The organism is Streptomyces sp. AM6-12, assembly GCF_044327085.1.
GTDB lineage: Bacteria > Actinomycetota > Actinomycetes > Streptomycetales > Streptomycetaceae > Streptomyces.
In genome coordinates, this window is the sequence record NZ_JBIQWN010000001.1 from 5,661,932 (window position 1) to 5,702,500 (window position 40,569).

At 72.2% G+C, this 40,569-nt stretch carries 43 protein-coding genes and 1 pseudogene (2 of these 44 only partly in view); 22 read left to right on the top strand and 22 right to left on the bottom strand.

Annotated features, from left to right (window positions below; translation table 11 throughout):
* Together ACE4Q9_RS25755 and amaP are read left to right on the top strand one after the other, a co-directional pair.
* A protein-coding gene (locus ACE4Q9_RS25755) for a DUF6286 domain-containing protein (protein ID WP_397986607.1) crosses the window boundary here: on the top strand, positions 1–594 show its 3' portion. Its footprint begins 12 nt before the window's first position; only the last 594 of its 606 coding nucleotides appear in the window; its start codon lies beyond the left edge, outside the window; the stop codon is at positions 592–594.
* Complete coding sequence (gene amaP, locus ACE4Q9_RS25760) at positions 591–1,181, top strand: alkaline shock response membrane anchor protein AmaP (protein ID WP_397986608.1); 591 nt, start codon at positions 591–593, stop codon at positions 1,179–1,181. Before ACE4Q9_RS25755 ends, amaP begins: the two co-directional genes overlap by 4 nt.
* A gap of 55 nt (positions 1,182–1,236) precedes the next feature.
* Here the strand turns inward: amaP and ACE4Q9_RS25765 are convergent, their stop codons facing one another.
* The 6 genes and pseudogenes from ACE4Q9_RS25765 to ACE4Q9_RS25790 form a co-directional block, all read right to left on the bottom strand.
* Positions 1,237–1,992 (bottom strand): SDR family oxidoreductase, encoded by a 756-nt coding sequence (locus tag ACE4Q9_RS25765; protein WP_397986609.1) that lies wholly within the window; start codon positions 1,990–1,992, stop codon positions 1,237–1,239.
* Positions 1,993–1,997: 5 nt separating this feature from the next.
* Positions 1,998–2,304, bottom strand: a pseudogene (locus ACE4Q9_RS25770) (glycoside hydrolase family 15 protein); the annotation flags it as partial.
* Entirely contained in the window at positions 2,187–2,546 is a 360-nt protein-coding gene (locus ACE4Q9_RS25775; protein ID WP_397987357.1) for a hypothetical protein, read from the bottom strand. The pseudogene ACE4Q9_RS25770 and the gene ACE4Q9_RS25775, both read right to left, overlap by 118 nt.
* An 81-nt stretch (positions 2,547–2,627) precedes the next feature.
* Entirely contained in the window at positions 2,628–3,458 is an 831-nt protein-coding gene (locus ACE4Q9_RS25780) for an SURF1 family protein (protein WP_397986610.1), read from the bottom strand.
* Between the two features lie 44 nt (positions 3,459–3,502).
* Positions 3,503–3,736, bottom strand: coding sequence for a hypothetical protein (locus tag ACE4Q9_RS25785; RefSeq protein WP_020939201.1), 234 nt, complete (start codon positions 3,734–3,736; stop codon positions 3,503–3,505).
* Between the two features lie 161 nt (positions 3,737–3,897).
* The gene (locus ACE4Q9_RS25790; protein ID WP_397986611.1) at positions 3,898–4,881 is read right to left on the bottom strand and encodes a DEDDh family exonuclease; all 984 of its coding nucleotides are present in this window, start codon (positions 4,879–4,881) and stop codon (positions 3,898–3,900) included.
* A gap of 177 nt (positions 4,882–5,058) precedes the next feature.
* Between ACE4Q9_RS25790 and ACE4Q9_RS25795 the strand changes: the two genes are divergently transcribed.
* A complete protein-coding gene (locus ACE4Q9_RS25795; protein ID WP_397986612.1) occupies positions 5,059–5,769 on the top strand; it encodes a VIT family protein in 711 nt (236 codons plus the stop codon).
* Between the two features lie 132 nt (positions 5,770–5,901).
* Here the strand turns inward: ACE4Q9_RS25795 and ACE4Q9_RS25800 are convergent, their stop codons facing one another.
* Together ACE4Q9_RS25800 and ACE4Q9_RS25805 are read right to left on the bottom strand one after the other, a co-directional pair.
* Positions 5,902–7,293 (bottom strand): CoA transferase, encoded by a 1,392-nt coding sequence (locus ACE4Q9_RS25800; protein WP_397986613.1) that lies wholly within the window; start codon positions 7,291–7,293, stop codon positions 5,902–5,904.
* Positions 7,294–7,368: 75 nt separating this feature from the next.
* Positions 7,369–8,985: a S8 family peptidase gene (locus ACE4Q9_RS25805; RefSeq protein WP_397986614.1), complete on the bottom strand. Its 1,617-nt coding sequence runs from the start codon at positions 8,983–8,985 to the stop codon at positions 7,369–7,371.
* Between the two features lie 271 nt (positions 8,986–9,256).
* On the opposite strand from ACE4Q9_RS25805, the gene ACE4Q9_RS25810 reads away from it, so the two are divergent.
* The 3 genes from ACE4Q9_RS25810 (at position 9,257) to moaA (ending at position 12,428) form a co-directional block, all read left to right on the top strand.
* Complete coding sequence (locus ACE4Q9_RS25810; protein ID WP_397986615.1) at positions 9,257–9,655, top strand: DUF485 domain-containing protein; 399 nt, start codon at positions 9,257–9,259, stop codon at positions 9,653–9,655.
* Entirely contained in the window at positions 9,652–11,280 is a 1,629-nt protein-coding gene (locus ACE4Q9_RS25815) for a cation acetate symporter (RefSeq protein WP_397986616.1), read from the top strand. Before ACE4Q9_RS25810 ends, ACE4Q9_RS25815 begins: the two co-directional genes overlap by 4 nt.
* A gap of 158 nt (positions 11,281–11,438) precedes the next feature.
* Complete coding sequence (moaA, locus tag ACE4Q9_RS25820) at positions 11,439–12,428, top strand: GTP 3',8-cyclase MoaA (protein WP_397986617.1); 990 nt, start codon at positions 11,439–11,441, stop codon at positions 12,426–12,428.
* A gap of 66 nt (positions 12,429–12,494) precedes the next feature.
* On the opposite strand, the gene ACE4Q9_RS25825 is transcribed toward moaA, so the two are convergent.
* Entirely contained in the window at positions 12,495–12,713 is a 219-nt protein-coding gene (locus ACE4Q9_RS25825) for a hypothetical protein (RefSeq protein WP_397986618.1), read from the bottom strand.
* Positions 12,714–12,921: 208 nt separating this feature from the next.
* A complete protein-coding gene (locus ACE4Q9_RS25830; RefSeq protein WP_397987329.1) occupies positions 12,922–13,263 on the bottom strand; it encodes a DUF3099 domain-containing protein in 342 nt (113 codons plus the stop codon).
* 167 nt (positions 13,264–13,430) lie between these two features.
* Here ACE4Q9_RS25830 and ACE4Q9_RS25835 point away from each other — a divergent pair, with 167 nt between their 5' ends.
* Positions 13,431–13,712, top strand: a complete 282-nt coding sequence (locus ACE4Q9_RS25835; RefSeq protein ID WP_397986619.1) for a GlsB/YeaQ/YmgE family stress response membrane protein — start codon at positions 13,431–13,433, stop codon at positions 13,710–13,712.
* Positions 13,713–13,772: 60 nt separating this feature from the next.
* Here the strand turns inward: ACE4Q9_RS25835 and tyrS are convergent, their stop codons facing one another.
* The 3 genes from tyrS to ACE4Q9_RS25850 are packed head-to-tail and all read right to left on the bottom strand — an operon-like array spanning position 13,773 to position 18,008.
* Positions 13,773–15,041: a tyrosine--tRNA ligase gene (tyrS, locus tag ACE4Q9_RS25840; RefSeq protein ID WP_397986620.1), complete on the bottom strand. Its 1,269-nt coding sequence runs from the start codon at positions 15,039–15,041 to the stop codon at positions 13,773–13,775.
* 55 nt (positions 15,042–15,096) lie between these two features.
* Positions 15,097–16,488 carry a metallopeptidase TldD-related protein gene (locus ACE4Q9_RS25845; RefSeq protein WP_397986621.1) on the bottom strand — a complete coding sequence of 464 codons (1,392 nt, stop codon included), beginning with the start codon at positions 16,486–16,488 and terminating at the stop codon, positions 15,097–15,099.
* Positions 16,485–18,008, bottom strand: coding sequence for a TldD/PmbA family protein (locus ACE4Q9_RS25850; protein ID WP_397986622.1), 1,524 nt, complete (start codon positions 18,006–18,008; stop codon positions 16,485–16,487). The genes ACE4Q9_RS25845 and ACE4Q9_RS25850 overlap by 4 nt, the downstream gene beginning before the upstream one ends.
* Before the next feature lie 251 nt (positions 18,009–18,259).
* On the opposite strand from ACE4Q9_RS25850, the gene fabG reads away from it, so the two are divergent.
* The 3 genes from fabG (at position 18,260) to ACE4Q9_RS25865 (ending at position 20,308) form a co-directional block, all read left to right on the top strand.
* Positions 18,260–18,964, top strand: coding sequence for a 3-oxoacyl-[acyl-carrier-protein] reductase (gene fabG, locus ACE4Q9_RS25855; RefSeq protein ID WP_397986623.1), 705 nt, complete (start codon positions 18,260–18,262; stop codon positions 18,962–18,964).
* A 5-nt stretch (positions 18,965–18,969) separates the two neighbouring features.
* The gene (gene fabI, locus ACE4Q9_RS25860) at positions 18,970–19,737 is read left to right on the top strand and encodes an enoyl-ACP reductase FabI (protein WP_397986624.1); all 768 of its coding nucleotides are present in this window, start codon (positions 18,970–18,972) and stop codon (positions 19,735–19,737) included.
* 223 nt (positions 19,738–19,960) lie between these two features.
* The gene (locus ACE4Q9_RS25865) at positions 19,961–20,308 is read left to right on the top strand and encodes a hypothetical protein (RefSeq protein WP_397986625.1); all 348 of its coding nucleotides are present in this window, start codon (positions 19,961–19,963) and stop codon (positions 20,306–20,308) included.
* Between the two features lie 39 nt (positions 20,309–20,347).
* On the opposite strand, the gene ACE4Q9_RS25870 is transcribed toward ACE4Q9_RS25865, so the two are convergent.
* Positions 20,348–21,034 carry a FadR/GntR family transcriptional regulator gene (locus ACE4Q9_RS25870; RefSeq protein WP_397986626.1) on the bottom strand — a complete coding sequence of 229 codons (687 nt, stop codon included), beginning with the start codon at positions 21,032–21,034 and terminating at the stop codon, positions 20,348–20,350.
* 91 nt (positions 21,035–21,125) lie between these two features.
* On the opposite strand from ACE4Q9_RS25870, the gene ACE4Q9_RS25875 reads away from it, so the two are divergent.
* The 4 genes from ACE4Q9_RS25875 (at position 21,126) to ACE4Q9_RS25890 (ending at position 24,003) form a co-directional block, all read left to right on the top strand.
* Positions 21,126–22,583, top strand: coding sequence for an MFS transporter (locus tag ACE4Q9_RS25875; protein ID WP_397986627.1), 1,458 nt, complete (start codon positions 21,126–21,128; stop codon positions 22,581–22,583).
* Between the two features lie 43 nt (positions 22,584–22,626).
* Positions 22,627–22,746 carry an SGM_5486 family transporter-associated protein gene (locus ACE4Q9_RS25880; protein ID WP_397986628.1) on the top strand — a complete coding sequence of 40 codons (120 nt, stop codon included), beginning with the start codon at positions 22,627–22,629 and terminating at the stop codon, positions 22,744–22,746.
* A 453-nt stretch (positions 22,747–23,199) separates the two neighbouring features.
* A complete protein-coding gene (locus ACE4Q9_RS25885) occupies positions 23,200–23,406 on the top strand; it encodes a hypothetical protein (RefSeq protein ID WP_397986629.1) in 207 nt (68 codons plus the stop codon).
* A gap of 78 nt (positions 23,407–23,484) precedes the next feature.
* The gene (locus ACE4Q9_RS25890) at positions 23,485–24,003 is read left to right on the top strand and encodes a SixA phosphatase family protein (RefSeq protein WP_397986630.1); all 519 of its coding nucleotides are present in this window, start codon (positions 23,485–23,487) and stop codon (positions 24,001–24,003) included.
* A 215-nt stretch (positions 24,004–24,218) separates the two neighbouring features.
* Here the strand turns inward: ACE4Q9_RS25890 and serB are convergent, their stop codons facing one another.
* A complete protein-coding gene (serB, locus tag ACE4Q9_RS25895) occupies positions 24,219–25,427 on the bottom strand; it encodes a phosphoserine phosphatase SerB (protein WP_397986631.1) in 1,209 nt (402 codons plus the stop codon).
* A 657-nt stretch (positions 25,428–26,084) separates the two neighbouring features.
* On the opposite strand from serB, the gene ACE4Q9_RS25900 reads away from it, so the two are divergent.
* Positions 26,085–28,709: an FHA domain-containing protein gene (locus ACE4Q9_RS25900; RefSeq protein WP_397986632.1), complete on the top strand. Its 2,625-nt coding sequence runs from the start codon at positions 26,085–26,087 to the stop codon at positions 28,707–28,709.
* Between the two features lie 79 nt (positions 28,710–28,788).
* Here the strand turns inward: ACE4Q9_RS25900 and ACE4Q9_RS25905 are convergent, their stop codons facing one another.
* From ACE4Q9_RS25905 to ACE4Q9_RS25915, 3 genes are all read right to left on the bottom strand, one after another.
* Complete coding sequence (locus tag ACE4Q9_RS25905) at positions 28,789–29,544, bottom strand: transglycosylase SLT domain-containing protein (protein WP_397986633.1); 756 nt, start codon at positions 29,542–29,544, stop codon at positions 28,789–28,791.
* A gap of 333 nt (positions 29,545–29,877) precedes the next feature.
* Positions 29,878–31,029, bottom strand: coding sequence for an S-adenosylmethionine:tRNA ribosyltransferase-isomerase (locus tag ACE4Q9_RS25910; RefSeq protein WP_397986634.1), 1,152 nt, complete (start codon positions 31,027–31,029; stop codon positions 29,878–29,880).
* Complete coding sequence (locus tag ACE4Q9_RS25915) at positions 31,026–31,721, bottom strand: SDR family NAD(P)-dependent oxidoreductase (protein WP_397986635.1); 696 nt, start codon at positions 31,719–31,721, stop codon at positions 31,026–31,028. Before ACE4Q9_RS25915 ends, ACE4Q9_RS25910 begins: the two co-directional genes overlap by 4 nt.
* 258 nt (positions 31,722–31,979) lie before the next feature.
* Between ACE4Q9_RS25915 and ACE4Q9_RS25920 the strand changes: the two genes are divergently transcribed.
* The 3 genes from ACE4Q9_RS25920 (at position 31,980) to ACE4Q9_RS25930 (ending at position 34,170) form a co-directional block, all read left to right on the top strand.
* Positions 31,980–33,125, top strand: coding sequence for a GAF domain-containing sensor histidine kinase (locus ACE4Q9_RS25920; RefSeq protein ID WP_397986636.1), 1,146 nt, complete (start codon positions 31,980–31,982; stop codon positions 33,123–33,125).
* Positions 33,118–33,759, top strand: coding sequence for a response regulator (locus ACE4Q9_RS25925; RefSeq protein WP_397986637.1), 642 nt, complete (start codon positions 33,118–33,120; stop codon positions 33,757–33,759). The genes ACE4Q9_RS25920 and ACE4Q9_RS25925 overlap by 8 nt, the downstream gene beginning before the upstream one ends.
* Before the next feature lie 171 nt (positions 33,760–33,930).
* A complete protein-coding gene (locus ACE4Q9_RS25930) occupies positions 33,931–34,170 on the top strand; it encodes a chaplin (RefSeq protein ID WP_397986638.1) in 240 nt (79 codons plus the stop codon).
* Between the two features lie 295 nt (positions 34,171–34,465).
* Here the strand turns inward: ACE4Q9_RS25930 and ACE4Q9_RS25935 are convergent, their stop codons facing one another.
* Positions 34,466–35,254 carry a hypothetical protein gene (locus ACE4Q9_RS25935; protein WP_397986639.1) on the bottom strand — a complete coding sequence of 263 codons (789 nt, stop codon included), beginning with the start codon at positions 35,252–35,254 and terminating at the stop codon, positions 34,466–34,468.
* Positions 35,255–35,404: 150 nt separating this feature from the next.
* Here ACE4Q9_RS25935 and ACE4Q9_RS25940 point away from each other — a divergent pair, with 150 nt between their 5' ends.
* From ACE4Q9_RS25940 to ACE4Q9_RS25950, 3 genes are all read left to right on the top strand, one after another.
* Complete coding sequence (locus ACE4Q9_RS25940; protein ID WP_397986640.1) at positions 35,405–36,202, top strand: ABC transporter ATP-binding protein; 798 nt, start codon at positions 35,405–35,407, stop codon at positions 36,200–36,202.
* Between the two features lie 113 nt (positions 36,203–36,315).
* On the top strand, positions 36,316–36,747 hold the full coding sequence (locus ACE4Q9_RS25945) for an NfeD family protein (protein WP_397986641.1): 432 nt from the start codon (positions 36,316–36,318) through the stop codon (positions 36,745–36,747).
* 87 nt (positions 36,748–36,834) lie between these two features.
* Positions 36,835–37,806 carry an SPFH domain-containing protein gene (locus ACE4Q9_RS25950; RefSeq protein WP_397986642.1) on the top strand — a complete coding sequence of 324 codons (972 nt, stop codon included), beginning with the start codon at positions 36,835–36,837 and terminating at the stop codon, positions 37,804–37,806.
* Between the two features lie 110 nt (positions 37,807–37,916).
* On the opposite strand, the gene ACE4Q9_RS25955 is transcribed toward ACE4Q9_RS25950, so the two are convergent.
* The 3 genes from ACE4Q9_RS25955 to ACE4Q9_RS25965 form a co-directional block, all read right to left on the bottom strand.
* Positions 37,917–38,423: an HNH endonuclease gene (locus ACE4Q9_RS25955; protein ID WP_397986643.1), complete on the bottom strand. Its 507-nt coding sequence runs from the start codon at positions 38,421–38,423 to the stop codon at positions 37,917–37,919.
* A gap of 167 nt (positions 38,424–38,590) precedes the next feature.
* Complete coding sequence (locus ACE4Q9_RS25960) at positions 38,591–39,130, bottom strand: YbhB/YbcL family Raf kinase inhibitor-like protein (RefSeq protein ID WP_397986644.1); 540 nt, start codon at positions 39,128–39,130, stop codon at positions 38,591–38,593.
* Positions 39,131–39,172: 42 nt separating this feature from the next.
* On the bottom strand, positions 39,173–39,955 hold the full coding sequence (locus ACE4Q9_RS25965; RefSeq protein WP_397986645.1) for a sporulation protein: 783 nt from the start codon (positions 39,953–39,955) through the stop codon (positions 39,173–39,175).
* A gap of 112 nt (positions 39,956–40,067) precedes the next feature.
* Here ACE4Q9_RS25965 and ACE4Q9_RS25970 point away from each other — a divergent pair, with 112 nt between their 5' ends.
* Positions 40,068–40,569, top strand: the 5' portion of a protein-coding gene (locus tag ACE4Q9_RS25970; protein ID WP_397986646.1) for a DNA-3-methyladenine glycosylase. 149 nt of this gene lie beyond the right edge of the window; only the first 502 of its 651 coding nucleotides appear in the window; its start codon is at positions 40,068–40,070; its stop codon lies off the right edge, out of view.

Genomic DNA, 40,569 nt, shown 5'->3' on the forward strand with positions numbered 1-40,569 from the left:
GATGCCGCCACGACCCTCGACAAGACCACCGGCGCGCCCGCGGACGCGGGCGGCAGCGGTCGCTTCTGGGCGCCGCGCCGGGTCCCCGCGGGCATCGTCGCCGTCCTGCTGCTGGCCGGCGCGGGCCTGCTGCTCTACGACATCGCCGCGGTCCGCGCGCACCGGCCCGCGATGCGCTGGCGCCGCGCCCTCGCCCGCGAGCTGGCCGAACGGCCCCTGGACGACACCTGGGTGCTGGCCGGCGCGGCGCTCGCGGCGGCCCTCGGCCTGTGGCTGCTCGCCCTCGCGCTCACGCCGGGACTGCGCTCCCTGCTGCCGATGCGCCGCCCGCACCCGGACGTCCGCGCCGCGCTCCACCGGGACGCGGCGGCCCAGGTGCTGCGCGACCGCGCCATGGACGTGTCCGGCGTACGGTCCGTGCGGGTGCGGATGCGCCGCCGCAAGGCCGCCGTCCGCGCCGTCTCGCACTTCCGCGCACCGGACGACGTACGCGCCGACCTGGACACCACCCTCACCGAGGCGGTCCACGGCCTCGGTCTGACCCATGCGCCCCGGCTCGCCCTGCGGGTGGACCGGGCCCCGCGGAAGGGATGACGGCGATGCGCTCCGGGGGACTCAACCGCGCCCTGCTCGCCCTGGCCGGACTGATCCTGCTCGCCCTCGGCGGCGCGGTCCTCGCCGTCGGCCTCGGCGTCCGGCCGCCCTCCTGGTGGATCCACGGCGGCCCGCACGACGTCCTGCTCAGCCGCGCCGAGCGGACCCGCTACCGGGGGGCCCGCTGGTGGTGGCCGGCGCTCATCGCCGCCCTGGCCGTCCTCGTCCTGCTGGCCCTGTGGTGGCTGAGCGCGATCCTGCGCCGGCCCCGCCTCGCCGAGATCCGCGTGGACACCGGCGACGGCGCCTTCGCCGTCCTGCGGGCCAGGGCACTGGAGAGCGCCCTGGCCGAGGAGGCCGCCACGGCCCCCGGCGTCGCCCACGCACGGGTACGGCTGCGCGGCCGGCGCAGGAAGCCCAGGGTGCGGGCCCGGCTGCGGCTGGCCCCCGAGGTGGACCCGTCGAGGGCGCTGGCCGACTTCACCACCGGGCCCCTGGCCCACGCCCGCGAGTCGGCGGCCCTGCCCGCCCTGCCGGCGGACGTCCGCCTCGGCGCGGTCAGACACCGGGCGGAACGGGTCACCTGACGGGCCGCCGGCCGCGCGACCCCCTCGGGATCAGCGCCGCGCGGCCCCCTCGGGATCAGAACCCGCGCCGCATCCCGCCGTCCACCGGCACCATGATCCCCGTCAGGTACGACGCCGCCGGGGACAGCAGGAAGGCCGCGACCCGCCCGAACTCCTCCGGGGTGCCGTAGCGGCGCAGCGGGATCCGGGACTCGTTGGCGGCGCGGGTGGCCTCCGGGTCGGCGGACAGGGAGTCCAGCTCGCGCACCCGGTCCGTGTCGATGCGGGCCGGGAGCAGGCCCAGCACCCGGATGCCGCGCGGGCCCAGCTCGTCCGCGAGGGACTTGGCGAAACCGGCGAGTCCGGGGCGCAGGCCGTTGGAGATCGTCAGGGCCGGGATCGGCTCGTGCACCGAGCCGGACAGCACGAAGCCGATGACCCCGCCCTCGTCCAGCTCGGCCGCCGCCGCGCGGGCGAGCCGCACCGCGCCGAGGAAGACGGACTCGAACGCGGCGCGCCACTGCTCGTCGGTGTTGTCGGCGACGAAGCCGGGCGGCGGGCCGCCCACGCTCACCAGCACCCCGTGGAAGCCGCCGAAGTGCTCACGGGCGGCCGCGATCAGCCGCTCGGGCGCCTGCTCGTCGGCGTTGTCCATGGCCACGCCCAGCGCGTCCGGGCCCAGTTCGGCGGCGGCCGCCGCGGCCCGCTGCTCGTCCCGGCCGGTGATCACCACCTTCGCGCCGTCCGCGAGGAGCTGCCGCGCGGCCGCGTTGCCCAGGCCGCGGGTGGCCCCGGTGACGATGTACACCCGGTCCTTCAGTCCAAGATCCATGGTCCCTATCCTGCCTCCTGCGACCCGAACAGTGTGAGGGCGGAGTTCACCAGTCCGAGATGGCTGAACGCCTGCGGGAAGTTGCCCAGCTGGCGGTCCGCCGCCGGGGTCGAACTCCTCGGCGAGCAGCCCCACGTCGTTGGTCACCCGCACCAGCCGTTCGGACAGCTCCCGCGCCTCCTCCGGGCGGCCGGTCAGATGCAGCGCGTCCACCAGCCAGAACGAGCAGGCCAGGAAGGCGCCCTCGCCGCCCGGCAGCCCGTCGACCACCGCGTCGTCGCCCTCGTCGGAGTCGTAGCGGCGCAGGAAGCCGACGCGCGGGCGTGCTCGCGCTGCGGCATCAGATCGGTGACGCGGACCGTGCCGTCGGGCGTGTCCCACTCGGTGTCCAGGACGAGGGTGTCGGGGCGGTAGGCGCGGCGGGTGCAGGTGCCGGAGTCGAAGCGGGGCAGGCACAGCCAGTCGATCGAGCCGTCCCTGCCGACCAGCGCCGCGGTCTGCTCGTCGCCGATGAGGGCGTAGTCCTCGATACGGGCACCGCTACGGGCGTTCACGGGTTGCGGCTTCCCGGCGGACCTGGGGGCCAATCAGGTGGTGCGCCGGGGGAGTGAAAACAACGCCGCGCGCCCGTGCCGTCAGACCGCGGCCGGTTCGCCCTCCTGCGGCTGCGGCGCCGCCGCGGCCTCCTCCTGGTCCCGGACCTCCCGGCGGAGCAGGAACCACCAGCCGACCGGGACGGCCGCCGCGAACAGCCACCACTGGATCATGTACGCGTAGTTCAGCGGGGCGTCCTCGGTACCGGGATCGGAGATCTGCTCCGGGGAGCCGCCCTTGGGCGCGGGCGCCGTCTGCTCCATGTAGCCGCCGAGCACCGGCACGCCGAGCCGGTGTGCCTCCTCGGTGCTGTTGATCAGCATGATCTGCCGGTCGGGCAGGCCCTTGAGGTTCTTGATGCCGCTGGCCGCGGTGGTCTCGTCGGCCATCAGGCGCCCGCTGATGGTGGTCCGCCCCGCGGGCGGCGCGGGGATCTTCGGGAAGGCGGTCTGGGACGCGCCCGAGGCGATCCAGCCGCGGTTGACCATCAGCACCTTGCCGTCGGTGAGGACGAACGGAGTGAGGACGTGGTAGCCGACATCGCCGTCGGCGTTGGTCCGGCGCCGGACCACCTCCGTCTTCGCGGTGTCGAAGCTGCCGGTCGCGGTGACCGTGCGGTACCTCTCGGTCCGGGTCACGGCGTGTCCGGGCGAGGACAGCCGCTCGACGGGGACCGGCTTGGCGTGCAGCGCGGAGGAGACGAGGTCGTTGCGCGCGGTGCGCTCCTCGTAGCGGTGCTTCTGCCAGAAACCCAGCTTGATCATCGTCGGGATCAACGCGATCGCGACGATGGTGAGGATGACCCACTGGAGGGACAACAGGAAGCGGTAGCGATGCACCCCACGACGGTACATCCGGGCCGCGGGGTGCATTCAGGCGGGTACCGGGTCACACCCGGTGCCGTACGTCCGCGGGCTCACACCCGGTCGACGACGCCCGTACGGCCCTCCGCGCGGGCGCAGTGCGCGCCGCAGTACCAGTGGCCCTCCACCTCCACGCCCTGCCCGATGATCTGCACCCGGCAGTGTTCGCAGATCGGGGCCATGCGGTGGATCGCGCAGGAGAAGCAGTCGAAGACATGGACCGCGCCCTGCGCGTGGACCTCGAAGGTCATCCCGTAGTCATTGCCGCAAACTTCGCATCTCGCCATGCGCCACAGGGTGAGCCGTCGGGCGGGTCCGGGCGAGCGGCCGCCGGGTGAGTCGTGCGTCAATCACCCTTTCGTACGATCACCCGTCCGTGAGGTCCGCGTCACGCCTCCGCGGCGCCGCTCTCACCCGTCCGTGGCACCGGCCTTACCCGCCCGCGGTCCTACTCGTCCGCGGGCTCGACGTCCCGCAGCAGCTGTCCGAACGCCGCCTCGTCCACGACGGGCGTGCCGAACTGCCGTGCCTTGACCGTCTTGGAGGTGCCCGAGTCGGGGTCGTTGGTCACCAGGAGGCTGGTCAGCCGGGAGATGCTGGACGCCACATGGAGCCCGCATTCGGTCGCCCGGTCCTCCAGCAGCTCCCGCTCGGTCGAGGTGTCACCGGAGAACGCCACCCGCATGCCCTGTTTGAGCGGTTTGCCGTCTTCATAGCGGCCTGGGTTGGGATAGGGGCACGCGGGCCTTTTGCGGGCGGGGCGCCAACTGCCCGCCCGGTAGCCGCCGTAGCCGCCGGAGGACTGCCGGGGCACCGGGGCGTCCGACCACTCCGTCAGCGGGCGGCACTCCAGCAGCGGCAGCCGTACGCCGCCCGCCGCCGCGGCCCGCAGGCTGGGCCGGAACGCCTCCGCGAGCACCCGCGCGTCGTCCAGCGCGTGGTGCGCCCGCTGCTGCACCACACCGAAGTGCGCGGCGAGCGACTCCAGCTTGTGGTTGGGCAGCGGCAGCCCCAGCTCCTTCGACAGCGCGATGGTGCACAGCCGCTGCCGCACCGGCGCGAGCCGCTCGGCGCGCGCGTACTCCCGCGCGATCATCTGCCAGTCGAAGACCGCGTTGTGCGCGACCAGCACCCGGCCGTCCAGGCGGGCCGCGAACTCCTCGGCGATGTCCGCGAACAGCGGCGCGCCCTCCAGCAGCTCGCTCGTCAGACCGTGTATCCACACGGGCCCCGGATCGCGCTCCGGGTTGACCAGGGTGTACCAGTGGTCCTCGACCTCGCCGCGCGCGTCCAGCCGGTAGACGGCGGCGGAGATGATCCGGTCGTGCCGGGCCAGGCCGGTGGTCTCCACGTCAACGACCGCGTATCCCCGGGGATACGCGGCCGGCCACTGGGTGGGGGAGGACACTGCGGTCGCACGGTCTTCGAGCATGGTCATTGAGGATACGGGCCACCACCGACATCTCCGCCCCGCAGGGCCCCGGTCCGGCCCGACCGGGTACCGGTCCGGAATCCGCCCGTGCCGAACGGCCCTTTCCGCCGGGCCTGTTGTCACGGGCTGGAGCGTCGCGGCGGCGCGGGCAGGCCCGCGGGTGCGATCCTCCCTGCTGTGACGGAACCCAAGCACGAGGAGAACCACGGCGGCGCGCTCGGCTCGCGGCTGAACTGGCTGCGCGCCGCCGTGCTGGGCGCGAACGACGGCATCGTCTCCACGGCCGGCCTCGTCGTCGGCGTGGCCGGGGCGACCGGGAGCCGCGCCGCCCTGCTCACCGCGGGCCTGGCCGGGCTGCTCGCCGGATCGATGTCGATGGCGGCGGGTGAGTACGTCTCCGTCTCCACCCAGCGCGACTCCGAGCTGGCCGCGCTGGCCGTGGAGAAACGGGAACTGCGCGAGCAGCCCGAGGCCGAACTGCGCGAGCTGACCGACATGCTCCGGGCGCGCGGGCTGTCCGAGGAGGTGGCCCGCGAGGCCGCCGAGCAGCTCACCGAGCGGGACGCGCTGCGCGCCCACGCCAGCGTGGAGCTGGGCATCGACCCGGACGAGCTGACCAACCCGTGGCACGCGGCCTGGGCGAGTTTCCTCGCCTTCACCGTGGGCGCCCTGCTGCCGCTGCTGGCCATCGTGCTGCCCCCGGCCGGCTGGCGGCTGCCGGTGACCGTGGTCTCCGTGCTGGCCGCGCTCGTCCTCACCGGCTGGGCCAGCGCCCGCCTCGGCGCCGCCGCCGCCCGGCGGGCGGTGCTGCGCAACGTGGGGGGCGGGGCGCTGGCGATGGCGGTCACGTACGCGGCGGGCAGCCTGCTGGGAGCGGCCGGCGTCTGACCGTCCTGCACGTCGGCCTCAAGTGGCCTGCCTGCACGACGAGATGACCGGCCCTCATGTCCGAGTGCCCCGGCCGCACGCTCAGGCGCACCGGCCGCCGAGGCGGCTCCGCCCGCCCGGAGTGCCGCTGCCTCACGCCCAGGCGGCTCGGTCCGAGCCCCAGGGCACTGGCGGGCGGGCCCAATCGGTGGGGCCGCCCGTGAAGTTCACCGGGGGCAGGGCGTGCCGCAGCCGGCCCAGGGCGCTGCCGGTCTCGGCGAGCCAGGCGTCCGGGAAGCCGTGCGCGGCACCCTCCGCCTCATGGCCCTCCGGGGTGTCGTACGGCACCCCGTCCATCAGCCAGTGCGCCGTGCGGGCCAGCGCCAGCCGGGCGGTGCGGCCCACGCCGTCGTACGACCGCTCGGTCAGCGCCCGCAGGACGGCCGCCGCCAGCAGATAGCCGGTGCCGTGGTCCAGGGCCTGCGCGGGCAGCGCGCCGGGCTCCTCCGCCGAACCCTCGATCGCCGCGATGCCGGTGGCGACCTGCACCAGGCTGTCGAAGCCGCGCCGCTCCCGCCAGGGCCCGTACGCGCCCCACGCCGACACCTGCGCCACCACCAGACCGGGGTGCCGCTCGGCCAGCGCCTCGGGGGAGAGGCCGAAGCGGTCGAGCGCGCCCGGCCGGTAGCCGGTGACCACGACGTCCGCCCCGGCCAGCAGCTCCTCCAGGGTGTCGCCTCGCGCGCCCAGGTCCAGCGTCGCGGAGCGCTTGCCGAAGTCGCTGTCGGCGTGCTGGTCGGGGAGTTCGGGCAGCCAGGGCGCGTCCACCCGCAGCACGTCCGCGCCCAGCAGGGCCAGGGTGCGGGTGGCGACCGGGCCCGCGAGCACCCGCGTCAGGTCCAGGACGCGCACCCCGGCGGCGGGCAGCAGCGTCCCGGCGGCCGGGTCGAGCGGCGGGAGCGCGCGCCCGGCGGCCGCGCCGAGCGGGGCGCGCTCCACCAGGGGGCGGGCGGCCACCTGCCCGGCCTGTTCGGTCGCCCCCCACTGGGCCGGGGTGCGCAGGGCCACCGCGAGCCCCCCGGCGGCGGTGACCGTCTCCTCGGTCCCGCACGCGGTGCGCCCGGCGAGCAGGGCGGCCACGGCCTCGGGCGCGGCGTCCGCGGGCAGGCGCAGCGCGTCGAGCAACCGGGCCCGGTGGTGCGGGTAGTTGGCGTGGGTGCGCACCCAGCCGTCGGACGTGCGCCAGAACCGTGACAGCGGCGCGAAGGAGACCGGCGCCCGCCCGTCCACCCGCAGCAGCCGCTCACTGTGGAACGCCGCCGCCACGGCGCCGTCGTCGACCCGGACTCCGGGCACCTCGCCGCGTCCGGTCCGGCGGGCGGCCAGCTCGGCGGCGGCCAGGGCGCACGCGCCGACGCAGGCACGCGCGAGCCGTCGTACGGGAAGGCGGGCCGCGAGGAGGCCGGGGCGCTCCACCGTCGTCGCCCGGGGGAGCAGAGCGGGATCGCCGCCCAGCGCGGTCCATGCGAACGCGATATCCGTCATGACTGCACTATGCATTATTGATTCGATCAACCCTCATAGTGGACCCGGTATCGCGATGCGCGTGCGTCGGCCGGGTCACGCCGTACGGGCGGATGGCCGGACCCACGCGGACCACCCGCCCGTACGGGGGCGCTCAACGGTCACCGCGGCCAGCGCGTCGGCCATGCCCCGGCCGTAGAAGCCGTTGCGGTTCGCCGGGCCCTGGCACACCGCGTCGACCTTGCCGTCGCCGTCGATGTCGTACGGGTCCGTGCACGGCGTGGCGTCGGCCTCCGCGTACAGCAGGGCCTTGACGAGAGCGGGGGAAGCGTATGGATGGGTTGACTTGATCAACGCGGCGACACCGGCCACATGCGGGGTCGCCATGGACGTCCCGGCCATGTAGCCCCATTTGCCGCCCGGCAGCGTGCCCAGGATGAGACCGCTGGTCGCCGGGGGCACAGGCGTCTGGTAGGCCGTCGAGTCACCGCCGGGCGCAGCGATGTCGACGACGCCCCGGCCGTAGTTGGAGTACGACGCCTTCAGGCCCTTCGCGCCGGTCGCCGCGACCGTCACGACACCCGGCAGCTGGGTCGGAATGTCGAAGCAGCGGTGCGGGTCGATCACCCGGTCCGACGCGGTGCCGTCGTTCGGCGACTGCGGGTCGGTGATCGAGCGGGCGGCCAGGTCGTAATTCTCGTTGCCCGCCGCCGCGATGTTTACCGTGCCCCGCCGCTCCGCGTACCGCGAGGCCCGGTCGACGGCGTCCACCAGCGCCTTCTGGTCCGGGTCGGTGGTGCAGTTGAAGTACCAGGGGTCGGTGAAATAGCTGTTGTTGGTCACGTCCACGTGATGCTCGGCCGCCCAGACGAAGCCGCAGACCACGGACTCGGCGTAGAAGTAGCTGTCCGGATTCCCCACCTTGATGCCGGCCACCTTCACGCCCGGCGCCACCCCCGTCATGCCGACACCGTTGCGCGCCGCCGCGATCTCGCCCGCCACATGCGTGCCGTGCGGGCTCTCCGAGGCGCTGGGCCGCCAGGCGCCGTCGGTCGTGTCCGGCTTGCCCGACACGCAGTTGACGGAGGCGGCGCGGTCGAAGTTGGGCGCGATGTCCGGGTGGGTGTCGTCCACGCCGGTGTCGATGACCCCGACCGTGACTTTCGGGCTGCCCAGTGTCTTCTCGTGCGCCTTGTCCGCCTTGATGGCGGGCAGGTCCCACTGGAGCGGCTCCAGCGGGTCCTGGTCCCCGGTCGCCGCCGCGCCGGCCGCGGCCGCCTGCGCGCCGCCGAGCACCTGCGGCGTGCCCAGGTCGGCGGTGGACGCGGAGGCCAGCGGGGTGTGCCGGGTGGCGCCGGCCGAGGCCACGCCGGGCACCGCGCGCATCAGCCGGGCGAAGTCCGGGTTCGCGGAGTGCGCGACGAACACGCCGATCCGGTCGTAACCGGCCACCAGCGTCCCGCCGTTGCGGCCGATCTCCCGGCGCACCGAGGCGAGCGTACGGTGGTCCGTGCGGGTGTTGACCAGGTACGACAGGGCGGGGTCGGCCGCCGCCGAGGTCGCCGCCGCTTGGGACGTCGCCGCCGTCGCCGTGGTGACGGCCGGGGCGGGCGCGGCCGAGGCCGTGGCGGGCAGGAAGCCGAACGAGGCGGCCAGCGAGAGCACGGCCGGCACGGCGAGCGCGGGCCGGCGTCCGGGGCGCAGACGAGCCATGGGTTCTCCACTTCATCCGGATGCAGGGGCTGCCCGGAACACCGACCGGTGCTCGGGCAGGTACATGACGAGTGGTGCAGGCGGAACCTAACCCGTCCTCTCTATGACCGGCAATGACTTGGCAATGACTCAATCAGATCGCTTGCGGATCGCTTGCGAAAGAACTCGTAGGACTTGAATCCGCCTGCGCGTGGCGCCGTGGACCCGGGCCGGGAGCGCTAGCACCATCGAGCCCGGCCGCCCTGCCCGACCGCACCCGCGAGGAGAACCCGTGGCCACCGAGACACCGCCCCCCGCCACCCCGAAGACCGGCCTGCCCGCCACCGAGGAGTTCGCCGAGGTGCAGCGCAGCGCGGACTTCACCGAACTGCGCCGCGCACACCGCTCGTTCGCCTTCCCGCTGACCGTCGCCTTCATCGCCTGGTACCTGCTGTACGTCCTGCTCTCCAACTACGCCGAGAACTTCATGGGCACCAGGGTCCTGGGCAACCTCAACGTCGCCCTGGTCCTCGGCCTCGCCCAGTTCCTCACCACCTTCCTCATCGCCTGGTGGTACGCCCGGCACGCCGCGGCCGTGCTCGACCCGAAGGCGCGGGCCATCAAGTCCCGCATGGAAGGCGCCGAGTCCCTCATGGAGGGCGCCAAGCCCCTTACGGAGGCCGCCGAATGAGCCCCTTGACCCGCCGCGCCCTGCTGGCCGCAGGCGAGGCGAGCGAGCACCGGACGCTGATCGTCACCCTGTTCGCCGTCTTCGTCGCCGCCACCCTCGTCATCACCGTATGGGCGGGCCGCCAGACCAAGGACGCCGCCGACTTCTACGCGGGCGGGCGCCAGTTCACCGGCTTCCAGAACGGGCTGGCCGTCTCCGGCGACTACATGTCCGCCGCGTCGTTCCTCGGCATCGCCGGCGCCATCGCCCTGTTCGGCTACGACGGCTTCCTCTACTCCATCGGCTTCCTGGTCGCCTGGCTCGTCGCGCTGCTCCTGGTCGCCGAACCACTGCGCAACAGCGGCCGCTACACGATGGGCGACGTGCTCGCCTACCGGATGCGCCAGCGCCCCGTGCGCACGGCCGCCGGCGTCTCCACCATCGTGGTGTCGATCTTCTACCTGCTCGCCCAGATGGCCGGCGCGGGTGTCCTGGTCTCCCTGCTCCTCGGCATCACCAGCGACCTGGGCAAGATCGGCATCGTCGCCCTGGTCGGCGTCCTGATGATCGTCTACGTCACCATCGGCGGCATGAAGGGCACCACCTGGGTCCAGATGGTCAAGGCGGTGCTGCTGATGACCGGCGCCGTCCTGCTGACCTTCCTGGTCCTGGTGAAGTTCCACTTCGACGTCTCCGACCTGCTCGGCCGGGCCGCCGACAACAGCGGCAAGGGCGCGTCGTTCCTGCGCCCCGGCCTGAAGTACGGCGCCACCGGCACCACCAAGCTGGACTTCCTCTCCCTCGGCCTCGCCCTGGTCCTCGGCACCGCGGGCCTGCCGCACATCCTGATCCGCTTCTACACGGTGCCCACCGCCAAGGCCGCCCGACAGTCGGTGATCTGGGCCATCGGCCTGATCGGCGTCTTCTACCTGATGACCCTCGCCCTCGGCTTCGGCGCCGCCGCGCTGATCAAACCCGACGAGATCACCGCCTCCAACAAGGCGGGCAACACCGCCGCCCCGCTCCTCGCCCTGCACCTCGGCGGGACCGACTCCACCTGGGGCGCCGTCCTGCTCGCCACCATCTCCGCCGTCGCCTTCGCCACCATCCTCGCCGTCGTCGCCGGCCTCACCCTCGCCTCGTCCTCCTCCTTCGCGCACGACATCTACGCGAACGTCATCAAGAAGGGACGCGCCACCGAGCGGCAGGAACTGGGCGCGGCCCGCTGGGCGAGCGTCGGCATCGGCGCGGTCTCCATCGTCCTCGGCGCCCTGGCCCGCGACCTCAACGTGGCGGGATTGGTGGCGCTCGCCTTCGCCGTCGCCGCCTCCGCGAACCTGCCGACCATCCTCTACAGCCTCTTCTGGAAGCGCTTCACCACCGCCGGCGCCCTGTGGTCGATCTACGGCGGCCTGGTCACCGCGGTCGGCCTCGTGCTGTTCTCCCCGGTGGTCTCCGGCAGCCCGGCCTCGATGTTCCCCGGCACCGACTTCCACTGGTTCCCGCTGGAGAACCCCGGCATCGTCTCCATCCCCGTCGGATTCCTGCTCGGCGCCCTGGGCACCCTGCTGTCGAAGGAGGTGCCGGACGCCGGCAAGTACGCGGAACTGGAGGTGCGCTCCCTGACCGGGACCGGCGCGCACTGACCCGCGTACGACCGTCGTACGGCGGCCGCGGCCTGTACGGTCCTACGACGCGGCCGCCGGACACCTCGTTCGATCGGGCCGGTGCCGCTGTCAGTGGCGTCACGTAGGCTCGCAGATGACAGGGAAAACATCACCGATGGACGAGGGAGGGGGCCCACGTGCTCATCGACACGTACGGCCGCGTGGCCACCGACCTGAGGGTCTCGCTGACCGACCGGTGCAATCTGCGCTGCACGTACTGCATGCCCGAGGAGGGCTTGCAGTGGCTGGCCAAGCCCGACCTGCTCAGTGACGACGAGATCGTCCGCCTCATCGACATCGCGGTGCGCCTGCTCGGCGTCGAGGAGGTCCGCTTCACCGGCGGCGAACCCCTGCTGCGCCCCGGCCTGGTCGGCATCGTCGAGCGCGTCGCGGCCCTCGCCCCGCGCCCCCGGATGTCCCTCACCACCAACGGCATCGGCCTCGGCCGCACCGCCGCCGCCCTGAAGACGGCGGGCCTGGACCGGGTCAACGTCTCCCTGGACACCCTGCGCCCCGATGCCTTCAAGACCCTCACTCGCCGCGACCGCCACAAGGACGTCCTCGAAGGACTCCTCGCCGCCCGCGCGGCCGGCCTCACCCCCGTCAAGGTCAACACCGTGCTGATGCCGGGGCTCAATGAGGACGAGGCCCCCGACCTGCTGGCCTGGGCCATCGCACACGACTACGAGCTGCGGTTCATCGAGCAGATGCCCCTGGACGCCCAGCACGGCTGGAAGCGCGAAGGCATGGTCACCGCGGGCGACATCCTCGCCTCCCTGCGCACCCGCTTCGACCTCACCCCCGAGGACGCGGGCGAGCGCGGCTCGGCCCCGGCGGAGCGCTGGCTGGTGGACGGCGGCCCGTACCGGGTCGGGGTGATCGCCTCGGTCACCCGCCCGTTCTGCGCGGCCTGCGACCGCACCCGGCTGACCGCCGACGGCCAGATACGCACCTGTCTGTTCGCCACCGAGGAGACCGACCTGCGCGGCGCCCTGCGCTCCGGCGCGCCCGACGACGAGATCGCCCGCCTGTGGCGCCTGGCGATGTGGGGCAAGAAGGCGGGCGCGGGCCTGGACGACCCGTCCTTCGTCCAGCCGGACCGCCCGATGTCGGCGATCGGCGGCTGAGCGCGGCGGCAACGGGGACGGCGACGGGGGCGGCATCGGGACCGGTGCCCAGGCCGCCCGTGGGCGTCAACTCCCGCTCTGCCGCTCCCACTCGTCGAGCCGCACGACGTCCTTCAGGAACCCCCGTACACCCAGGAACGTCGACAGATGCTCGCGGTGCTCCTCGCAGGCGAGCCAGGTCTTGCGCCGCTCCGGCGTGTGGATCTTCGGATTGTTCCAGGCCAGCACCCACACGGCGGCGGTGCGGCAGCCCTTGGCGGAGCAGATGGGGGTTTCGTCACTCACTGATTCGTCTCACCAGATCGGGTGCAGAACGAGGCGACGCCGAGCAGCCACGGGGGGAGCTGCCCGGCGTCGGTCCGTCGCTCCGACGGGGGATGCGGAGCGCTTATGCAGTATGTCACGGCAGACCCGTCGCCCGGCACCGGAACTGCGTGATTGATTCTGAGCTTTTCTTGAGCATCCGGTGTGACCGGCGTCCGCTGCCTTTGCGTCAGCCCTGATCACGCGGGGGCTGCTCATCCTCGCCGCGCGGCGGCCCGATCACCGGGCGCATGGGCGCGGTGACGAACGTCGAGGGCAGGGAGGGCGGCCGCTCACGGCCCGCGTTCGCGATCACCACGGCGATATAGGGCAGGATCGCCCCGGCCACCAACGCCACGATGGCGAAGGGCCGTTCGACATTCCACAAGGTGGCCGCGAGGATCACCGCGACCGTACGGATCCCCATCGAGATGACGTACCGCCGCTGCCGGCCGCGCACGTCCTCGGCGAGACCGGTCCGGGCGCCGGTGATCCGGAACACCTGGCCGCCGTCGCCGTGCTGCTTCCGCATCGCCTTCACGGGTCTTACGGTACGCCGCGTCCGCCCGGCCGACGAGACCGGGTCGCCCGCTGCCTGCGGCAACGCCCTCTGCCGTGCGGCGGAACCCGACATGCGCGCCGGGAGGCCCCGGCCGACACTGACGTAAAGCTCACGTCGATCCGGACGAGGAGGCAGCCATGGGCTGGTTGTGGGCGATCATCGTGGGATTCGTGCTGGGCGTGATCGCCAAGGCGGTCATCCCTGGCAGGCAGCACAGCCCCCTCTGGCTGACCACCCTCTGCGGCATGCTGGGCGCCATCGCGGGCAACGCGATCGCCGCCGCGCTCCACGTCCGCGAAACCCGAGGCATCGACTGGAGCCGCCACATCTTCCAGCTGGTGGCCGCGATCATCATCGTCGCCGTGGTCGACTCGCTCTACATGGCGACGCTGGGCAAGAGGAAACGCCAGCGGGTCTGAGTACTCAACGGGTCCGGGTACCGCGGTCGCGGGGCGCCCCGGTGGGCGCCCCGCACCGCACTATCCGGCGACAACCTCCACGGCCGCCAGATTCCGCTTCCCGCGCCGCAGCACCAGCCACCGCCCGTCCAGCAGGTCCTCCGGCGAGGCCACCGCCTCCTCGGAGGCCACCTTGACGTTGTTCACGTAGGCGCCCCCCTCCTTCACGGTCCTGCGCGCCGCGGACTTGCTCGCGACCAGCCCCACCTCGGCGAACAGATCCACCACGGACCCCAGCTCGGCGACCTGGATGTGCGGCACCTCGGACAGCGCCGACGCCAGCGTCCTGCCGTCCAGCTCCGCCAGCTCACCCTGCCCGAACAGCGCCTTCGACGCGGCGATCACCGCGGCCGTCTGCCCGGCTCCGTGCACCAGCGTGGTCAGCTCCTCGGCCAGCGCCCGCTGCGCCGCCCGCGCCTGCGGACGCTCCTCGGTCAGCCGCTCCAGCTCCTCGATCTCCTCGCGGGACTTGAAGCTGAAGATGCGCAGGAACTTGGCGACATCACGGTCGTCCGCGTTGATCCAGAACTGGTAGAACGCGTACGGCGTGGTCATCTCGGGGTCGAGCCAGACCGTGCCGGACTCGGTCTTGCCGAACTTCGTGCCGTCCGCCTTGGTGATCAGCGGGGTGCCCAGCGCGTGCACCACGGCGTCCGGCTCGACCCGGTGGATCAGGTCGGTCCCCGAGGTGAGGTTGCCCCACTGGTCGCTGCCGCCGGTCTGGAGCGTGCAGCCGTACCGCCGGTACAGCTCCAGGAAGTCCATGCCCTGGAGGATCTGGTAGCTGAACTCGGTGTAGCTGATGCCCGCGTCGGAGTTGAGCCGCCGGGAGACGGCCTCCTTGGCGATCATCTTGTTGACCCGGAAGTGCTTGCCGATGTCCCGCAGGAACTCGATGGCCGACAGGCCCTGGGTCCAGTCCAGGTTGTTGACCATCACCGCGGCGTTCGGTCCCTCGAAGTCCAGCAGCGGCGCGATCTGGCCGCGGAGCCGCTCGACCCACTCGGCGACGATCTCCGGCGCGTTCAGCGTGCGCTCGGCCGTCGGCTTGGGGTCGCCGATCAGGCCCGTCGCGCCCCCGACCAGGCCCAGCGGGCGGTGGCCCGCCTGCTGGATGCGGCGCATCGTCAGGATCTGCACGAGGTTGCCGAGGTGCAGGCTGGGCGCGGTCGGGTCGAAGCCGCAATAGAACGTGACGGGACCGTCCGCGAACGCCTTGCGCAATGCGTCCTCGTCCGTGGAGAGGGCGATGAGCCCGCGCCACTTCAGTTCGTCGACGATGTCCGTCACGGTTCTCGTGTCTCCTTGAAAATCCCCGGCGGTCGGGTGACAGCCGACTACGAGGTTATACGCCCTGACTGACAGAACTCATGTTGAAATCGGGGACCCGCAGCGGCGGCATCGCGGCCCTGGTGAACCAGTCGCCCCATTCGCGCGGCAGCGTCTTCTCCGTGCGGCCCGCCTCGATCGTGCGCCGCAGCAGCTCCACCGGCGACTCGTTGAACCGGAAGTTGTTCACCTGCCCGGTCACCTCGCCGCCCTCCACCAGGTAGACACCGTCGCGGGTCAGCCCGGTGAGCAGCAGCGTCGCCGGATCGACCTCGCGGATGTACCACAGGCACGTCAGGAGCAGCCCGCGCTCGGTGTCGGCGACCATCTCGTCCAGGGAGCGGTTGCCGCCGTCCAGGATCAGGTTGTCCGCGGCCGGGGTGACCGGCAGCCCGGTCAGGGCGGCGCTGTGCCGGGTCGTGGTCAGGTTCCGCAGCGTGCCCCGCTCGATCCAGTCGGTGGCCGGCGCCGCGAGCCCGTTGTCGAACACCGACCGGTCGCCGTTCGAGGAGTGGGCGATCACGAAGGGCGCGCACTCCAGGCCCGGCTCGTCCGGGTCACTGCGCAGGGTCAGCGGCAGCTCGGAGAGCCGCTCGCCGATCCGGGTGCCGCCGCCGGGCCGGGAGAAGACCGTACGGCCCTCCGCCGCGTCCCTGCCCGAGGCCGACCACAGCTGGTAGATGAGCAGGTCCGCCACCGCGGTCGGCGGCAGCAGCGTCTCGTAGCGGCCCGCGGGCAGCTCCACGCGCCGCTTCGCCCAGCCCAGGCGCACGGCCAGCTCGGCGTCCAGGGCGGCCGGGTCGACGTCCTTGAAGTCCCGCGTGGCACGCCCGGCCCAGGCGGAGCGGGTGCGGTCCGGCGACTTGGCGTTCAGCTCCAGCGTGCCCGTCGGCTGATCGTGCCGCAGCCGCAGCCCGGTGGAGCTGCCCAGGTAGGTCGAGACCATCTCGTGGTTGGCGAAGCCGTACAGCTCCCGGCCGCCGGCCCGCGCGCGGGCGAAGGCCTCGCCGAGCGCCGGGGCGAAGTCGGCGAACACCGCGGAGGAGGTCTCGGCGGGCGCGTCCGTGAAGTCGGGCGCCGCGGGCACGCCCGCGACCAGCGGCCGCGCGTCCTCGGCCGGACCCGCCCCGCGCGCGGCCTCCTCGGCGGCCCGCACCAGCGGCTCCAGCTCGTCCGTCGTCACCGCCGACCGGGACACCACCCCGGAGGCGGTGCCCTGCCGCCCGTCCACGGTCGCGATCACCGTGAGGCTACGGCCCCGCGTCACCCCGTTCGTGGTGAGCGCGTTGCCCGCCCAGCGCAGGTTGGCGGTGGAGGTCTCGTCGGCGATGACGACACACCCGTCCGTGCGGGACAGCGCGAGCGCCTGCTCGACGATCTCGTGCGGCTTGTTCGTTCGCGCGCTCATCGACCCGCCTCCTGCGTGGTGTTGAGAATGTTTACGCCCCGGAAGAGGGCAGAGGGGCAACCGTGGGAGACCGCGGCCACCTGCCCCGGCTGGGCCTTGCCGCAGTTGAACGCGCCGCCCAGGACGTACGTCCCCGGCCCGCCGACCGCCGCCATCGAACCCCAGAAGTCGGTCGTCGTGGCCTGGTAGGCGACGTCCTTGAGCTGCCCGGCGAGCCGCCCGTTCTCGATCCGGAAGAAGCGCTGCCCGGTGAACTGGAAGTTGTAGCGCTGCATGTCGATCGACCACGAGCGGTCCCCGACCACGTAGATGCCCCGCTCCACGCCCCCGATCAGATCCTCGGTGGACATCCCCGCGGGGTCCGGCAGCAGCGACACGTTGGCCATGCGCTGCACCGGCACATGGGCGGGCGAGTCGGCGTACGCGCACCCGTTGGAGCGCTCGAACCCGGTCAGCCGGGCGATCCTGCGGTCCAGTTGGTAGCCGACCAGGGTGCCGTCCTTCACCAGGTCCCAGGACTGCGCCTCGACGCCCTCGTCGTCGTACCCGATGGTGGCCAGGCCGTGCTCGGCGGTGCGGTCGCCGGTGACGTTCATCAGCTCGGAGCCGTACCTGAGCTTGCCCAGCTGGTCGAAGGTGGCGAACGAGGTACCGGCGTACGCCGCCTCGTAGCCGAGCGCACGGTCCAGCTCGGTGGCGTGCCCGATGGACTCGTGGATGGTAAGCCACAGGTTGGACGGGTCGACCACCAGGTCGTACAGGCCCGGCTCCACGCTCGGCGCCCGCATCTTCTCGGCCAGCAGCTCGGGGATCCGCGCCAGCTCGTCGTCCCAGTCCCAGCCGGTCCCGGTCAGGTACTCCCAGCCGCGCCCGGCCGGCGGCGCCAGCGTCCGCATGGAGTCGAACTCCCCGCTGGACTCGTCCACCGCCACCGCGGTCAGCTCGGGATGCAGCCGCACCCGCTGCTGGGTCGTGACGGTCCCGGCCGTATCGGCGTAGAACTTGTTCTCGTGCACGGTGAGCAGCGAGGCGTCCACATGGCTCACCCCGTCCGCCGCCAGCAGCCGCGCGCTCCAGTCCGCGAGCAGCGCCGCCTTCTCCTCGGCGGGCACGGTGAACGGATCGATCTCGTACGACGACACCCACGTCCTGTCGGCGTGCACCGGCTCGTCGGCCAGCTCCACCCGCTCGTCGGACCCCGCGGCACGGATCACCTGCGCCGACAGCTTCGCCATCGCCACCGCCTGCGAGGCCACCCGCGCCGCCGCGTCCAGCGTCAGATCGACCCCGGAGGCGAAGCCCCACGTACCGCCGTGCACGACCCGGACCGCGTACCCGAGGTCGGTGGTGTCCGAGGACCCCGCGGGCCGGGCGTCGCGCAACCGCAGTGCCGCGCTGCGCACCCGCTCGAACCGGAAGTCCGCGTGCTCCGCCCCGAGCGACCGCGCGCGGGCGAGCGCGGCGTCGGCGAGGGACCTGAGCGGAAGCGCCGTGAAGGCTTCGTCGATGGAATGAGGCACGGAGGTCTCCCTGCTGTCGTGGCCTGTGGGCTCCGATCATGGCCTGCGGGCGGCCCCGCGGACCACACCCCTTCCGGACCGGGGCCCCGCGGTTCTGTAGGGACCCGACAGTGACGGTCCCGCGCCACTGTCGGTGCCCGAATGCCCACGGACGCGGCCGTACCGATAGGTTTTCGATGAAGCCGCCTGTCATCCAGGTGTTCGGGCGGGTTGTCGGACCTCTAGCAGACCGCTATCGAAAGGGTGATCCGTTGAGCCGCTCGGTTCTCGTCACCGGAGGAAACCGGGGCATCGGCCTCGCCATCGCCCGCGTTTTCGCCGACGCCGGCGACAAGGTCGCGATCACGTACCGCTCGGGTGAGCCGCCGGCCGGCTTCCTGGCCGTCAAGTGCGACATCACCGACCCCGAGCAGGTGGAGCAGGCCTACAAGGAGATCGAGGACCGGCACGGTCCCGTCGAGGTGCTGGTCGCCAATGCCGGCATCACCAAGGACCAGCTCCTGATGCGCATGTCCGAGGAGGACTTCACCTCGGTCATCGACACCAACCTCACCGGCACCTTCCGCGTCGTCAAGCGCGCCAACCGCGGCATGCTGCGCGCCAAGAAGGGCCGTGTCGTCCTGATCTCCTCCGTGGTCGGCCTGCTCGGCTCGGCGGGGCAGGCGAACTACGCCGCCTCCAAGGCCGCCCTGGTGGGCTTCGCGCGCTCGCTCGCCCGTGAGCTGGGCTCGCGCAACATCACCTTCAACGTCGTCGCACCCGGTTTCGTCGACACCGACATGACCAAGGTGCTCAGCGACGAGCAGCGCCAGGGCATCATGTCGCAGGTGCCGCTCGGCCGTTACGCGCAGCCGGAGGAGATCGCCGCGGCGGTCCGGTTCCTCGCGTCGGACGACGCCTCGTACATCACTGGAGCCGTCATCCCCGTTGACGGCGGACTGGGAATGGGTCACTGATCACCATGAGTGGAATCCTCGAGGGCAAGCGCATCCTGATCACCGGTGTGCTGATGGAGTCCTCCATCGCCTTCCACGCCGCGAAGCAGGCCCAGGAGCAGGGTGCCGAGATCATCCTGACCGCCTTCCCGCGGCCCACCCTGACCGAGCGCATCGCCAAGAAGCTGCCGAAGCCGGCGAAGGTCATCGAGCTGGACGTGACCAACGAGGAGCACCTCGCCCGCCTGGCCGACCTGGTCGGCGAGGAGCTGGGCGGCCTCGACGGCGTCGTGCACTCCATCGGCTTCGCCCCGCAGGACGCGCTCGGCGGCAACTTCCTGAACACGCCGTTCGAGTCCGTGGCCACCGCCATGCACGTCTCGGCGTTCTCCCTGAAGTCGCTCACCATGGCCTGCCTGCCGCTGATGCAGAACGGCGGCTCGGTCGTCGGCCTCACCTTCGACGCCCAGTTCGCCTGGCCGCAGTACGACTGGATGGGCCCGGCCAAGGCCGCCCTGGAGGCGACCAACCGCTACATGGCGCGCGACCTGGGCAAGCAGAACATCCGCTGCAACCTCATCTCCGCGGGCCCGATCGGCTCCATGGCCGCCAAGTCCATCCCGGGCTTCAGCGACCTGGCCGCCGTCTGGGACAGCCGCTCCCCGCTGGAGTGGGACCTGAAGGACCCGGAGCCGGCCGGCAAGGGCGTCGTCGCCCTGCTCAGCGACTGGTTCCCGAAGACCACCGGCGAGATCATCCACGTGGACGGCGGTCTGCACGCCATCGGCGCCTGAGCACTCACACCCGGCTGAAACCCGCCGCACGGCAACACGGCAAGGCCCGCATCCCGCACACGGGGGCGCGGGCCTTCGCCGTACCGGCGCCCCGCCGTGCTGCCCGGCGCCCTCACCCGTTCGGCTCACCGGCCGGGCGGGCCGCCCCGCGCGCGGCGCACCCTGAAGACGCGCGTGTTCCTCCGGCGCATCCCTCAGCAGCCCGGCCGAGGAGGTCCCCCTTGTGCGCTCGTCCCGCTGCCTGGTCCCGCTGACCCTCGCCGCCGCCCTCGTACTCGCCCTGCCGTACGACGCGACGCCCCACGCGCGCGCGAGCGCGGGACCACCCGCGCCGAGCCTGTTCGGGGCGGCCTGCCGGACCGCGGTGCACGGCTCCGACGTGGTGGCGTACTGCCACAACCCCTATGCCGACACCGACCGGCTACGCCTGCACATCGAGTGCGTCCGCTGGTGGGACATCGACACCGACAGCGCGCCGGTGGACGCCGAGCCCGCCCTGACGGTGCGGCTCACCGGGCGCTGCTGGAAGGAGGTCGGCTCGGCGTGGATCAGCCACCAGAAGGTGCGCTGAACCGGGCCGCCGGCCGGCGCGGGGCGGTCAGGCGGTACGTCAGCCGGTGACGGGCCGTCCCAGGGGGCGGCACTGGAAGGGGTAGCTCGCCGCCTCCCTGGCCGCCGCCTCGGTGTCGCCCGTACGGATCGCGTCCACCAGGCGGGTGTGGTCCATGTGCGCCTCCGGCGTCAGCTCGGCGCCCACGTCCGCGCGCAGCGCGTCCCGCAGCAACTCGCCCAGATCGGCGTACACCGCCGTCATGACCTCGTTGTGGGACGCGCCCACCACGGCCAGGTGGAAGGTGGCGTCGGCGGCCACGAAGGCCTCCGCCTCGCCGCTCTCCCATGCCTCCTCGCGGCGCAGCAGCAGCGCGTCCAGCTGCTTGAGGTCCTTCTCGGTGCGCCGTTCGGCGGCGAGCTTGGCCGCGGCCGACTCCAGCGTGGAGCGCAGCTCGGCGATGTGCCGGGGGTCCGCTTCGGCGAACCGGCGGTGCATGACGCCGGCCAGCTCGCTGGTCGCCACCACATAGGTGCCCGAGCCCTGCCGGATGTCCAGCAGCCCGTTGTGTGCGAGCGCGCGCACGGCCTCGCGGACCGTGTTGCGGGCGACGCCGAGCTGCTCGACCAGTTCGGGCTCGGTGGGGATACGGGAACCGACCGGCCACTCGCCGGTGGCGATCTGGTTGCGCAGTTCGGCGATCACCTGCTCGGAGAGGGCCGAACGGCGCGGGTGGCTCAGAGGCATGGCACACCTTTGCACGGCAGGCCGGGGCGTGCACGCTCCGGGAGTTCCAGGAATGGACAACGAATCATCCTATGATTCTATGATGGGTCTCATGGCTAGTGAGGAAACCCGGACAGTGGACACCCGTACGGCGATGTCACCGACCGAACGCGACACGTCCGCCACGGCGGGCCTGTCCGAGACGACCCTGGAGACGGGCCCCGCGCGCACGTGGGCGACCCGCCTGGTGGTCGTCGGCATCGTGCTGTCCGCGGTCAACCTCCGCCCGGCCATCACCAGCCTCGGCGCCCTCCTGGAGGAGGTCCGCGACGGGCTCGGCATGAGCGGTAGCGTGGCCGGACTGCTCACCTCCGTGCCCCCGCTGTGCTTCGCAGTCTTCGGGGTGATGGCGCCCCGCCTGGCACGCCGCTTCGGACCGCCCGCGGTGGTGTGCGCCGGCATGGCCGCGATCTGCGCGGGCCTGCTGCTACGGCCGTACGTCGGCGGCACCGCCGGGTTCCTGGCCGCCAGCGCGCTCGCCCTGATGGGCATCGCCGTCAGCAACGTGCTGATGCCGGTCATCGTCAAGCGCTGGTTCCCCGACCGGGTCGGCTCCATGACCGGCCTGTACTCGATGGTCCTCGCGCTCGGCACCGCCCTGCCGGCCGCCGTGACGGTCCCCCTGACCCACGCCATGGGCGGGAACTGGAAGCCGGGGCTCGCGGTGTGGGCGGTGCTCGCGGCGGCGGCGGTGGTGCCGTGGGTGCCGCTGGTGCGGGACGGCCGGAAGGGCAGGGAAGGCCGAGAAGGCCGGGCGGGCCGGGGTGGCTCCGGTCGGGGGAAGGGTGCTTCTGCGGCTTCCGTGGCTTCTGATCCTTCTGAGGTTTCCGCGGGGGCGTCCGGTTCGGCGCGGGGCACGGAGGCGGTGTCGGCGTCGGCAGCGGCGCCGGTGACCGCGCGGGCCGCCGAGGCAGGGCCCCCGCTGCGGATCACCCGCAGCCGTACCGCCTGGGCGCTCGCCGTCTTCTTCGGCCTCCAGGCCACCGCCGCCTACATCACCATGGGCTGGATGCCGCAGATCTTCCGGGACGCGGGCGTGTCCGCCGGTACCGCGGGTCTGCTGCTCGCCGTCACGATGGTGATGGGCGTGCCGCTGGCCTTCGTCATCCCGCGGATCGCCGCCCGGCTGCCTCATCAGGGCCCGATCGTGCTGGCCCTGGGCCTGTGCGGGCTCGCCGGATACGCCGGCCTGTACCTCGCCCCGGCCGCCGGATCCTGGGCCTGGGCGCTGCTGCTCGGCATCGCGAACTGCGCCTTCCCGCTCGCCCTGACGATGGTCGGCATGCGTGCCCGCAGCGGTCCCGGTGTGGCCCAGCTGTCGGCGTTCGCGCAGAGCACCGGGTATCTGATCTCCATCCCCGGACCGCTGCTGGTCGGTGTGCTCTACCAGCACAGCGGCGGCTGGGGGCTGCCGATCGCCCTGATGGCGGGCCTCATGGTGCCCCAGATCGCGGTGGGCTTCCTGGCGGGCCGCGACCGTACGGTGGAGGACGAGGCCGCGGCACGCTGACCCCCGCGCACGGCCACCGGGGGAGGGGTGCGAGACTGGGCGCATGCAGCCTGTGCTCGACCCGAATCCGCCAAACGGTCAGAAGAAGATGCTGCTCGTCTTCGGCTCCTTCTTCGCGATCTTCATCGTCATCGCCATCGTCGCGACCATCATCTCGCCGTGACGCGACGCGCCGCGAGCCGCTGACGCGGCCGTCGCGTGACGTCGCCCGCCGTGCGCCGGCGGCGGCGCCCGTCGCCCGCCGCGGGACACCCCTCGCCGCGCGACGGCGCCCGCCGTGCGCCCGTGGCATCGCCCGCCGCGCACCGGTGACGCCGCGCACCGGTGACGCTGCGCGCGTGACGCAGCGCACCGGTGACGCTGCGCGCGTGACGCAGCGCACCGGTGAGGCGGCCCGCCCGTGACCCCGCGCGCCGCGCACCCGTGACGCGCCCGGTCGGCCCCGCCACCAGGCGTTTCCGGCGGATGGTGGTGCTGGCCCCCCTGTCCCCTAGGGGGTAAGGCTCAGGGGTAACTGGGTGGAAAACCGGATGGGTTGGCGGGCGCGGATTCCGTACCTTCGAGTGGTGACCGCAGGGGGCGGTCACACGAACGCTCGAGGACCACGGAGGCGACCATGCCCGCCCGCACCCACTTCCGGACCCACCCGGCGACCACGGGCGGCGTCGACATGCGGCTGCCCTGGTGGGCCCTCGCGCTGCCCGCGCTCGCCTTCGGCACCCTGTTCCTGCTGATACTGAAACCCTCGGACGCGCACGCGGCGAGCGCGGACCCGGCGATAGCCCACCTCGTCGAGCGCGCACAGCAACTGCTCAGGCACTGACCAGGAGCCGCCTCGCATGGTGAATCCGCATGTCAACTCCCTGCGCCCCGTGGCCTGTTTCATGCGAAGCTGGGACGCATGAGCGTCGCAGAACCCCGCAGCATCGCCGTTTTCCGGCATGCGAAAGCCGACTGGCCCCAGGTCTCCGACCATGAGCGCCCGCTCGCCGAGCGGGGCCGCATGGACGCGGCCGTCGCCGGGCGCAGACTGAGCGACTCCGGCCTCGCCTTCGACCTGGCCCTGTGCTCCACCGCGACCCGCACCCGCGAGACCTGGAAGCTCGCCGTGCATGAACTGGACCACCGGCCGAAGACCGTCTACGAGGAGCGGGTCTACGAAGCCTCACCGGGTCAGCTGATCGCGCTCTTGAACGAGGTGCCGGACGACGTGGGCAACCTGATCCTGATCGGCCACAACCCCGGCGTTCACGGCCTCGCCGAGATCCTGGCCGGCTCGGCCGACGGGGACGCCCGCGAGCGGATGAACCGCCGCGGCTTCCCGGCCGCCGCCTTCGCCGTGCTCTCCTTCGAGGGCTCGTGGAAGGGCCTGGAGCCGGGTGTGGCCACGCTGACGGATTACTGGGCACCCTCGGAGTGAGGTGGCACCGGGCCGGGACCCGGCTCGGTCACGGGTATCGCCCTGGTCACGGGCGCCGGCCCGGATACGGCGCACCGCCCGGACACGGCGAAGGCCCGGACACAGCGCGGGCCCGGCGACGCGAGCGGGCCGGGCCTGGCCACCGCCGGGAGGCGGGCGGCCGCTCCTGAGCCGTGTGCCGTCACCCCCGCAGCGTCACCTCACAGGAGGCCGCCTCAGCCCTCGTCGTGGGTGTCGGCCGCCTCGACCTCTTCGCGGGTGATGCCGAGGAGGTAGAGGACCGTGTCGAGGAAGGGGAAGTTCACGGCCGTGTGCGCGGCCTCGCGCACCACGGGCTTGGCGTTGAAGGCGACGCCGAGACCGGCCGCGTTCAGCATGTCGAGGTCGTTGGCGCCGTCACCGATCGCCACCGTCTGCACCAGCGGCACCCCGGCCTCCGCCGCGAACCGGCGCAGCAGCCGCGCCTTGCCCGCGCGGTCCACGATCTCGCCGGTGACCCGGCCGGTCAGCCTGCCGTCGACGATCTCCAGCGTGTTGGCCTGGGCGAAGTCGAGGCCGAGGCGTTCCTTGAGGTCGTCGGTGACCTGGGTGAAGCCGCCGGAGACCACGCCGACCTGGTAGCCGAGCCGCTTCAGGGTGCGGATCAGGGTGCGGGCGCCGGGGGTCAGCCGGATCTCGTTGCGCACCTTCTCGACCACGGAGGCGTCGAGGCCGGCCAGCAGGGCGACACGGGCGTGCAGCGACTGCTCGAAGTCCAGTTCCCCGCGCATCGCCGCGGCGGTGACCTCGGCGACCTTGTCCTCGCAGCCGGCGTGGGCGGCGAAGAGTTCGATCACCTCGTCCTGGATGAGGGTGGAGTCCACGTCCATGACCACGAGACGCTGCGCGCGCCGGTGCAGGCCCGCGGAGACGACCGCGATGTCCACACCGAGCGCCCCGGCGTCCGAGGCGAGCGCGGTGCGCAGAGGCTCGGTCTCCACACCGGAGACCGCGAACTCCACCGCGGTCACCGGGTACTTGGCGAGTCGGAAGATACGGTCGATGTTGCCGCCGGCCTTCGCGATGCGGGCGGCGATGGCGGCCGTCGACTCGGCGGTGAGCGGATGGCCGAGGACGGTCACCAGAGAGCGTCCGAGGCCGCGCGGACGGTTGTCGCCGTGGCCCGAGATGATCTCCGCCTGCATCTTCATAGACTCGGCCCAGCTGTGCACGGTGGCCCGCAGATCACCCTCGATGCCGGCCGGCGGCTGGCTCACCAGCGCGCACAGCACCAGGCGTCCCCGCGTGACGACCTGCTCGATGTCGACCACGTCGACGGAGTACGCGGCGAGGGTGTCGAAGAGTCCGGCCGTGATGCCCGGCCGGTCCTTGCCGAAGATCTTGACGAGGAGAGTGGGGACCTCGGGGGTCTGCGCAGCAGTCATGGTCTCACCACCGTATCCGGCACCCAGTGCCGTGCGCCGCCGAGGTCCGCCTGACGGACACGGAACAATGGGTGGCGTCCCGGCATCAAGGATCTTGCCAACAGCTTCCCCCGAGGTCATCACCGCCGCGACCGGGGACCCCGTGCCGCGGCCTGTTCCGGCGGGCGCCGGGGGTGCCGCCTCTGCCGCAGGCGGTGTGGAGGCGTCGGCAGCCCGCGTCCGTCCTCGGGCATCCCCCGACAGGGATCCGTGCCGGCCCGTCGCCTGGGACCCTGCGCCCGGCCCCCTCCCCACCGCCACCCCCACGCCACTCCCACGGCACCGTCACCGCCCTCTCCGGCCAACCCGTTACCTTCCCCTCCTCCCGTACAGCCCCGCCACCCGCTGCCCTGCCCGTGCGCGAACTGCCGTACGCCCGCCGCCCCTTGCGCCCCCGCCCCGCCGCGAGTGCACCGGCCGGGCGCCAACTCCCGCCGTGGGCCCCACTTATCCCCCTCGCCTGAATTGCCGTCCTCCGGCTGGAGCGCCTGATGGCGATGCGCGCAAGGCCCGGGTTTTGGTCAGAGGGGCGGGCCTGAAATAGTTCCCCACGATGTTCGACATCCCTAGACTCCCTGCGACGGGGGAAATTCGGGGGACAACTCAGTGGGGCATGGAGTGCCGGAACTCGTACTGGAAACAAACGGACGTACCTGGACGCTCGACCCGTCCAGGCCTTACACCCTCGGCAGAGATCCGCAGGGTGACATCGTGTTCGACGACGCCAGGGTCTCCTGGCGGCACGCCACGGTCAGCTTCGACGGCCGCGGTTGGGTCATCGAGGACCACGGCAGCACCAACGGCACCTACCTCCAGGGTCAGCGGATCCAGCGGACGGAGATAGGTCCGGGGACGTCGCTGCACCTCGGCAACGCGACGGACGGACCGCGGCTGGATCTCACCGGTGCCGCCGTCGGCCAGGCGCAGCAAGCGCAACAGGCACAGCAGGCGCCGTACGCGGCGGCCCCCGCGGGATGGGCCCAGCAGGCGGCCCCCCAGCAGACACCCGCCCCGGCAGCCCACCCGCCGCACCACGCGGTGCCCCAGCAGACACCCGCCCCGCAACCCGGCTGGGCGCAGGCGCAGCCGGCCCAGCAGCCGGCTCAACAGGCAGCCCAGCAGCCTGCCCAGCAGGCGGGCTTCCCGCAGCAGAAGGACGCGCAGCCCGGTGCCTTCGCGCAGCAGGCCGGGCCGGGGGCGCCCGCGCACGGGGACCGCAGCCCGACGACGTTCCACCAGTTCTCCCTCGGCCGCGTCATGCGCATCGGCCGCGCCCTGGAGAACGAGCTGGTCGTCTCCGACCTCCAGGTCTCGCGCCACCACGCCGAGTTCCACTCGACGCCCGACGGCCGCTTCGAGATCCGCGACCTCGGCTCGCACAACGGCACGTACGTCAACGGCCACCCGGTGCCCAAGGGCGGCTCGGTGCAGCTCGGCCCGGCCGACATCGTCGGCGTCGGCCACTCCACCTTCCGTATCGTCGGCGACCGGCTCGAAGAGTTCGTCGACACCGGTGAGGTCTCCTTCTCCGCGCGCCATCTGACCGTCACGGTCGACGGCGGCAAGCAGATCCTCAAGGACGTCTCCTTCGGTGTCCCGGAGAAGTCCCTGATCGCGGTCATCGGCCCCTCGGGCTCCGGCAAGTCCACGCTGCTGAAGGCGCTCACCGGCTACCGGCCCGCCAACCAGGGCGAGGTGCTGTACGACAACCGCAACCTGTACAAGCAGTTCGCGGAGCTGCGCCAGCGCATCGGCCTGGTCCCGCAGGACGACATCCTGCACAAGGAACTCAGCGTCAAGAAGGCCCTGAAGTACGCGGCCAAGCTGCGCTTCCCCGCCGACACCACCGCCCAGGAGCGCGATGCCCGCATCGACGAGGTGCTGCGCGAGCTGAAGCTGGACATCCACAAGGACAAGAAGGTCACGTCCCTGTCCGGCGGTCAGCGCAAGCGCGTCTCGGTGGCCCTGGAGCTGCTGACCAAGCCGTCGCTGATCTTTCTGGACGAGCCGACCTCCGGCCTCGACCCCGGCATGGACCGCGATGTCATGCAGCTGCTGCGCGGCCTGGCCGACGACGGCCGCACCGTGCTCGTCGTCACCCACTCGGTGGCCGAGCTGGCGCTGTGCGACAAGCTGCTGGTGATGGCGCCGGGCGGCGCGGTGGCCTACTTCGGCCCGCCGGAGGAGGCGCTGAACTTCTTCGGCTACGACAGCTGGGCCGACGTCTTCTCCGCCTTCGAGAACTACCGCGACTATGACTGGGCGGGCCGCTGGAAGGGCTCGCAGCACTACCAGATGTACGCCGCGGACTTCGACGCCGCCGCCCCGCAGCAGGCGGCGTACATGCCACCGCCCGCGGCGATCAAGCCGCCCAAGCCGCAGGCGTGGGGCTCCCAGCTGCTGACCCTGATCCGGCGCTATGTGTCGGTCATCGTCTCCGACAAGGGCTTCCTCGCGCTGACGGTGATCCTGCCGGCGGTCCTCGGCTCGGTCAGCCTGCTGATGAAGCCCGACCGGGGTCTCCTGGTCAACCCGGCGGTGGATCCGCGCACCGGCCTGCACGTGCCCAACGGCACCGCCACCACCGTGCTGCTGATCCTCGCGGTGGGCGCCTGCTTCGCGGGCGCCGCGAACTCCGTGCGTGAGCTGATCAAGGAACGGGTCATCTACGAGCGGGAACGGGCGACCGGCCTGTCCCGGTCGGCCTACCTGATGTCCAAGGTGGTCGTGCTCGGCGCCGTCACCGTGCTCCAAGGCCTGCTGGTCGGCCTGATCGGCTTCTCGCCCCGCACGATCCCGGACCAGGGCGTGATCCTCGGCGGATCGACCCTGTTCGAGCTGTGCCTGCCGATCATGGCGCTGGGCTTCACCTCGATGATGGTCGGCCTGGTGATCTCCTCGCTGGTGAAGACCGCCGAGAAGACCATGCCGCTGCTGGTGATGTTCGCGATCGTCCAGGTCGTCTTCACCGGCTGCCTGTTCACCCTGCACGGCACGCTCGGTGTCAACGAGCTCTCCTACCTGATGCCCTCGCGCTGGGCGGTGGGCGCGGCCGGCACCACGCTGGACCTGAACAACATCGCCCCCAACGGCGACGATCCGGGCAGCACCGACCCGTTGTGGAACCACACGGCCGGGGCCTGGACCCTGGACATGATCGCGCTGCTCGCGCTGGGCGCGCTCTGCGGCTTCCTCGTGTCCCGCTTCCTGCGCCGGCACGAGCCGGAGGTCATGCGCAAGTAGCGTTCCCGGTACGTCACGAAGGGCGGCACCCCGTGGTGGGGTGCCGCCCTTCGGCGCCTGTCAGAGGTCCGCGCCGACCTCAGTACGCGCTGTTGACGTTGTCCATCGAGCCGTAGCGGTGGGCAGCGTAGTTGCAGGCGGCGGTGATGTTGGCGACCGGGTCGTAGATGTTCCACGAGGTACCGGGCACGTGGTACGCGTTGAAGGTGGGCTGGATCACCTGGAGCAGGCCCTTGGACGGGATGCCGTTGATCGCGTTGATGTCCCAGTTGTTGATGGCCATCGGGTTGCCGGAGGACTCACGCATGATGTTGCGGTACAGGCCGTTGTAGCTGCCCGGAATGCCCTTGGCGTGCATGATGTCCAGGGACTGGCGGATCCAGCCGTCGAGGTTGTTCGCGTAGGTCTTCGCGGCGACGGTCTGCATCTGCGGGCGCTGCACGGAACGGTTGGCGGCCTGGTTGGCGGCACGCTCCTGCGCGGCCTTCTTGGCGGCGGCGTCGGCGGCGGCCTTCTTCGCGGCGGCCTCGCTGCGCTGCTTGGCGGCGGCCTGGTCGGCCTTCTGCTGCGCGGCGATGGCGTCGAGCTTGACGCTCTGGGCGGCGGCGGCATCGGTGACCGAGCCCTTGACGTTGGGCAGCGTGGCGTCCTGGGTGGCGACCTTCGCGACCTGCGCGGCGGTGGCCGGGGAACCGGTGGTGACGGTGTCCGCGTTGCCGGGGACGGCCGACAGGGCGATGGCGGCGGTGCCGAGAGCGGCGACACCGGCGACGGCGATCTTGTGCTGCTTGGTCAGGGCACGATTTCGAGCACGACTGAGGATGTTCTTGGGCATGGCGTTGGACCTCTTCGTTAGCGCGGAGGTCGCTCCTGCGTCCGCCGGGGGATCGGTTCCTCCCGCACAGAAGCCGCGGGCGGAAACCCACGGCGCTGAGCGACGGGAGCAATTCTTAGCGGCCGCAAAATGCCCTGGCAAAGGTGTGACGTACGAAGCCGGGTAGTGGATCAGGGAAGGGCAAAACGGGACAGATTGGACCATCTGTCCCGTTCGCAGCAGGGGGTATATCTCCTATGTCCGTTCGTACGTGATGTAGGCCCTATGTGCGGGCTCACAGGGAAGATAGATCGACCTCACGGCGAGTTGCCTTCGCAACGCATACTGTGAGGTTCAGCGCGGAGTCTCCTCCCTCAGGAGGAGATGGATGTCCCCGAACTCGTGCCACAGGTAGAGCCCGCGCAGGGCCTCCTCGTACGCACGGTCGACCGCGGCCCGTCCGGCGACCGCCCGCAGCATCAGCAGATGCGAGGCATCCGGCTCGTGCAGCCCGGTCACCAGCCCGTCCACCACCCGCACCCCGCGCTCGGGCGTGACCACCAGATCCGTCCACCCCTCGCACGCCCGCACCACGCCGTCCGCTCCCGCTGCCGACTCCACCGCCCGTACGGCCGTCGTCCCCACCGCGATCACCCGGCCCGCCCCGGCCGCCGTGGCGTTGATCAGCCGCGCCGACGCCTCCGGCACCGCGAACCACTCCGGGTACGGCGGCTCGTGCGCCTGAGCCGACGCCACCCCCGTATGCAGGGTGATCCGCGCGAACCCCACCCCCCTGCGCACCAGCTCCGCCACCACCCGCTCGGTGAAGGGCCGCCCCGCGCTCGGCATCTCCGCGCTCCCCGCCCCGTCGGGGGAGGGGAGGGAGAACAGGGTCTGGTACGCCGACAGCGGCTGATCGCGCGTCGTATAGGAGTAACGGATCGGCCGCCCGTGCCCCCGCAGCAGCCCCAGCACCGGCCCGCCCTCCACCCGCGCCCACCACAACCGCTCTCCACGGCCACCCGCCGACCCCCGCCGCCCGCCCCCCGGCGCCGGCTCACCCACCGGAGTGGGCTCCTCCACCGGGGTCGGCCCGTCCAGCGGAGCCCGCCCGCCCACCGGCTCCTCCAACACCAACCGCATACCGTCCGCCAGCCTTACCGCTGTCCCCGCGCGTGTACCCGCCCGCGCGCGTGTGGTGCCCCGGCCGTCCGGCTCGCGCAGTTCCACCGCCCAGCGGCCGTCGTCGCCGCGCGTCGAGAAGTGCACCACCACGGGCACGCCCCCGATCCGGCCGTCCACCGCCGCGGCCAGGGTCGGTGAGGTATTCACCACCAGCAGGTCCCCGGCCCGCAGCACCCCCGGCAGCTCGCGGAACGCGTGATGCGCCACCCGCGTGCCGTGGGACACGAGGAGCCGTACGTCGTCCCGTGCCCGACCCGGACCCCGCTGCTCGGCCGGCACCCGCGCCGACCGCTCCTCCGGTACCCGCACCACCGTGGTCACCGGCCCGCCCCGAGGGCCCCCGCCGCGTACCGCCCGCTCGCCGGCCGCTCGTCCAGCAGCCGCAGGAACCCCGGTACGACCGTGCCGGGCGCCGGCCGCGCGCCCTCGTCGCCGGGCACGGCCGCCGCGTACAGGTCGGTCGCCATGTCACCGGGATCCACCGCCCACACCCGCAGCCCCGGCTCCTCCTCGGCGAGCACCGCCGCCAGCTGGTCCAGGGCAGCCTTCGAGGCGCCGTACCCGCCCCAGGTCCGGTACGCCTCCACCGCCGCGTCCGAGCTGACCGTGATCACCGTGCCCGCCGCCGACGCCCGCAGCAGCGGCAGCGCCTCCTGTACGAAACCCAGCGCGGCGGTGACGTTCACCTCCAGGGCCCGCCGCAGCCCGTCGAGGGGCAGCCCGGCCAGCCGTACCAGCGGCTCGGCGCCGAGCGCGCTCGCGTTGCTCACCAGCAGATCGAGACCGCCCAGCGTCCGGGCGGCGGCCACCAGCGCGGCCCGGTGCCCGGCGTCCGTGACATCTCCGGGCAGCGCCGACACCCGGCCGCCGTACCGGCCGACCGCCGCCGCTGCCCCGGCCAGCGCCTCCTCGCCCCGCGCGTCCAGCACCAGGTCCCAGCCGCGCCCGGCCAGCGCCTCGGCGAGCGCCCGCCCCAGCCCCCTCGAGGCACCCGTGATGATCCCTACCGGCATGACTACCGTCCCTTCCTCGCACACCGCCCCCTCGGACGGATGCCGATCACCGTAGGAACGCCCCCGCGAGCACCGCCTCGGCCGCGAGTCCCGAAGGAGCGGGGCCCTTCGGCGTACGACGGCCGCCCCAGGGACGCGTGGCGTACGACACCGGGCCGGGTCCTCGGGGCCTACGCCGCCCGGCCTAGGACCAGCGGACGGTGCCGGGCCGCCGGCGGCCCGATCCGCGCTGTCACACCCCGCCGGTACCGTGAGGACATGAGCCACCGCCCCCGGTCCGGCCTCGCCGCGGTGAGTTCCGCGTTGCTGGCCATGAGCAGGCATCTGGAGATGCGCGACGTCCTGAAGACGATCGTCGCCTCCGCCCGCGAACTCCTCGACGCGCAGTACGCCGCCCTCGGTGTCCCCGACGACCACGGCGGCTTCGCCCAGTTCGTCGTGGACGGCGTCAGCGACGCCCAGTGGAAGGCGATCGGCCCGCTGCCCCGCCAGCACGGCATCCTCGCCGCGATGCTGCACGAGGCCCGCCCCGTGCGCCTCGCCGACGTGCGCAAGGACCCCCGCTTCGAGGGCTGGCCGGACGCCCACCCCGACCTCGTCGACTTCCTCGGGCTGCCCATCCGCGACGGCGACGAGACCATCGGCGCGCTGTTCCTCGCGAACAAGAACTGCGTTAGAAAGGAAGGCAGTTGCGGCTTCACCCAGGAGGACGAGGAACTGCTCGCCCTCCTCGCCCAGCACGCCGCGATCGCCCTCACCAACGCCCGCCTCTACGAGCGCAGCCGCGAACTCACCATCGCCGAGGAGCGCTCCCGCCTCGCCCATGAACTCCACGACGCCGTCAGCCAGAAGCTGTTCTCGCTGCGTCTGACCGCCCAGGCCGCCGCCGCCCTCGTCGACCGCGACCCGGCCCGCGCCAAGGACGAACTCCACCAGGTCGCCGCGCTCGCCGCCGAGGCCGCCGACGAACTGCGCGCCGCTGTCGTGGAGTTGCGGCCCGCCGCGCTGGACGAGGACGGACTGATCGCCACCCTGCGCACCCAGATCCAGGTCCTCGACCGCGCCCACACGGCCCGCGTCACCTTCACCGGCACCGGCTACCGCGCACTGCCCGCCGCCCAGGAGGAAGCCGTGCTCCGGGTCGCCCAGGAGGCCCTGCACAACGCGCTGCGCCACGCGGACGCGGACCACGTCGACGTGCGCGTGGCGCGGCGCGGCCCCGGAGCGGTGCTGCGGGTCAGCGACGACGGCGGCGGCTTCGACCCGGCCGCGGTGGGCCGCGCCGGGCGGCACCTCGGACTGGTCTCGATGCGGGACCGGGCCAGCGGGGTCGGCGGCACCCTGACCGTGGAATCGGCGCCCGGCAAGGGCACCACGATCGAGATGGAGGTCCCCGGTGGCTGAGCCCATCAAGGTGCTGCTCGTCGACGACCACCAGGTCGTCCGCCGGGGCCTGCGCACCTTCCTGGAGGTGCAGGAGGACATAGCCGTCGTCGGCGAGGCCGCCGACGGCGCGGAGGGAGTGGCCCGCGCCGAGGAACTGCGGCCGGACATCGTCCTCATGGACGTCAAGATGCCGGGCATGGACGGCATCGACGCCCTGCGCAGACTGCGCGAACTCGGCAACCCCGCGCGGGTGCTGATCGTCACCAGCTTCACCGAGCAGCGCACGGTCGTACCGGCCCTGCGCGCGGGCGCCGCCGGATACGTCTACAAGGACGTGGACCCCGACGCCCTTGCCGGCGCCATCCGTTCCGTGCACGCCGGGCACATCCTGCTCCAGCCCGAGGTGGCGGGCGCGCTGCTGTCCCAGGAGGAGGCCAACTCCGGTCAGGGCCGGGGCAATTCGCTCACCGAGCGGGAGCGCGAGGTGCTCGGCCTGATCGCGGACGGCCGCTCCAACCGGGAGATCGCCCGTGCGCTGGTCCTGTCGGAGAAGACCGTCAAGACGCACGTCTCCAACATCCTGATGAAGCTCGACCTCGCCGACCGCACACAGGCCGCGCTGTGGGCCGTACGGCACGGAGTGGCCGGCTGAAACGCCCGTACGGACGCCGAACCCCGGTTCCCCCCAGACCCCCCGTTCCGGACTGAGATTCATACCGTCGTGGGAATGTCACCCAGATGGCGCATCCCCCGGCGATCTCCGCCGTTCTCCAGTGCGTGCCACGGAGAACCGCCGTGGCGAACGTCCAAGAGGGGTTTGAAAGTGAAGAACCTGAAGAAGGCAGCGGCCGTGACGATGGTGGCCGGTGGCCTGCTGGCCGCCGGTGCCGGCCTGGCCTCCGCCCAGAGCGAGGCGGGCGGCGCGGCCGTGAACTCCCCGGGCGTCGTCTCGGGCAACGCCATCCAGGCGCCGATCCACGTTCCGGTGAACGTGACCGGCGACAGCGTCGACGTCATCGGCGTGCTGAACCCGGCCTTCGGCAACACCGGCCTCAACCACTGAGGCATCCCGATCGCGGCTCGGGCCCCCCGGAACCACCGGGGGGCCCGTCCCTTTGCCCGCGCCCCCCTCGCCGCCGGGCGCCTCGCCGCCGGGCCCCGCAGGTCGGCGGCCTCCGCTTGTCCGCGCTCCCGTCCCTCCGTCCGGCCCCGCCGATCAGCGCCCCAGTTGTCCCCCCTCGCCGCCGGGCCCGATCAGCGCCCTCAGTTGTCCGCGCCCCCACCTCGCCGCCGCGCCCCCCTCGCCGGCGGGCCCCTGCCTCGCCGCCGGCCCCCGTCCCGCCGCCCGGCCCCGCAGGTCAGCGCGCCCCCCGCTCCCGCTCCTCCACCATCGAGTTGTACGCCGCCACCTGCGCCCGCCGGGCCGTCCGCTCCACCGGGCGCAGCGCCTCGGTGCGCGCCGCCATCTCCGAGGCGGTCACCGCGGCCCCGTGGCCGTGGTCGTGCGCGAGGGAGATCAGCAGGGCGATCCGCTGCGCCAGCTCCAGCACACGGGCCGCGCGAGGCGGATAGCCGGGCGCCAGCACCTCGCGGCCGGCCTCCGCCCGCGCCCGGTACGCGTCGATCGCGGCCTCGGCCACCGGACCGGAGGCGGCCACGTCGAGCCGGGCGAGCAGCGCCGTCGCGTCGCGCAGGGCCTCCGCCAGCTCACGCTCCGCCTCGCCCAGGGACGGCACGTCCGCGGGCGGCGCCTCGCGGACCGGCAGGGCGTGCCAGACCACCTCGACATGCACATCACCCGCGGGCCCGGCCTCGTACACCTCCGGCACCAGCCCGAACGCGGTGCCGAAGCAGACCGCCGCCTCCTGCGCCTCCAGCGCCCGCGCGTTGAACTCCGGCGGACCGCTCAGCCCCAGCGGATGACCGGGCGCCGGCAGCGCCACCCGCAGCCCCGTCGCGCCCAGCGTCCGCAGCCGCCCCAGCGCGAGCGTGAGCCCCACCGGCGCGGTCTCGCCGGGGAGCCCCGCCACCCGGTGGACCGTGTCCTCACCCACAATGGCGAGCGCTGCGTCATCCGGAGAGACAAGTCCGGCCAAAAGGGCATTTCCCCATGCGGCAAGGCGTCCTGAACGCGGTTCCGTGAGCATGCCCCCACCCTAAGGACCGGACCGATGGAATGGACCGGCGCACCGGTGGCGTAGATTTCATAGGGGCCGTGCCCACCGGCGCGGCGGACCGCGCCACAGGCGTACGCGACAGCCGAGACCGGCCACACTGCAAGGGGAGACAACGCGCTCATGAGCGATGTTCTGGAGCTTCAGGACGTATCCGTGGTCCGCGAGGGCCGGGCTCTGGTGGACCAGGTCTCCTGGTCGGTGAAGGAGGGCGAACGCTGGGTCATCCTCGGCCCCAACGGCGCCGGCAAGACCACCCTCCTGAACGTCGCCTCCAGCTACCTGTACCCCACCACGGGCTCCGTCACCATCCTCGGCGAGACCCTGGGCAAGCCCGGCACCGACGTCTTCGAGCTGCGCCCCCGAGTCGGCGTGGCCGGCATCGCCCTCGCCGAGAAGCTCCCCAAGCGCCAGACGGTCCTCCAGACGGTCCTCACCGCCGCCTACGGCATGACCGCCGCCTGGAAGGAGGAATACGAGGACGTGGACGAGCAGCGCGCCCGCGCCTTCCTCGACCGCCTCGGCATGAGCGACTACCTCGACCGCCGCTTCGGCACCCTCTCCGAGGGCGAGCGCAAGCGCACCCTCATCGCCCGCGCCCTGATGAGCGACCCCGAGCTGCTGCTCCTTGACGAGCCCGCCGCCGGCCTCGACCTCGGCGGCCGCGAGGACCTGGTCCGTCGCCTCGGCCGGCTCGCCCGCGATCCCATCGCCCCCTCGATGATCATGGTCACCCACCACGTCGAGGAGATCGCCCCCGGCTTCTCCCACGTCCTGATGATCCGTCAGGGCAAGGTCCTCACCGCCGGCCCGATCGAGCTGGAGCTGACCTCCCGCAACCTCTCCCGCTGCTTCGGCCTCCCGCTCGTGGTCGAGCAGGTCGGCGACCGCTGGACGGCCCACGGCCTGCCGCTGTCCTGACCCGGCGGCCCCCGGCCGGCCGTCACCCCACCCCCGCCCGGACCCCCGCGCAAACCCGCCGGGTCCCTCAACGCGCCCTGTCCGCCGCCCGATCGTGGCCCTACGATGACCACGTGAACGACATCGACGCATGGGTGTGGTGGCTCGTCGGCGCAGCCGCGCTCGGAATCCCGCTCGTCGTCACCGCCATGCCCGAGTTCGGCATGTTCGCGGTGGGAGCCGTCGCGGCCGCGGTCGTCGCCGCCCTCGGCTTCGGCGTCGTCGTCCAGGTGATCGCGTTCCTCGCCGTCTCCGTCGCGCTCATCGCCGTCGTACGGCCCATCGCGAACCGGCACAGCAGGCAGCGCCCGCAGTTCGCCAGCGGCGTCGAGGCGTTGAAGGGCAAGCAGGCCGTCGTACTCGAACGGGTCGACGGCTCCGGCGGCCGCGTCAAGCTCGCCGGGGAGATCTGGTCGGCCCGCGCCCTGGACACCGGCCGGGCCTACGAGGCGGGCCAGGAGGTGGACGTCGTGGACATCGAAGGAGCCACCGCGATCGTCATCTGAGCCATCCTGCCCCCGAGTTGGGCCGGAGTCTGTCAGACTCGACGGGCAAGATCCTTTGAACAGGCGGAGAGGGGTACGGGGAACACGATGGAACCGGTCATCATCGTCCTGATCATTCTGGTGGTGTTGGTCTTCATCGCCCTGATCAAGACCATCCAGGTCATCCCACAGGCCAGCGCGGCCATCGTCGAGCGTTTCGGCCGCTACACGCGGACCCTGAACGCGGGCCTGAACATCGTCGTCCCGTTCATAGACACCATCCGCAACCGCATCGACCTGCGCGAACAGGTCGTACCGTTCCCGCCCCAGCCGGTGATCACCCAGGACAACCTGGTCGTCAACATCGACACCGTCATCTACTACCAGGTGACCGACGCCCGCGCGGCCACCTACGAGGTCGCCAGCTACATCCAGGCGATCGAGCAGCTCACCGTCACCACGCTGCGCAACATCATCGGCGGCATGGACCTGGAGCGCACCCTGACCTCCCGCGAGGAGATCAACGCCGCCCTGCGCGGCGTGCTGGACGAGGCCACCGGCAAGTGGGGCATCCGCGTCAACCGCGTGGAGCTGAAGGCCATCGAGCCGCCCACCTCCATCCAGGACTCGATGGAGAAGCAGATGCGCGCCGACCGTGACAAGCGCGCCGCGATCCTCACCGCGGAGGGCACCCGGCAGGCCGCGATCCTCACGGCCGAGGGCGAGAAGCAGTCCCAGATCCTGCGCGCCGAGGGCGAGGCCAAGGCCGCCGCGCTGCGCGCCGAGGGCGAGGCCCAGGCCGTGCGCACGGTCTTCGAGGCGATCCACGCCGGCGACCCCGACCAGAAGCTGCTGTCCTACCAGTACCTCCAGATGCTCCCGAAGATCGCCGAGGGCGACGCCAACAAGCTCTGGATCGTCCCCAGCGAGATCGGCGACGCCCTCAAGGGCCTCTCCGGCGCCATGGGCAACTTCGGCCCCCTGGGCGGCGGCGGCAACGGCGGCAACAGCGGCGCCACCCTCCCCGCCCAGAACAACGGCCCCGCGGCAGAACGCCGCGAAAAGCCGAGCATCGACTGAGGGTCACCGCCCGAACGCAGGGTTCCTCCCGCGCCCCCAAGGGGCGCGGGGAACTGCGTGATCAACCCACGACAACCCGCATCCGCCATCAGGCAGAACCGGGCGGACGCTCAGGCCGCATCCCTGGCGAGCCACTCAGGAAGCCCGTCCAAGTCGTCCTGCCGCAAAGCCAAGAGCATCGCATCGGCCGGCGTCGGCTCGAACGGCGCCCGCAGCAACGTCATCCCCGCCTCCTCCGGCGTCCGGTCCGCCTTGCGGTGATTGTCCTCCGCACACGCCGCCACCGTGTTCAGCCACGTGTCCTGCCCGCCCTGCGCCCGCGGCACCACATGGTCCACCGTCGTCGCCCGGCGCCCGCAGTACACGCACCGGTGCCGGTCCCGCACCAGCACCCCCCGCCGCGACCACGGGGCTTGTCTTCGGAACGGCACCCGTACATATCTGCACAGCCTGATCACCCGAGGCGCGGGTATGTCCACCTCGGCTCCGCGCATCCGCAGCTCGGGATGGGCCTGCTCGACCACCGCCTTGTCCTGGAGCACCAGGACCACGGCTCGGTTCAGAGTCACCGTAGACAGCGGCTCGAAGCTCGCGTTCAGCACCAGCGTGTCCCGCATCCAGCCCACCTCCCGTGCGCACCTGCCCACCCCCCGGCGGGCTCGGATCAACTCTGGACGGGCGCGCCGAGATGGACAACGCAATAAAAAATGCCCGCCCCCGATCACTTCCAAGACCGGAGGCGGGCAAACGTTCAATGAACGCTTGGCTGAAAGGAGACGGGTGCTCAGCCCTGCTCGGTGTTCTCGTACTCGCCGATGAGCTGAGCCCGCGCGATCGTGTGGAACCGCAGGTTGAACCCCACGAAGGCGGGCGAGGCGTCCGCGTCCGGACCCAGCTTCTCCTGGTCCACCGCGTACACCGTGAACACGTAACGGTGCGGGCCGTCGCCGGGCGGCGGCGCGGCGCCGCCGAAGTCCCGCGTCCCGTAGTCGTTGCGCGCGTGCACGGCGCCTTCCGGCAGGCCCTCGAACTTGGCGCTCCCCGCACCCGCGGGCAGCTCCGTCACCGAGGCCGGAATGTCGAACAGAACCCAGTGCCAGAACCCGCTGCCGGTCGGCGCATCCGGGTCGTAGCAGGTCACGGCGAAGCTCTTGGTCTCCGCCGGGAAACCCTCCCACCGCAGGTGGGGCGAGGTGTTCCCGTCCGCGTAGACCTGAGCGCCCTTCAGCGTGGCGCCCTCCTCGACGTCCGTGCTGGCCACCGTGAACGACGGCACCGGCGGGTGGAAGTCATGGGGGAGCGGTCGCCTCTTGAGCTCGGTCACCTTGGTACCTCCTGATCGTGTTCCGGAAAGAACAGGGCGAGCCTAGAACCAGTTGCGCCGGCTGCCGACCTCGGACAGCCAGTGGTTCAGGTACCCCGCCCAATCGGTCCTCTGCCAGTCGTGATGGCCCACCTGGAAGGAGCGGTAGGTGTCGGAGCCCTCGCTGAACAGGCCTGCCTTCTTGTCCATCTCCAGGACGACGTCCATGGCGTGCTCGTCGGCCACGAAGCTCAGCTCCACCTGGTTCAGGCCCCGGTACTGCGACGGCGGGTAGAACTCGATCTCCTGGTAGAACGGCAGCCGCTGCCGGGTACCCCGGATGTGGCCGCGCTCCATGTCGGCGTTCTTGAAACGGAAGCCCAGCTCGATGAACGCGTCGAGGATCGCCTGCTGCGCCGGCAACGGGTGCACGTTGACCGGGTCGAGGTCGCCGGAGTCGACGGCGCGGGCGATCGCCAGCTCGGTCGTCACCCCGATGTGCATTCCGCGCAGCTCCTGGCCGTCGATCATCGTCACCGGCGTCTCCCAGGGGACCTCCAGACCGAACGGCACTGCGTGCACGGCACCGGCCTGCAGCTCGAACGCGCCGCCGAGCCGCACCGTGGCGAACTCGATGTCCTGCTTGTACTCCTCGTCGCCGCGCTCGACCTCGACCCGCGCCTGGAGGCCGACGGACAGCCCCTCGACGGCCTGGTTCACGGAACCGCCCTGGATCCGCACCTCGCCCTGGACCACGCCACCCGGTACGACATTCACCTCGGTCAGCACCGTCTCGACCGAGGCACCGCCGGCTCCGAGGCTCGCGAGCAGCTTCTTGAACGCCATTGACTCTCCCTTTACGAACGGACCTCGCCCCTACAAACGCGATCAGCCCCTCGACCGGTTCCGCTCGGCCGCCCCCCGGACGGACCACCCCGGTGCACTACTCTCGGAGGGCATGATCGCGCTCCCGGACCGTAAGCCACTGCCCAGGAACTTCTTCGACCGCCCGGTCCTCGAAGTCGCCCCCGATCTTCTCGGCCGCATCCTGGTCCGCACGACACCCGACGGCCCGATCTCGGTACGTCTCACGGAGGTCGAGGCGTACGACGGCCCGAACGACCCCGGCTCCCACGCCTACCGCGGCCGCACCGCACGCAACGCGGTGATGTTCGGGGAACCCGGACATGTGTACGTCTACTTCACCTACGGCATGTGGCACTGCATGAACCTGGTCTGCGGTCCCGAAGGCAAGGCGAGCGCCGTTCTGCTGCGGGCCGGCGAGATCGTCGAGGGCGCGGAGCTGGCCCGCAAGCGCCGGCCCTCCGCCCGCAACGACAAGGAACTGGCCAAGGGGCCGGCCCGGCTCGCCACCGCGCTGGAGGTCGACCGCGCGCTGGACGGCACGGACGCCTGCGCCTCCGGCGAGGCTCCGCTGCGCATCCTGACCGGCACTCCCG

What these genes read in the sequence shown, in the direction of transcription:
- amaP (WP_397986608.1), top strand. Translation starts at nt 591, where the DNA reads ATGACGGCGATGCGCTCCGGGGGACTCAACCGCGCCCTGCTCGCCCTG.
- ACE4Q9_RS25765 (WP_397986609.1), bottom strand. Translation starts at nt 1,992, where the DNA reads ATGGATCTTGGACTGAAGGACCGGGTGTACATCGTCACCGGGGCCACC.
- ACE4Q9_RS25780 (WP_397986610.1), bottom strand. Translation starts at nt 3,458, where the DNA reads ATGCACCCCGCGGCCCGGATGTACCGTCGTGGGGTGCATCGCTACCGC.
- ACE4Q9_RS25785 (WP_020939201.1), bottom strand. Translation starts at nt 3,736, where the DNA reads ATGGCGAGATGCGAAGTTTGCGGCAATGACTACGGGATGACCTTCGAG.
- ACE4Q9_RS25790 (WP_397986611.1), bottom strand. Translation starts at nt 4,881, where the DNA reads ATGCTCGAAGACCGTGCGACCGCAGTGTCCTCCCCCACCCAGTGGCCG.
- ACE4Q9_RS25800 (WP_397986613.1), bottom strand. Translation starts at nt 7,293, where the DNA reads ATGACGGATATCGCGTTCGCATGGACCGCGCTGGGCGGCGATCCCGCT.
- ACE4Q9_RS25805 (WP_397986614.1), bottom strand. Translation starts at nt 8,985, where the DNA reads ATGGCTCGTCTGCGCCCCGGACGCCGGCCCGCGCTCGCCGTGCCGGCC.
- ACE4Q9_RS25815 (WP_397986616.1), top strand. Translation starts at nt 9,652, where the DNA reads ATGAGCCCCTTGACCCGCCGCGCCCTGCTGGCCGCAGGCGAGGCGAGC.
- ACE4Q9_RS25830 (WP_397987329.1), bottom strand. Translation starts at nt 13,263, where the DNA reads ATGCGGAAGCAGCACGGCGACGGCGGCCAGGTGTTCCGGATCACCGGC.
- ACE4Q9_RS25835 (WP_397986619.1), top strand. Translation starts at nt 13,431, where the DNA reads ATGGGCTGGTTGTGGGCGATCATCGTGGGATTCGTGCTGGGCGTGATC.
- ACE4Q9_RS25845 (WP_397986621.1), bottom strand. Translation starts at nt 16,488, where the DNA reads ATGAGCGCGCGAACGAACAAGCCGCACGAGATCGTCGAGCAGGCGCTC.
- fabI (WP_397986624.1), top strand. Translation starts at nt 18,970, where the DNA reads ATGAGTGGAATCCTCGAGGGCAAGCGCATCCTGATCACCGGTGTGCTG.
- ACE4Q9_RS25870 (WP_397986626.1), bottom strand. Translation starts at nt 21,034, where the DNA reads ATGCCTCTGAGCCACCCGCGCCGTTCGGCCCTCTCCGAGCAGGTGATC.
- ACE4Q9_RS25875 (WP_397986627.1), top strand. Translation starts at nt 21,126, where the DNA reads ATGGCTAGTGAGGAAACCCGGACAGTGGACACCCGTACGGCGATGTCA.
- ACE4Q9_RS25880 (WP_397986628.1), top strand. Translation starts at nt 22,627, where the DNA reads ATGCAGCCTGTGCTCGACCCGAATCCGCCAAACGGTCAGAAGAAGATG.
- ACE4Q9_RS25885 (WP_397986629.1), top strand. Translation starts at nt 23,200, where the DNA reads ATGCCCGCCCGCACCCACTTCCGGACCCACCCGGCGACCACGGGCGGC.
- ACE4Q9_RS25890 (WP_397986630.1), top strand. Translation starts at nt 23,485, where the DNA reads ATGAGCGTCGCAGAACCCCGCAGCATCGCCGTTTTCCGGCATGCGAAA.
- serB (WP_397986631.1), bottom strand. Translation starts at nt 25,427, where the DNA reads ATGACTGCTGCGCAGACCCCCGAGGTCCCCACTCTCCTCGTCAAGATC.
- ACE4Q9_RS25905 (WP_397986633.1), bottom strand. Translation starts at nt 29,544, where the DNA reads ATGCCCAAGAACATCCTCAGTCGTGCTCGAAATCGTGCCCTGACCAAG.
- ACE4Q9_RS25915 (WP_397986635.1), bottom strand. Translation starts at nt 31,721, where the DNA reads ATGCCGGTAGGGATCATCACGGGTGCCTCGAGGGGGCTGGGGCGGGCG.
- ACE4Q9_RS25920 (WP_397986636.1), top strand. Translation starts at nt 31,980, where the DNA reads ATGAGCCACCGCCCCCGGTCCGGCCTCGCCGCGGTGAGTTCCGCGTTG.
- ACE4Q9_RS25935 (WP_397986639.1), bottom strand. Translation starts at nt 35,254, where the DNA reads ATGCTCACGGAACCGCGTTCAGGACGCCTTGCCGCATGGGGAAATGCC.
- ACE4Q9_RS25940 (WP_397986640.1), top strand. Translation starts at nt 35,405, where the DNA reads ATGAGCGATGTTCTGGAGCTTCAGGACGTATCCGTGGTCCGCGAGGGC.
- ACE4Q9_RS25950 (WP_397986642.1), top strand. Translation starts at nt 36,835, where the DNA reads ATGGAACCGGTCATCATCGTCCTGATCATTCTGGTGGTGTTGGTCTTC.
- ACE4Q9_RS25955 (WP_397986643.1), bottom strand. Translation starts at nt 38,423, where the DNA reads ATGCGGGACACGCTGGTGCTGAACGCGAGCTTCGAGCCGCTGTCTACG.
- ACE4Q9_RS25965 (WP_397986645.1), bottom strand. Translation starts at nt 39,955, where the DNA reads ATGGCGTTCAAGAAGCTGCTCGCGAGCCTCGGAGCCGGCGGTGCCTCG.